Origin of the sequence: Streptomyces sp. NPDC060028, from assembly GCF_042736725.1 — a bacterium.
In the GTDB taxonomy this organism is placed as follows: domain Bacteria; phylum Actinomycetota; class Actinomycetes; order Streptomycetales; family Streptomycetaceae; genus Streptomyces.
This window is the reverse complement of sequence record NZ_JBHWVJ010000030.1, coordinates 1-56,171: the sequence shown is the minus strand read 5'-3', so window position 1 is coordinate 56,171 and position 56,171 is coordinate 1. Positions and strand designations below refer to the sequence as shown.

General features: G+C 71.2%; 52 protein-coding genes and 3 pseudogenes (1 of these 55 running past the window's edge). 25 read left to right on the top strand and 30 right to left on the bottom strand.

The features are described from left to right. The 7 genes in view from ACFWBF_RS17295 to ACFWBF_RS17265 are tightly spaced (at most 44 nt apart) and all read right to left on the bottom strand, a layout consistent with a single transcriptional unit that may run on beyond the window. A protein-coding gene (locus tag ACFWBF_RS17295) for an ABC transporter ATP-binding protein (protein WP_385601897.1) crosses the window boundary here: on the bottom strand, positions 1-226 show its 5' portion. 575 nt of this gene lie to the left of the window's left edge; the window shows 226 of its 801 coding nt (coding positions 1-226); its start codon is at positions 224-226; its stop codon lies beyond the left edge, outside the window. Further along, the gene (locus ACFWBF_RS17290; protein WP_385601894.1) at positions 223-1,167 is read right to left on the bottom strand and encodes an ABC transporter ATP-binding protein; all 945 of its coding nucleotides are present in this window, start codon (positions 1,165-1,167) and stop codon (positions 223-225) included. Before ACFWBF_RS17290 ends, ACFWBF_RS17295 begins: the two co-directional genes overlap by 4 nt. Continuing rightward, positions 1,164-2,027, bottom strand: coding sequence for an ABC transporter permease (locus ACFWBF_RS17285; RefSeq protein WP_385601891.1), 864 nt, complete (start codon positions 2,025-2,027; stop codon positions 1,164-1,166). The genes ACFWBF_RS17290 and ACFWBF_RS17285 overlap by 4 nt, the downstream gene beginning before the upstream one ends. Then, on the bottom strand, positions 2,024-2,986 hold the full coding sequence (locus ACFWBF_RS17280) for an ABC transporter permease (protein ID WP_385601888.1): 963 nt from the start codon (positions 2,984-2,986) through the stop codon (positions 2,024-2,026). The genes ACFWBF_RS17285 and ACFWBF_RS17280 overlap by 4 nt, the downstream gene beginning before the upstream one ends. After that, positions 2,983-4,614: an ABC transporter substrate-binding protein gene (locus tag ACFWBF_RS17275; protein WP_385601885.1), complete on the bottom strand. Its 1,632-nt coding sequence runs from the start codon at positions 4,612-4,614 to the stop codon at positions 2,983-2,985. The genes ACFWBF_RS17280 and ACFWBF_RS17275 overlap by 4 nt, the downstream gene beginning before the upstream one ends. A gap of 44 nt (positions 4,615-4,658) precedes the next feature. Then, positions 4,659-5,597: a nitrilase-related carbon-nitrogen hydrolase gene (locus ACFWBF_RS17270; RefSeq protein WP_385601881.1), complete on the bottom strand. Its 939-nt coding sequence runs from the start codon at positions 5,595-5,597 to the stop codon at positions 4,659-4,661. Then, positions 5,594-6,712: an agmatine/peptidylarginine deiminase gene (locus ACFWBF_RS17265; RefSeq protein ID WP_385601878.1), complete on the bottom strand. Its 1,119-nt coding sequence runs from the start codon at positions 6,710-6,712 to the stop codon at positions 5,594-5,596. The genes ACFWBF_RS17270 and ACFWBF_RS17265 overlap by 4 nt, the downstream gene beginning before the upstream one ends. 174 nt (positions 6,713-6,886) lie before the next feature. On the opposite strand from ACFWBF_RS17265, the gene ACFWBF_RS17260 reads away from it, so the two are divergent. Continuing rightward, on the top strand, positions 6,887-7,480 hold the full coding sequence (locus tag ACFWBF_RS17260; RefSeq protein ID WP_385601875.1) for a TetR/AcrR family transcriptional regulator: 594 nt from the start codon (positions 6,887-6,889) through the stop codon (positions 7,478-7,480). An 81-nt stretch (positions 7,481-7,561) separates the two neighbouring features. Here the strand turns inward: ACFWBF_RS17260 and gcl are convergent, their stop codons facing one another. Then, a complete protein-coding gene (gene gcl, locus ACFWBF_RS17255) occupies positions 7,562-9,349 on the bottom strand; it encodes a glyoxylate carboligase (RefSeq protein ID WP_385601872.1) in 1,788 nt (595 codons plus the stop codon). Positions 9,350-9,605: 256 nt separating this feature from the next. Here gcl and ACFWBF_RS17250 point away from each other — a divergent pair, with 256 nt between their 5' ends. Both ACFWBF_RS17250 and ACFWBF_RS17245 read left to right on the top strand, forming a co-directional pair. Beyond that, positions 9,606-10,421, top strand: coding sequence for a hypothetical protein (locus tag ACFWBF_RS17250; RefSeq protein ID WP_385601869.1), 816 nt, complete (start codon positions 9,606-9,608; stop codon positions 10,419-10,421). A 34-nt stretch (positions 10,422-10,455) separates the two neighbouring features. Next, complete coding sequence (locus tag ACFWBF_RS17245) at positions 10,456-10,944, top strand: glutathione peroxidase (RefSeq protein ID WP_385601866.1); 489 nt, start codon at positions 10,456-10,458, stop codon at positions 10,942-10,944. Between the two features lie 78 nt (positions 10,945-11,022). On the opposite strand, the gene aroC is transcribed toward ACFWBF_RS17245, so the two are convergent. The 9 genes from aroC to ACFWBF_RS17200 all read right to left on the bottom strand — a co-directional run bounded on the left by aroC (position 11,023) and on the right by ACFWBF_RS17200 (position 23,866). Then, positions 11,023-12,207 (bottom strand): chorismate synthase, encoded by a 1,185-nt coding sequence (gene aroC / locus ACFWBF_RS17240; RefSeq protein WP_385601863.1) that lies wholly within the window; start codon positions 12,205-12,207, stop codon positions 11,023-11,025. Next, positions 12,204-13,448: an MFS transporter gene (locus ACFWBF_RS17235; protein ID WP_385601860.1), complete on the bottom strand. Its 1,245-nt coding sequence runs from the start codon at positions 13,446-13,448 to the stop codon at positions 12,204-12,206. The genes aroC and ACFWBF_RS17235 overlap by 4 nt, the downstream gene beginning before the upstream one ends. 68 nt (positions 13,449-13,516) lie before the next feature. Then, positions 13,517-14,836: a peptide ligase PGM1-related protein gene (locus tag ACFWBF_RS17230; RefSeq protein WP_385601857.1), complete on the bottom strand. Its 1,320-nt coding sequence runs from the start codon at positions 14,834-14,836 to the stop codon at positions 13,517-13,519. Further along, positions 14,833-15,465, bottom strand: a complete 633-nt coding sequence (locus tag ACFWBF_RS17225) for an isochorismatase family protein (protein ID WP_385601853.1) — start codon at positions 15,463-15,465, stop codon at positions 14,833-14,835. The genes ACFWBF_RS17230 and ACFWBF_RS17225 overlap by 4 nt, the downstream gene beginning before the upstream one ends. A 47-nt stretch (positions 15,466-15,512) precedes the next feature. Next, positions 15,513-16,691: a 3-deoxy-7-phosphoheptulonate synthase gene (locus tag ACFWBF_RS17220; protein WP_385601980.1), complete on the bottom strand. Its 1,179-nt coding sequence runs from the start codon at positions 16,689-16,691 to the stop codon at positions 15,513-15,515. A gap of 41 nt (positions 16,692-16,732) precedes the next feature. Further along, the gene (locus tag ACFWBF_RS17215; protein WP_385601850.1) at positions 16,733-18,760 is read right to left on the bottom strand and encodes an anthranilate synthase family protein; all 2,028 of its coding nucleotides are present in this window, start codon (positions 18,758-18,760) and stop codon (positions 16,733-16,735) included. A 24-nt stretch (positions 18,761-18,784) separates the two neighbouring features. Beyond that, positions 18,785-19,504 (bottom strand): alpha/beta fold hydrolase, encoded by a 720-nt coding sequence (locus tag ACFWBF_RS17210; protein ID WP_385601847.1) that lies wholly within the window; start codon positions 19,502-19,504, stop codon positions 18,785-18,787. Continuing rightward, positions 19,501-22,695 (bottom strand): amino acid adenylation domain-containing protein, encoded by a 3,195-nt coding sequence (locus tag ACFWBF_RS17205; RefSeq protein WP_385601844.1) that lies wholly within the window; start codon positions 22,693-22,695, stop codon positions 19,501-19,503. Before ACFWBF_RS17205 ends, ACFWBF_RS17210 begins: the two co-directional genes overlap by 4 nt. Before the next feature lie 241 nt (positions 22,696-22,936). Then, a complete protein-coding gene (locus ACFWBF_RS17200) occupies positions 22,937-23,866 on the bottom strand; it encodes an acyl-CoA dehydrogenase family protein (protein ID WP_385601840.1) in 930 nt (309 codons plus the stop codon). A gap of 327 nt (positions 23,867-24,193) precedes the next feature. Here ACFWBF_RS17200 and ACFWBF_RS17195 point away from each other — a divergent pair, with 327 nt between their 5' ends. Beyond that, entirely contained in the window at positions 24,194-24,784 is a 591-nt protein-coding gene (locus ACFWBF_RS17195) for a TetR family transcriptional regulator (protein ID WP_385601837.1), read from the top strand. On the opposite strand, the gene ACFWBF_RS17190 is transcribed toward ACFWBF_RS17195, so the two are convergent. The 3 genes from ACFWBF_RS17190 to ACFWBF_RS17180 are packed head-to-tail and all read right to left on the bottom strand — an operon-like array spanning position 24,762 to position 26,986. Next, complete coding sequence (locus ACFWBF_RS17190; RefSeq protein WP_385601834.1) at positions 24,762-25,556, bottom strand: HAD family hydrolase; 795 nt, start codon at positions 25,554-25,556, stop codon at positions 24,762-24,764. The two genes, ACFWBF_RS17195 and ACFWBF_RS17190, sit on opposite strands and share 23 nt — an antisense overlap. Positions 25,557-25,559: 3 nt before the next feature. After that, positions 25,560-25,877: a LysR family transcriptional regulator gene (locus ACFWBF_RS17185; protein ID WP_385601831.1), complete on the bottom strand. Its 318-nt coding sequence runs from the start codon at positions 25,875-25,877 to the stop codon at positions 25,560-25,562. Further along, on the bottom strand, positions 25,841-26,986 hold the full coding sequence (locus tag ACFWBF_RS17180; protein WP_385601828.1) for a ScbA/BarX family gamma-butyrolactone biosynthesis protein: 1,146 nt from the start codon (positions 26,984-26,986) through the stop codon (positions 25,841-25,843). Before ACFWBF_RS17180 ends, ACFWBF_RS17185 begins: the two co-directional genes overlap by 37 nt. Before the next feature lie 155 nt (positions 26,987-27,141). Here ACFWBF_RS17180 and ACFWBF_RS17175 point away from each other — a divergent pair, with 155 nt between their 5' ends. The 5 genes from ACFWBF_RS17175 to ACFWBF_RS17155 all read left to right on the top strand — a co-directional run bounded on the left by ACFWBF_RS17175 (position 27,142) and on the right by ACFWBF_RS17155 (position 31,379). Continuing rightward, a complete protein-coding gene (locus tag ACFWBF_RS17175) occupies positions 27,142-27,783 on the top strand; it encodes a ScbR family autoregulator-binding transcription factor (protein ID WP_385601824.1) in 642 nt (213 codons plus the stop codon). Positions 27,784-28,064: 281 nt separating this feature from the next. Further along, on the top strand, positions 28,065-28,292 hold the full coding sequence (locus ACFWBF_RS17170; RefSeq protein WP_327303474.1) for an acyl carrier protein: 228 nt from the start codon (positions 28,065-28,067) through the stop codon (positions 28,290-28,292). Continuing rightward, positions 28,289-29,218, top strand: a complete 930-nt coding sequence (locus tag ACFWBF_RS17165; protein WP_385601819.1) for a thiamine pyrophosphate-dependent dehydrogenase E1 component subunit alpha — start codon at positions 28,289-28,291, stop codon at positions 29,216-29,218. Before ACFWBF_RS17170 ends, ACFWBF_RS17165 begins: the two co-directional genes overlap by 4 nt. Continuing rightward, positions 29,215-30,228: an alpha-ketoacid dehydrogenase subunit beta gene (locus ACFWBF_RS17160; protein ID WP_385601816.1), complete on the top strand. Its 1,014-nt coding sequence runs from the start codon at positions 29,215-29,217 to the stop codon at positions 30,226-30,228. The genes ACFWBF_RS17165 and ACFWBF_RS17160 overlap by 4 nt, the downstream gene beginning before the upstream one ends. Then, entirely contained in the window at positions 30,225-31,379 is a 1,155-nt protein-coding gene (locus ACFWBF_RS17155) for a 2-oxo acid dehydrogenase subunit E2 (protein WP_385601813.1), read from the top strand. The genes ACFWBF_RS17160 and ACFWBF_RS17155 overlap by 4 nt, the downstream gene beginning before the upstream one ends. A gap of 97 nt (positions 31,380-31,476) precedes the next feature. On the opposite strand, the gene ACFWBF_RS17150 is transcribed toward ACFWBF_RS17155, so the two are convergent. After that, positions 31,477-33,018 carry an AMP-binding protein gene (locus tag ACFWBF_RS17150; RefSeq protein WP_385601810.1) on the bottom strand — a complete coding sequence of 514 codons (1,542 nt, stop codon included), beginning with the start codon at positions 33,016-33,018 and terminating at the stop codon, positions 31,477-31,479. A gap of 75 nt (positions 33,019-33,093) precedes the next feature. Beyond that, complete coding sequence (locus ACFWBF_RS17145; RefSeq protein WP_385601807.1) at positions 33,094-34,248, bottom strand: winged helix DNA-binding domain-containing protein; 1,155 nt, start codon at positions 34,246-34,248, stop codon at positions 33,094-33,096. Between the two features lie 154 nt (positions 34,249-34,402). Here ACFWBF_RS17145 and ACFWBF_RS17140 point away from each other — a divergent pair, with 154 nt between their 5' ends. Further along, entirely contained in the window at positions 34,403-35,566 is a 1,164-nt protein-coding gene (locus tag ACFWBF_RS17140) for a magnesium and cobalt transport protein CorA (protein ID WP_385601804.1), read from the top strand. Positions 35,567-35,942: 376 nt separating this feature from the next. Further along, positions 35,943-36,425 carry an SMI1/KNR4 family protein gene (locus ACFWBF_RS17135; protein ID WP_385601977.1) on the top strand — a complete coding sequence of 161 codons (483 nt, stop codon included), beginning with the start codon at positions 35,943-35,945 and terminating at the stop codon, positions 36,423-36,425. 334 nt (positions 36,426-36,759) lie between these two features. Here ACFWBF_RS17135 and ACFWBF_RS17130 read toward each other — a convergent pair whose 3' ends face one another. Next, complete coding sequence (locus ACFWBF_RS17130) at positions 36,760-36,924, bottom strand: hypothetical protein (protein WP_385601992.1); 165 nt, start codon at positions 36,922-36,924, stop codon at positions 36,760-36,762. Here ACFWBF_RS17130 and ACFWBF_RS17125 point away from each other — a divergent pair. Further along, positions 36,890-38,568: pseudogene (locus ACFWBF_RS17125) on the top strand (relaxase/mobilization nuclease domain-containing protein). The gene ACFWBF_RS17130 and the pseudogene ACFWBF_RS17125 overlap by 35 nt on opposite strands. 67 nt (positions 38,569-38,635) lie before the next feature. On the opposite strand, the gene ACFWBF_RS17120 reads toward ACFWBF_RS17125, so the two are convergent. Together ACFWBF_RS17120 and ACFWBF_RS17115 are read right to left on the bottom strand one after the other, a co-directional pair. Beyond that, positions 38,636-39,184 (bottom strand): GNAT family N-acetyltransferase, encoded by a 549-nt coding sequence (locus ACFWBF_RS17120; protein ID WP_385601801.1) that lies wholly within the window; start codon positions 39,182-39,184, stop codon positions 38,636-38,638. Positions 39,185-39,207: 23 nt separating this feature from the next. After that, complete coding sequence (locus ACFWBF_RS17115) at positions 39,208-40,482, bottom strand: Tat pathway signal protein (RefSeq protein WP_385601798.1); 1,275 nt, start codon at positions 40,480-40,482, stop codon at positions 39,208-39,210. A gap of 166 nt (positions 40,483-40,648) precedes the next feature. Between ACFWBF_RS17115 and ACFWBF_RS17110 the strand changes: the two genes are divergently transcribed. The 7 genes from ACFWBF_RS17110 to ACFWBF_RS17080 all read left to right on the top strand — a co-directional run bounded on the left by ACFWBF_RS17110 (position 40,649) and on the right by ACFWBF_RS17080 (position 46,317). Further along, a complete protein-coding gene (locus ACFWBF_RS17110; protein ID WP_385601795.1) occupies positions 40,649-41,041 on the top strand; it encodes a hypothetical protein in 393 nt (130 codons plus the stop codon). Positions 41,042-41,234: 193 nt separating this feature from the next. Continuing rightward, the gene (locus ACFWBF_RS17105) at positions 41,235-42,095 is read left to right on the top strand and encodes a glycosyltransferase family 8 protein (RefSeq protein ID WP_385601792.1); all 861 of its coding nucleotides are present in this window, start codon (positions 41,235-41,237) and stop codon (positions 42,093-42,095) included. A 23-nt stretch (positions 42,096-42,118) separates the two neighbouring features. Then, on the top strand, positions 42,119-43,003 hold the full coding sequence (locus ACFWBF_RS17100) for a phosphotransferase (RefSeq protein ID WP_385601788.1): 885 nt from the start codon (positions 42,119-42,121) through the stop codon (positions 43,001-43,003). Next, positions 43,000-43,731: a glycosyltransferase gene (locus tag ACFWBF_RS17095; protein WP_385601785.1), complete on the top strand. Its 732-nt coding sequence runs from the start codon at positions 43,000-43,002 to the stop codon at positions 43,729-43,731. The genes ACFWBF_RS17100 and ACFWBF_RS17095 overlap by 4 nt, the downstream gene beginning before the upstream one ends. After that, positions 43,728-44,624: a PIG-L deacetylase family protein gene (locus tag ACFWBF_RS17090; RefSeq protein WP_385601782.1), complete on the top strand. Its 897-nt coding sequence runs from the start codon at positions 43,728-43,730 to the stop codon at positions 44,622-44,624. Before ACFWBF_RS17095 ends, ACFWBF_RS17090 begins: the two co-directional genes overlap by 4 nt. Then, on the top strand, positions 44,621-45,235 hold the full coding sequence (locus ACFWBF_RS17085) for a hypothetical protein (RefSeq protein WP_385601779.1): 615 nt from the start codon (positions 44,621-44,623) through the stop codon (positions 45,233-45,235). Before ACFWBF_RS17090 ends, ACFWBF_RS17085 begins: the two co-directional genes overlap by 4 nt. Then, a complete protein-coding gene (locus ACFWBF_RS17080; protein ID WP_385601776.1) occupies positions 45,232-46,317 on the top strand; it encodes a glycosyltransferase in 1,086 nt (361 codons plus the stop codon). Before ACFWBF_RS17085 ends, ACFWBF_RS17080 begins: the two co-directional genes overlap by 4 nt. On the opposite strand, the gene ACFWBF_RS17075 is transcribed toward ACFWBF_RS17080, so the two are convergent. Then, positions 46,314-47,336, bottom strand: a complete 1,023-nt coding sequence (locus ACFWBF_RS17075) for a phosphotransferase (protein ID WP_385601773.1) — start codon at positions 47,334-47,336, stop codon at positions 46,314-46,316. The genes ACFWBF_RS17080 and ACFWBF_RS17075 overlap by 4 nt on opposite strands. A 202-nt stretch (positions 47,337-47,538) precedes the next feature. On the opposite strand from ACFWBF_RS17075, the pseudogene ACFWBF_RS17070 reads away from it, so the two are divergent. Both ACFWBF_RS17070 and ACFWBF_RS17065 read left to right on the top strand, forming a co-directional pair. Beyond that, positions 47,539-48,584 (top strand): annotated as a pseudogene (locus ACFWBF_RS17070) (serine hydrolase domain-containing protein). A 284-nt stretch (positions 48,585-48,868) separates the two neighbouring features. After that, positions 48,869-49,072: a hypothetical protein gene (locus ACFWBF_RS17065; RefSeq protein ID WP_385601770.1), complete on the top strand. Its 204-nt coding sequence runs from the start codon at positions 48,869-48,871 to the stop codon at positions 49,070-49,072. A 9-nt stretch (positions 49,073-49,081) separates the two neighbouring features. Here ACFWBF_RS17065 and ACFWBF_RS17060 read toward each other — a convergent pair whose 3' ends face one another. Next, a complete protein-coding gene (locus ACFWBF_RS17060; RefSeq protein WP_385601767.1) occupies positions 49,082-50,200 on the bottom strand; it encodes a caspase family protein in 1,119 nt (372 codons plus the stop codon). Positions 50,201-50,232: 32 nt separating this feature from the next. Then, the gene (locus ACFWBF_RS17055) at positions 50,233-50,592 is read right to left on the bottom strand and encodes a hypothetical protein (protein WP_385601764.1); all 360 of its coding nucleotides are present in this window, start codon (positions 50,590-50,592) and stop codon (positions 50,233-50,235) included. A gap of 254 nt (positions 50,593-50,846) precedes the next feature. Between ACFWBF_RS17055 and ACFWBF_RS17050 the strand changes: the two are divergent. Continuing rightward, positions 50,847-51,020: pseudogene (locus ACFWBF_RS17050) on the top strand (CorA family divalent cation transporter); the annotation flags it as partial. A gap of 68 nt (positions 51,021-51,088) precedes the next feature. Here the strand turns inward: ACFWBF_RS17050 and ACFWBF_RS17045 are convergent. After that, the gene (locus tag ACFWBF_RS17045; protein ID WP_385601761.1) at positions 51,089-52,336 is read right to left on the bottom strand and encodes an NAD(P)/FAD-dependent oxidoreductase; all 1,248 of its coding nucleotides are present in this window, start codon (positions 52,334-52,336) and stop codon (positions 51,089-51,091) included. A 126-nt stretch (positions 52,337-52,462) separates the two neighbouring features. Further along, a complete protein-coding gene (locus ACFWBF_RS17040) occupies positions 52,463-52,696 on the bottom strand; it encodes a hypothetical protein (protein ID WP_385601758.1) in 234 nt (77 codons plus the stop codon). Between the two features lie 162 nt (positions 52,697-52,858). Here ACFWBF_RS17040 and ACFWBF_RS17035 point away from each other — a divergent pair, with 162 nt between their 5' ends. The 3 genes from ACFWBF_RS17035 (at position 52,859) to ACFWBF_RS17025 (ending at position 56,112) form a co-directional block, all read left to right on the top strand. Beyond that, on the top strand, positions 52,859-53,902 hold the full coding sequence (locus ACFWBF_RS17035; RefSeq protein ID WP_385601755.1) for an NAD(P)-dependent alcohol dehydrogenase: 1,044 nt from the start codon (positions 52,859-52,861) through the stop codon (positions 53,900-53,902). A 125-nt stretch (positions 53,903-54,027) separates the two neighbouring features. After that, positions 54,028-55,233, top strand: a complete 1,206-nt coding sequence (locus ACFWBF_RS17030) for a DUF4185 domain-containing protein (RefSeq protein ID WP_385601752.1) — start codon at positions 54,028-54,030, stop codon at positions 55,231-55,233. Positions 55,234-55,278: 45 nt separating this feature from the next. Beyond that, positions 55,279-56,112 carry a serine/threonine protein kinase gene (locus tag ACFWBF_RS17025; RefSeq protein ID WP_385601749.1) on the top strand — a complete coding sequence of 278 codons (834 nt, stop codon included), beginning with the start codon at positions 55,279-55,281 and terminating at the stop codon, positions 56,110-56,112. Positions 56,113-56,171: the final 59 nt, after the last annotated feature.

Sequence of the window (56,171 nt, the reverse complement as noted above, 5' to 3'; positions counted from 1 at the left end):
GGCCGCGTACCGCGGGCTCGCGCAGGGTTCCCCGTACCCGGACCTCACCCGCGTCCGCCCGCTCCAGGCCGGTCACGATGCGGGCCGTGGTGGTCTTGCCGGAGCCGGACTCGCCGACGATGCCCAGCGATCCGCCCGCCGGGACGGCGAAGGACACGTCGTCCACCGCGCGCGTGGCGCCGTACGTACGGCGCAGTCCGCGTACTTCCAGTACCGGGGTGGTCACAGCAGGGCCTCCGAGTGGTGGCAGGCCACGCCCGCGTGCGGGGCCGGGACCTCGGCGCCGCACAGCTCGGTGGCCCGGGCGCAGCGCGGGGTGAAGGCGCATCCGGCGAGGACCGTGCGCAGGTCCGGCGGACGGCCCGGGATGGCGGGCAGTGGGCCGGGCGGGGCCTGCGGGCGCGGGGTCGCGGCCAGCAGGGCGCGGGTGTAGGGGTGGCGGGGGTGCGCGAAGAGGCTCGCGGCCCCGCCGGTCTCCACGATGCGGCCGGCGTACATGACGTAGACGCGGTCGCTGATGGCGGCGGCGAGTTCGAGGTCGTGGGTGACGAAGAGCAGTCCGCAGCCCTCGCGTTCGCGCAGCCGGGCGAGGAGGGCGATCGTCTCGGCCTGGGTGGTGGTGTCGAGGGCGGTGGTGGGCTCGTCGGCGAGCAGCAGCCGGGGGCCGGGCAGCAGCGCGGCGGCGATCATGACGCGTTGCAGCATGCCGCCGGAGAGCTCGTGCGGGTACTGGCGCATGACGCGCGCGGGCAGGCCGACCGCGTCGAGGAGTTCGGCGAGGCGGCCGTCGGGGGCCTTCGCGGAGGTGTACCGCACGCCCTCGGTGAGGAAGTCGCCGAGGCGCCGCAGCGGGTTCATGGCGGCCCGGGGGTCCTGGAAGATCATCGAGGCGGTGCCGGCGCGGACGGCGCGCAGCCGGTCCGGGGCCATGGTCAGCACGTCCTCGCCGGCGACCCGTACGGTTCCGCGGGCCGTCGCGCCGGGCGGCAGCAGGCCGAGGGCGGCGCGGGAGGTGAGGGACTTGCCGGAGCCGGACTCCCCCACGAGGGCGACCGTCTCGCCGGCGCCGACGCCGAGGTCGACCCCGTCGAGGACCGGGCGGGGCAGGCCCGGGAGGGTGAGGTGGAGCCCCCGCACTTCCAGCACGGGGGCGGGGCTCGGGCTCATGCGGTTCTCCCTGCGACCCGGTCGGCGAGGCGTTCGCCGACGACGTTGAAGGCGACGACGGTGAGGATCACCGCGAGGCAGGGGGCGAGCGCGGAGAGCGGCGCCCCTTCGAGGATCGCGGACTGGCCGTCGTTGATCATGGCTCCCCAGTCGGGGGTGAGCGGGGGCACGCCCAGGCCGAGGAAGGACAGGGCGGCGAGGTCCAGGAGCGCGTAGCCGAAGTTGACGGTGGACTGGGCGAGGACGACCGGGGCGATGTTCGGGACGAGGTGGCGTACGCAGATCCGCAGCCCGGAGAACCCCTGGACCCGGTACGCCGCCAGGTACGGCTTGCCCGCCTCGGCGAGCGCGAGGCTGCGCGCGAGCCGGCTGACGAACGGGGTGTACGCGAGGGACAGCGCGACCACCGGGGCGATCAGGCCGCGCCCGTAGAGGGAGACGAGCAGCATCGCCAGGAGCAGTCCGGGGAAGGCGAGCAGCAGTTCGCTGGTCCGGGAGAGCAGGGCGTCGAGCCAGCCCCCGCGCCAGGCGGCGGTGACTCCGATCGCCACGCCGAGCAGGGTGGACAGCGCGACGACCCCGAGCGGGCCGAGCAGGGAGGTGCGGGCGCCGGCGATCAGGCGGGAGAGGGTGTCGCGGCCGCTGATGTCCCCGCCGAGCGGCAGATCGGGCGTGGGGTTGGCCAGGGAGGCGCCGAAGTCGACGGCGTTCGGGTCGTGCGGCGCGAGCCAGGGCGCGGCGAGGGCGGTCAGGACGACGAGGGCGGCGAAACCCAGGCAGGCGCGGTAGAGCCAGGAGCCGCCGGTACGGGCCTTGCGGGCGGGTCTCGTCGAGGGCGGCCGGAGCAGCAGTGCGGTCATTCGGAGCTCCTCGCGCCGAGCCGGACCCGGGGGTCGATGAGGGGGTGGACGAGGTCGACGGCGAGGTTGACGAGGACGAAGAGCGCGATGGTCAGGAGCGAGATCGCCTGGACCACCGGGAAGTCCTTGACGGTGACGGACTTGGCGAGGAACTCGCCGAGCCCGCCGAGGCCGAAGGCGGATTCCACGAGGATCGTGCAGACCATCAGCCCGGAGAGGGCGAGCCCGGCCTGGGTGACGACCGTGCCGAGCGCGCCGCGCAGCACGTGGCGGCGTACGACGGTCCGCTCGGGCACGCCCCGGCTGCGGGCGACGGTGACGTGGTCTTGGGCGAACTGCTCCAACAGGGCCGCCCTGGTGACGCGGGCCAGGACCCCGACGAAGGGCAGGGCCAGGGCCACGGCCGGCAGGGCGAGGTGGCGGAGGGTGGAGAGGAAGCCGTCCCCGCTGCCGAGTACGGGGAACCAGCCGAGCCGCACCGAGAACAGCGACAGCAGCAGGATCGCGGCGATGAAGGAGGGGGTGGCCACGGCGACCGAGGTGGCCACGAGCACGGCCCGGTCGGTGCGGCCGCCGCGGACGGCGCCGAGCAGGCCGAGCAGGAGACCGCCGGCGATGACGAGGGAGGCTGACATTCCGATCAGGGCGAGGGTGACGGGGATCCGGGCCGAGACCAGGTCGAGGACATCGCTGCGGTACTGGACGGAGGTGCCGAGGTCTCCGGTGACGGCCCCCGCGAGCCACTTCCCGTACTGCACGAAGAACGGGTCGTCGAGGTGGTAGTGCTCGCGGATGGCGGCCAGCGCCCGGGGGTTGGCTCCGCGGCCGCCGAGCAGGAAGGTCTCGGGCTTGCCGGGGGCGAGGCGGATGGAGGAGTAGACGAGGAACGAGGCGATGAGGAGGGTGGCGAGGAGTTCGCCGAAACGTCTCAGCAGGAAGCGGATCACGCCCGGGTTCATGAAGAAGCCCCCACTTCAGCGGCCCACGGGTAGTACATGTAGGAGATCGTCGTCGGGGCGCCGGTGATGCGCTTGTTCAGGAAGACGGTCCCCGGGTATTCGGCGACCGGCAGGCACACGGCCTCGTCGGCGGCCATCCTGGCCAGCCGGGCGGTGATGGCCCCGCGCTTGGCCGGGTCGTACTCGGCGTTCGCCTCGTCCACGACGGCGTCGTACCCCGGGTCGCTGTAGCCGCTGTAGTTCTCGAACTGGCCGGTGCGGAAGTTGGCGTACAGGCTCAGCGGGTCGGTGATCGAGAAGTAGTAGGTATAGGGGAAGAGGTCGAGCCCCTTGCGGGCCTCGGCGTCGGAGAACAGCGCGGTGAAGGCGTCGGGCGCGATCGTGCGGATCTCCACGTCCAGGCCGATCCGGCGGCCGGCGTCCTGGACCGCGAGGGCGAGGAGCGAGACGTCCGGGCCGAGCGGGCTGGAGGCGACGGTGACCTTCTTGCCGCGCGCTCCGGCCTCCTCGACCAGGCGTTTCGCCTGCTCCAGGTCCCGCTGGACCGGGGGCAGCGCGGCGAGTTGGCCGGCGATCTGCTCCGGCGGGACGCCGCGCCAGGTCTCCTTGGCCACCAGCGAGCCGGTGGGGAAGGCGGCGCCGCGCATGGCGCCCTTGGCGAAGCCCTCGCGGTCCAGGGCCAGCATCAGGGCGCGGCGGACCCGGACGTCGCCGAGGGTGCCGCCCAGATCGGCGACCGCGAGGTTGATGTTGGTGAGGTTCTCCCCCGCGTAGAGCCGGCCGCTGTCGGCGGCGCGGAACCGGGACAGGGACTCCGGCGGGACCGCGAAGGAGCCGTCCACCTCACCGGTGAGCAGGGCGTTGGTGCGGGCGGCGGAGTCGGGCAGGAAGCGGAAGGTGACGTGTCCGGCCCTGGCCCGTCGGCCCCAGTAGCCGTCGAAGCGGTCCAGGCGCAGGGACTGGCCCTGCTCCCACTCCCCCAGCCGGTACGGGCCCGTGCAGTCGAGGCCGCCGTCGGCGGTGCCGAAGCTCTCGCCCTGCTCCCGCATGGTGGCGGCGTTCGCGACGGTGCCGGCGGAGTTGGCCATGGCCTGCGGGAACAGCGCGTCGGGGCCCTTGAGATGGACGGTGACCTGGAGCGGGCCGGTCTTCTCTATGGAGTCGACGTTCTTGAAGTCCTCGGCCCAGTACGAGCCCAGCTCGGGGTCGAGGTGCCGGTTCAGGCTGGCCACGGCGTCGTCGGCGGTGAGGGTGGCACCGGAGTGGAAGCGCACGTTCGGGCGCAGGTCGTAGACCCAGGTGGTGGGGTCGGGGTTCGAGGCCTTCTCGGCGAGGCCCGGCTCCATGGTGAGCTGCGGGGTCCAGCGCATCAAGGATTCGCAGACGTTGGCGAGGACGGTGTTCTGCGGGTAGTCGAAGGCGTAGAGGTAGTCGAGGACGGGCGGTTCGGCGTACAGGGCCCAGGTGAAGCCGTCGATGTCGCCGCGGGCGGGGGGTGTGGCGGTGGAGAGGTGTGTTCCGGTGGCGCCGGCGCCACCGGCCGGGGCCGCGCAGCCCGCGCCCGTGAGGATCAGGGCGAGGACGGCGGCGGCGCGGCCGGCCAGGCGGCGCCGTGAGGGGATCGGCATGCACGCTCCTTGGCGGAGGGGGCCCGGCGGGGCCTGGAGGGGCCCTACGGGGCGAGTGGTTCGGTGAGCCGGCCGTACAGCTCGGGGCGGCGGGTCTGCATGAGGCCGAACTCCAGCCAGTCGCGGCGCTGGTCGAGGTCGAGGTCGGCGACGAGGACGGCGGGCCGGTCCCGGGGCGCGCGCAGCATGACCCGGCCGTAGGGGTCGCAGATGAAGGAGGAGCCGTAGAAGGTGGAACGGCCCTCGGTGCCGACCCGGTTGGGCACGATCATGAAGAGGGCGTTGGCGAGGCCGTTGGCGCTGATGGCGTGCTCCCACATGGGCCGGGTGTCGAAGTCCGGCAGGTCCACCTCGGAGCCGATGGCGGTGGGGTGCACCAGGATCTCGGCCCCGTGCAGGGCGTAGGCGCGGGCGAGTTCAGGGAACCACTCGTCCCAGCAGGTGGGGAAGCCGAAGCGGGCCCCTTCGTGGGAGATCACCGGGAAACCGCTGTCGCCGGGGCGGAAGCACAGGTCCTCGCGGTAGCCGGGGAAGGCGGGGATGTGGTTCTTGCGGGTGCGGGCGATCTGCTTGCCGTCCCGGTCCACGCAGATGGCGGTGTTGTAGCCGAGCCCGCCGTCCTCGGCCCGCTCGTAGAGCGAGGCGTGGACGGTGATGTCGAGGCCGGCGGCGAGCTCGGCGGCCAGCCGGGCGGTGGGCCCGCTCCGCGGGTCCTCCAGGTAGCGGGCGGCGCCGTCGGCCATCGGGTCGTCGGTGTTGCAGAAGTAGGGGCTGCGGGTCAGTTCCGGGAGGCAGACGACCTTGGCGCCCTCGGCGGCGGCCAGGGCCACGCCCTCGCGCAGCCGCTCGTCGTGCTCGTCCGCGTCGGGGTGCCAGCGCATCTGGACGAGGCCGACGCGCAGCGGGGCGCGCCCGGCGGGCTCCGTGCGGGCCGGGGAGCCGAGCGGGGAGCCGTAGGAGGTGAGGAGCTCGTACGTCGTCACGCGCGGGCCGCCTTCGGGAGCTGCTGGGTGATGCAGTGGACTCCGCCGCCGCCGTACGCGAGGACGGGGGTGGGTACGCCGACCACCTTGCGGCCGGGCAGCGCGGCGGCGATCACGGCGAGGGCGGCCTCGTCGGTGGCGGACCGGTCGGCGCCGCCGACCGGTACCACGCAGCCGCCGTTGGCCAGGTAGAAGTTGAGGTAGCCGACCTCGACGGGGGTGCCCGCCACCTCCCCGTACGTGGTCTGGGGGACGGCGACGACGTCCAGGGCGCGGCCGCGGGCGTCGGTGGAGGCGTTGAGGACGGCGAGGTTGGCGCGCATCCGGGCGTAGTCGGGGTGGGCCGGGTCCTCGGGGAGGGAGACGACCACCTTGGCGGGGGCGACGAAGGCGGCGACCCCGTCCACGTGGCCGTCGGTCTCGGTGTCCTCCAGGCCGCCGTACGGCAGCCAGATGACCTTCTCGATGCCGAGGCGGCGCCCCAGCTCGTCCTCGATCTCGGTGCGGCTCATGCGCGGGTTGCGGTTGGGGTGCAGCAGGCACTGCTCGGTGGTGATCAGCGTGCCTTCGCCGTCGACGGTGACGGCCCCGCCTTCGAGGACCATCGAGGAGTGGACGCGCTCGACGCCGAGCCGGTCGAGGAGGAGCGAGGCCAGCTTGTCGTCGGCGGTCCAGGGGTGGTGCTTCTCGCCCCAGGCGTTGAAGCGGAAGTCGACGCCGACGCGGTTGCCCTGCTCGTCGTGGGCGAAGATCGGGCCGGAGTCGCGCAGCCAGGAGTCGTCGGCCGGGAGCTCGATGACCTCGATGCCGTGGCCCCGAGCCGTGTCGGCCCCGGTGTCGCGGGGGGCGGGGGCGGGGGCGTCGCCGGCGGCGCGGGGGGCGGGGTCGCCGAGGGCGGCGCGGGCCTCGTCGGCCAGGCCGGGCGCGGCGATCATGATCACGGGCTCGAAGTCGGCGATGGCGCGGGCCACGGCAGCGTACTCGCGCTTGGCTGCCTCGTAGGCCGGCCCCCACAGGGACGCCCGGGTCGGCCAGACCATCAGACAGGCTTCGTGTTCGGCCCACTCGGCGGGCATACGGGGGTTCGGCGGACTCTGCGGGCTCAGCGTGGTCATCGGGGGAGCTCCTCGGTGCGGTCGGGGCGGTACACCCTCCATCGTGGCATCCTGACTGAAATTTCAGTCAGGAAGCGATCGACTGAAAATCCAGTCAGGTGGCGGGTGGGAGCTATCGTGGGACCTGACTGAAAGATCAGTCAAGGGGTGTCCGACCGAAAGGTGCGAGCCGGCGTGGCCGATCGTCAAACGTTGATCTTGGAAGCAGCGGTACGAGTCATCGCGCGCAACGGTGTCAGAGGGCTGCGGGTCGAGGAGGTGGCCGCCGAGGCCGAGGTCTCCACCGCCCTGCTCTACTACCACTTCAAGGACCGCGCCGGCCTGATCCAGCGCACCCTCGCCTTCATCAGCGACCGCGCCACCGGCTACACCGACGAGGCCGTCGCCGGCACCGAGGACGCCCGCACCGTCCTGCTCCAGCTGCTGCTGAGCGAGCTCCAGGACTCCGACCGGGTCCGCGAGAACAGCATCGCCTGGGGCGAGCTGCGGGCCAGCGCCATCTTCGACACCGAACTGCGCGAGACCCTCGCCGAGTCCACCCGGAGCTGGACCCGGGACACCGCCGAGGCCGTCTCGGACGCCCAGGCCGCCGGCCTCGCCGACCTGCGGGTGGACCCGCTGGACGCCGCGGAGCGGCTGACCGCGCTGGTGGAGGGCCTGAGCGAGCGCTGGCTGAGCGGCTCACTGGCCCTGGACCGGGCCCGCGACCTGCTCGCGGGTGCGGTGGACGCGGAACTCGGCCCCCGCCCCGAGCAGCAGTTCCCGTAACGACGCACGAACGCGCGACGACCCCCGTTCCTCCTCCAGGAGGGACGGGGGTCGTGCGCGGCGCTGCTACCGCGTGAGCTGTCAGACAGCCAGCGGACGGATCGCGGTCGGCGCGTGACCCGGCTCGGTCGCGAGCTCCTCGAACTCGGTGACGTCGCTCATGTCGACCGTCTTGCTCATCGAGATGTTGGTGACGCGCTCCAGGATGGCCTCGACGACCACCGGGACGCTGTACTGCGCGGCGAGCTTCTTGGCCTCCTCGAAGGCGGCGCCCAGCTCGTTCGGGTCGGTGACCCGGATCGCCTTGCAGCCGAGGCCCTCGACGACCTTGACGTGGTCGACGCCGTAGACACCCAGCTCGGGGGCGTTGATGTTCTCGAACTCCAGGTTGACCTCGAAGTTGATGCCGAGGCCGCCCTGCGCCTGACGGATCAGGCCGAGGTAGGCGTTGTTCACCAGGACGTGGACGTACGGGATCTTGTGCTGCGCACCGACGGCCAGCTCCTCCAGCATGAACTGGAAGTCGTAGTCACCGGAGAGGGCGACGACCGGGGTCTGCGGGTCGGCGGTGGCGACACCCAGCGCGGCCGGGATGGTCCAGCCGAGCGGGCCGGCCTGGCCGCAGTTGATCCAGTGGCGCGGCTTGTAGACGTGCAGCATCTGCGCACCGGCGATCTGCGACAGACCGATGGTGGTGACGTAGCGGGTCTCGGGACCGAAGGCCTTGTTCATCTCTTCGTAGACGCGCTGCGGCTTGATCGGCACGTTGTCGAAGTGCGTACGGCGCTGCAGCGTGCCCTTGCGCTCCAGGTGCGAGGCGACCCAGGTGCTGAAGTCGGGCAGCTTGCCCTCGGCCTTGAGCTCCTTGGCCACCTCGATGAAGATCTCCAGCGCGGCCTTGGCGTCGGAGGCGATGCCGAGGTCCGGGGCGAAGATCTTGCCGATCTGGGTCGGCTCGATGTCGACGTGGACGAACTTGCGGTCGCCGAGGTAGGCGTCCAGGTTGTAACCGGTGTGGCGGTTGGCCCACCGGTTTCCGATGCCCAGGACGAAGTCCGACTCCAGGAAGGTCGCGTTGCCGTAGCGGTGCGAGGTCTGCACACCGACCATGCCGGCGGCGAGCTCATGGTCGTCCGGGATGACGCCCCAGCCCATGAGGGTGGAGATGACCGGGACGCCGGTCAGCTCGGCGAACTCGACCAGCAGGTCGGAGGCGTCGGCGTTGATGATGCCGCCACCGGCGACGATCAGCGGGCGCTCGGACTCCAGCAGGTACTGGATGGCCTTCTCGGCCTGCTTGCGGGTCGCGGCGGGCTTGTGCACGGCCAGCGGCTCGTACAGGTCCGGGTCGAACTCGATCTCGGTCAGCTGGACGTCGATCGGCAGGTCGATGAGGACCGGGCCGGGGCGGCCGGAGCGCATCAGGTAGAAGGCCTGCTGGAAGACGCCGGGGACCTGCGCGGCCTCCAGGACCGTGGTGGCGGCCTTGGTGACCGGCTTGGCGATCGACGCGATGTCGACGGCCTGGAAGTCCTCCTTGTGGAGCTTCGCGACCGGGGCCTGACCGGTGATGCACAGGATCGGGATCGAGTCCGCGATGGCCGAGTACAGGCCGGTGATCATGTCGGTGCCGGCGGGGCCGGAAGTGCCGATGCAGACGCCGATGTTGCCCGGGGTCGTGCGGGTGTAGCCCTCCGCCATGTGCGAGGCGCCCTCGACGTGGCGGGCCAGCGTGTGGTTGATGCCACCGACGTTCTTGAGCTCGCGGTAGAACGGGTTGATCGCAGCGCCGGGCACGCCGAACGCTTGCGAAACGCCCTCGCGCTTGAGGATCTCCACTGCAGCGGCGGCGGCTGTCATACGAGGCATCGAGTTCTCCTGCGGGTCTGGCGGTCAGGCTTTTCCGTAATCCGGAAGTTTTGTTCTGCTATACGGAACAAGCTAAGCGGCGAGTCTGCACACGTCAAGGCGCTGGGGCAGCCAGGAACCCACCAAAAGCCGCGTCTTGTTCGGTGAGCCCTACGAATGTCCGGCCCTCGGCGGAAATTCGAGGATGACCCCGCCCCGGAGGTAGCTGGTGGTGGAGCATGGACCTACGCACGGCGACGGAGGGGATCCAGGGCTCATGGCGGATGCGGTACCGGTGCGCTGCCCGGCGTGCCTGCGCGAGAACAGCTACACCGCCCCGGTCTTCCCGTGCGCCTGCGGGAGCCCGGTCATCCCGCCGCTCGACCTGGCGGGGCTGCCCGAGCCGCTGACCCATCGCACCTGGTCGGAGAGCTGGGTGGCGGTACGGTGCACGGCCTGCGGGCGGGAGAGCGAGTGGCCGCACCCGGAGGTGGGGTGCGGGTCCTGCGGGACGGTCGTGCGGGTGCCGGTGCATCCGCTGGAGGCTCCGGGACCGGCCGGGAGGGTACGGGAGCAGCCGCCCCGGCGCCCGGAGGCGCCGCCGGCGGCGGGATCGGAGCCGGCCCGGGCGCGCACTCCGGCGCCGCAGCGGCCGTCACGGCCGACGCCACCGCCGACGCCTTCGACGCCTTCGGGGGCCCTGCCGCGGCCCGCCTTCCGGCCGGTGACCATCCGTACGGCCCGGGACGCGGTGGCCACGGCCGCGCTGTACCTGCGCTGGCTCGGCTTCCAGGACGTACGCCAGCCCGACGGCCGGCCGATCCCGTCGGCGGCGGTGGACCTGCGGGCTCCGGGGCTGGTGGCCCAGGTGGACCCGACCACGGCGCCGGCCGGGCTGCGGGCGGTGGAGTGCGTCTGGCTGAACGGACTGACAGCCTCCGCGACCAGCGTCTACTTCGCTCTCGCGGGATACACCCAGGACGCGCGCACGCGCGCGGACGATCTGGGGATACCGCTGTTCGTGATGGACCTCACCGGCATGCCGCAGCCGGTCAACGACCCGGCGGACGAATTGATCGCCACAGGGGCCTAGGCTCGGGTCATCACCTTCTGCCGAGGAGAGCTCGATGAGCCTGTACGACATCCCGCTGACCACTCTGTCCGACGAGCCCACCAGCCTCGCCGCCCACAAGGGCAAGGCGATCCTGCTGGTGAACACGGCGTCGCAGTGCGGGCTCACCCCGCAGTACTCGGGCCTCGCCCGGCTGCAGTTCACGTACGAGGAGAAGGGCTTCACCGTCATCGGCGTGCCCTGCAACCAGTTCGGCGAGCAGGAGCCCGGCACCGCCGACGACATCCAGACCTTCTGCGCCGCCGGCTTCGGCGTGACCTTCCCGATGCTGGAGAAGACCGAGGTCAACGGCGAGAACCGGCACCCGCTCTACCGGGAGCTCGTGCAGACCCCCGACGCCGAGGGCGAGGCCGGGGACATCCAGTGGAACTTCGAGAAGTTCCTGATCTCCCCCGCCGGCGAGGTCGTGGCGCGCTTCCGCCCGCGCACCGAGCCCGAGTCCCCCGAGGTCATCGCGGCGATCGAGGCGCTGCTGTCCGCGTAAGGCCGGACACGACCGCAGCCCGGGCCGTCTCCGGCCCGGGCTGCGGCTTTTCTCGCGAACGGGCCTGCCGTCCGCCGGCTACCTGACGACCAGGGCGTCCAGGTACGACCGCACGTTGCGGCGGGTCTCCCGCACGCTGTCGCCGCCGAACTTCTCCGCGACGGCGTCGGCCAGCACCAGCGCGACCATGGCCTCGGCGACGATGCCCGCGGCGGGCACGGCGCAGACGTCGGAGCGCTGGTGGTGGGCGGCCGCGGCCTCGCCCGTGGCCACGTCGACGGTGGCCAGCGCGCGCGGCACGGTCGCGATGGGCTTCATCGCGGCCCGTACCCGCAGCAGCTCGCCCGTGGTCAGGCCCCCTTCGGTGCCGCCGGAGCGGCCCGATGTGCGGCGGATGCCGTCCGGGGTCCGCACGATCTCGTCGTGGGCCCGGGAGCCCGGCACCCGCGCGAGGTCGAAGCCGTCGCCGACCTCGACGCCCTTGATGGCTTGGATGCCCATCAGCGCGGCGGCCAGGCGGGCGTCCAGGCGGCGGTCCCAGTGGACGTGCGAGCCCAGCCCGACCGGCGCCCCGTACGCCAGGACCTCCACCACACCGCCCAGCGTGTCGCCGTCGCGGTGGGCCCGGTCGATCTCCGCGGCCATCGCCTTCGAGGCGTCCGCGTCCAGACAGCGCACCGGGTCCGCGTCCAGCCGGTCCACGTCCGCGGGAGTGGGGTAGACGCCGTACGGGGCCTTGGCGGCGGCCAGTTCGACGACGTGCGAGACGATGTCGATGCCGGCCGTCTCCTTGAGGTACGACCTCGCCACCGCTCCCAGCGCCACCCGGGCCGCCGTCTCCCGGGCGCTGGCGCGTTCCAGGACCGGGCGGGCCTCGCAGAAGCCGTACTTCTGCATGCCGGCGAGGTCGGCGTGACCGGGGCGGGGCCGGGTGAGCGGCGTGCCCCGGCCGCTCGCCGTCAGCTCCGCGGGGTCCACGGGGTCGGCCGACATGACCTTCTCCCACTTCGGCCACTCGGTGTTGCCCACCATGACCGCGACGGGCGAGCCCATGGTCAGGCCGTGGCGGACGCCGCCGAGGAAGGTCACCTCGTCGCGCTCGAACCTCATCCGCGCGCCGCGCCCGTGGCCGAGCCGCCGCCGGGCCAGGTGATCGGCCACCGTCCCGGTGGTGATCGGGACGCCGGCCGGCAGGCCCTCCAGGGTCGCCACGAGTGCCGGTCCGTGGGACTCCCCCGCGGTGAGCCAGCGCAGCCTGCTCAACTGACTGCCTCCTCGCGTGCGGCCCGGGGCTGCTCCGGGTGGCGTTCGGGGCGCCGGCGCAGCTCGGCGGCCGCGCTGACCAGGGTGAGCAGCACGGTGATCCCCACTCCGCCGAGGATGGCCACCACGGGGGTCGAGCCCGAGAGGACGGTCGCGGCCACGGAGGCGGTGATGGTGTAGCCGACGCCCTGGACGGCGTACTGGATGGAGTAGCCGGCCGTGTGGGCGTGCTCCGGCAAGCGCTCGCGCAGGCTCATGCTGCGGGTCACCATCACGCCCGCCTGGAACACGCCGGCCGCGAGGAAGGCGAGGGCGATGCCGGCGAGGCTGGTGAACACCGCGGAGAGCGCGACGCAGACCGAGGTGATCAGCAGGAAGACCAGGCTCTGGCTGCGCACGGTGCCGGGCCACGTCCGCAGGCCGTAGAGGAACGCGCCGGCCGCGCTGGTCAGGGAGAACAGGGCGAGCAGGGCGCCGGCCCAGTTGACGGTGAGGTGCCGGTACTCCAGGAGCGGGGTGAGGGCGAGCTCCGCGGTGGCGAGCATGGACATCGCGCCCGCGCTCGTGAGGTAGATCGGCCAGGCGGAGGCGAGGACCCGTCCCCGGCCGGCGCCCTTGGCCTGCCTGCCGTGCTCGTCCCGGCCGCCGTCCTGCTGCGCGGCCTCGGGCTGGGGCCGGTACGTCGGGAGCAGGAAGAGGAGGACCGCGGCCGCGAGGAACCCGACCGCGCCCAGTGCCATCGGCGCGCTCGGCGAGACGTTCACCGCGAGGACGACGACGAGCGCGGGGGCCCCGCCCCAGGTGATCTGGGTCAGTACCGTCTCGGCGCTCAGCGCCCGGGGCTCGTCCGCCTTGTCCACCAGGGCGATCAGCATCGAGCGCATTGCGCCGGGTCCCGCGGCGGGTGCCGCGCCCGCGACGAAGGCCAGCGCGGCGGTCACGACCGCCGAGGTCTCCGGGAACAGGGCGAGCCCGGCGAACGCGGCGGCGCCGGCCGCCATCCCGACGGCCAGGTGGACGTGCAGCCGCTTGGGGCGCATCCAGGCCCCGAGCACCACCGATCCCAGCACCTCGCCGAGGACGTAGGCGGCGGCCAGTGTCGCGCCCAGCGAGTAGCCGCCCGCCGTATCGCGGACGAGGAACACCAGGCCCAGGGGGGCGACGGCGATGGGCAGCCTGCCCACGAAGGCGGCGGCCATCCACAGCAGGACGTTCCCCGTGAGGATCTTCCGGTAACTCATTGTCTTTCTTCTCTTCCGCTTCTTTGTTGCAGGGGGATCGTCGGCCCGGATGCCCGCTCGCTCGCTCGTCAGGCGAACAGCCCGGACAGGACTTCCTCGGTCTTCTCCGCGGCGCTCATGTCCTCGGCGACCAGGCAGTACTCGACCGTGCCGCCGTGCGTGCTGTCGTCGGAGGTGATGACGACTCCGGTCCGGCCGCCCGGGTCGAAGGCCAGGCCCAGCTCCCGGATCCGGTCGACGGCCTCCCGGAAGGACGGCACCTGCCAGTGGTGGCGCTGGATGAGGATGCGCTCCCGCAGGAAGTCCGGGCCCACGAGCTGCTCGGCCAGGTGGTTGATGTGGGTCGAGCCGCCGACGCGCCCGTTGAACTCGTTGATCAGGATCTCGCCGCCGGGCGTGACGATGGCGTCCACGCTGATCGGGCCGCGGTAGCCCATGGCACGCACCGTCTCGCAGAGGCGGTGCGCCTCGGCCAGGAAGTGCGGGAAGCGCGGGTGGTCGGCGGACTTCGCCGGGATGACCAGGCCGTTGAAGATCGGGCCCATCAGCATCTCGCCGTGTCCGAGGAGCTCGGCCCGCTCCTCGCCGATGCGGAACTCGGCGTAGACGGGCACGCTGTCCGGGGTGTAGTCCTCGACGACCACCGGCCGGCTGTCGTCGTCCGAGTACCAGGCCCACCGCTGGTCCAGGTGGCGGGCGAGGTCCTCCCGGCTGCTCAGTACGGTGACTTCGGGGGCGCCGATCGGGGTGACGGAGGCGTCGCGGCTGAGGATGGCGTTGCCGTAGCCGGCGACGTGGAAGTCCTTCTTCACGATGGCGTGCCGGTCCTGCCCGAGGAGTTCCCACAGGAATTCCTCGGCCTCGGCCCGGCCGAAGGCCACCACGCCGTCCGGGATGGGGTTGCCGATGCCGGCGGCCAGTGCCCGGAACGTCGCCTTGCTGTTGAGGAGTTGCCCGCCGCCCTGCTGGATGTAGCGGAAGCCGGGGGTGGTCCGGCCGAGCTCCAGGGAGTGCGCCAGCCGTACGACCGGGCTGTCGTAGTAGATCGGGAAGACCCGGTCGACGCCGGACTTCGCGGTGGCGCTTCGCAGCTCCTCGACGAACTCGCGGTCCTCCCAGCGGTCCGGGGTGAGCACGTCGATCCCGAGGGCGCCCGCCGGCGGGGCGAGGACGGTGATCCGGTCGCGGTCGGCGCCGGTCAGGGCGGTGACGTAGGCCAGGAACTCCTCGCCGGGCACGTGCGGTACGACGAGGACATCGCCCTCGGCGGCGTACCAGATCATGCGCTGTGCCGTCACGCCGGCGGTCCTGCGGTGCTCCGCGCTGAGCTCTTCGAGGTCGCCGACCATCTGGGCGGTGCGGTTGTTGGCTATGAACAGAGTGCTCATCGAATGTTCCCTGCGATCTGGAGCCGCTCGATCTGGTCGGCGACGGTCTGGGTGGGCAGGACCACGGCGCAGCGGCCGGCCGCGTAGTCCAGGGCCATGCGGTGGTCTTCGGCGGTGAAGTCGGCCACGGCGTCGGCGACGAGGAAGGTCTGGATGTCGTTGGTGTACGACTCGACGGCGGTCGCCAGGCATCCGATGTGGGCGTAAATCCCGCAGATGACCAGCTGGTCACGGCCCTGCTCGCGCAGGAATTCGAGGAGTCCGGTGCGGTGGAAGGCGCTGTAGCGCCACTTGGTGTACACCTGGTCGCCCGGCCGCGGTGCGAGGCCGTCGACGACCTCGCGCTGTTCGGGGCTGACCGACATGCCCGGTCCCCAGAAATCCCGCAGCAGGCCGCGGTCCTGCTCGCTCATTCCGCCGGGCTGGGCGGTGTAGGCCACGGGTATTGCCTGGGCGGCGCACTGCTCGCGCAGCCTTCGCACGTTGGCGGTGAGGGAGGCCACGGGGTCGGTGCCGGCCGGGAAGGCGTCGACGAAGTACCGCTGCATGTCGTGGATGAGCAGTACCGCGCGGGCGGGGTCGACCTTCCAGTCGGCCTTGTTGGCCGGAAGCTCCGCTTCGACGGGCATGGAATAGGGGGCAATTGCTGGCAGGGTCACGGGAGTTGGTGAACCTTTCACTGGTGGGGCCAGGACTCGGCGACCGTGATGGACTGTCCGAGGTTGAGACGGGGGTCGCACAGCGTGGTGTACGCATCGCCCAGGGCGCCGAGTTCGGCTTCGTCCGCCCAGCACTCGACGACCGGGGCGGCGGTGGCTTCCAGGTGCAGGCCGCCCGGTACGCCGCCCTCCTGGAGCACGGCGCAGTGGAAGCCACGGACTTCCCGGACGACGGTGGCGACGGACCGGGTCTTGTGGCCGCTCGGGGCGGTGACGGTGTTGCCGTGCATGGGGTCGCACATCCAGATCACCGGATGCCCCGCGACCCGTACCGCCGCGACCAGGGCGGGAAGGCGCTCGGCGACGAGGTCGGCGCCGAGTCGGGGAATCAGGGTGAGCCGTCCGGGCTGGCGGTTGGGGTCGAGGCGTTCGCACAGCGCGAGCAGGTCGGCGGCCGACATGGCGGGGCCGACCTTGCAGGCCACCGGGTTGGCCACCTGTGACAGCAATTCGACGTGTGCTCCGTCGAGTTGGCGGGTGCGTTCGCCGATCCACGGCCAGTGGGCGGAGGTGAGGAAGGTCCGGTTGTAGGCGTCGCGGCGGAGCTGGGGCAGCTCGTAGTCGAGTACGAGGGCCTCGTGGCTGCTCCAGAGGGGAGCGCCGCCCTGGCCGTCCTGGCGTTCGCGCAACAGGCCGAGCACGTCACCGGCCGCCTGATGACAGTCGAGCATGCGCAGCGGATCGGGCGTGCGCAGCAGGGGGGCGAACTCCGGACCGTTGACCATCGGCCCGCGGTAGACGGGGAGTTCGAGGCCGTCTCGCCGCTCGGTCGGCTGGGAGCGCGGTTTGGCGTACTGCCCGGCGATGCGGCCGACGCGCAGCACCGGCAGCCCGGAGCGGGCCTGGAGTACGCCGGCCAGGCACTCGGTCAGGCCGGCCTTGCGTGCGACCGCCTCCGGGGTGCGGTCGGCGGGGTCCTCCGCGCAGTCGCCGGCCTGGACGACCAGGGCCTTGCCGGCGGCGACGTCGGCGAGCAGGGTACGCAGGCGCAGGATCTCCCGCGAGGTGACCAGCGGCTGGCTGTCGCGCAGCTCGCGGCCGGCCTTGGCCAGGAGGTCCTGGTCGGGCCAGTGCGGCTGCTGGGCGGCGGGCAGGGCGCGGAGCAGGTCGTGCTCGGCGGCGGTGAGGGGCAGCAGGGATGCGTCGGTGTGGCGGGGGCGCCGGCGGGTCAGGGTGTTCACCGGTTGCTCCCGGGTGAGGTGGTCGGGGCGGCGAGGGCCGTGGTGACGAGCTGGTGGAGCAGCGCCGGTCCGTCCTCGGTCAGCAGGGACTCGGGGTGGAACTGGGCGGTGGCGAAGCCCGGTCCGCGCAGGCCGTGGACCTCGCCGGTGTGCGGGTCGCGGCTGACCTCGACGGCGTGGGCCGCGAACGGGCCGGCGGGGGTGTGCAGGCGGTCGGTGCACGAGCGGCCGGCGAAGGTGTTGTAGAAGCCGGCACGGGCGCGGCGCCCGAAGAAGTCGATCTCCTGCTGGAGCCCCTGGTTGGGGGTTTCCTTGCGGACGAGCTCGACGCCGAGCAGCGAGGACACGACCTGGTGGCCCAGGCACACGGCGACGCAGGGAGTGCCCCCCGTCAGCAGCCGCCGGGCCAGCCGGTGCGCGGTGGCGATCTTGGGGTCTTCGGTGCGCCGGGGGTCTCCGGGGCCGGGTCCCAGGACCACCAGGTCCGCCTGGTCCAGGGCCTCTTCGGAGGCTTCGCGCCAGGGGTGGACGGTCACCGACAGGCCCAGGGAGCGCAGTTGGTGGGCGAGCATCGCGGTGAAGGTGTCCTCGTGGTCCACGACGGCCGCGCGCAGCCCGGCGAGCTCGGGTGCCTCGTACGCCCCGGCGGGCAGCGGGTCCAGCCAGAACCGGGCGAGCCGTTCGTTGTACGAGGCGAGCCCCTTCAGCACCTCCGGGTGTTGACCGAGCGGCGCGGGGGTGTCCGCGCCGGGGTCCCGGTCGCGGGGTACGCGGTCGGCGGCGGTCGGGTGGTCGGCGGCGGCCGGGTGGTCCCGGAGGACCGAGAGGAGCCCGGCGGCCTTCGCGTGGGTTTCGGCGACCTCGCTCTGCGGGTCGGAGTGGCGCACGAGCGTGGCGCCGACCCCGATCTCCAGTCGGCCGGCCGTGTCGATCTCGGCGGTGCGGATGAGGATCGCGGAGTCCATCGCCCGGTGGCCGGCGCGGTCCCGGCCGATGAGCGCGAGGGCCCCGCTGTAGTAGGAGCGGCCGCGGGGTTCGTAGCGGTGCAGCACCTCGCAGGCGCTCTCCACCGGGCTGCCGGTGACGGTGGGCGCGAACATCGTCTCGCGCAGGATGTCGCGGACGTCGAGCCGGCTTTCACCCTTGATGAAGTACTCGGTGTGGGCGAGCCGGGCCATCTCCTTGAGGAAGGGGCCTTCCACCCGCAGTCCCGGATCGCAGATCCGGGACATCATCTTCAGCTCCTCGTCGACCACCATCTGGAGCTCTTCGCGTTCCTTGCGGTCGGCGAGGAGCCCGAGGGCGCCCTGGACGGTGGGTCCCGTCGCGGGATAGCGGTAGGTGCCGCTGATCGGGTTCATGGTGACCGTCCCCGACTCCAGGCTGACGTGCCGCTCGGGCGAGGCCCCGACGAAGGTCCGCTCGCCCGTGTGGACCAGGAAGGTCCAGTACGCGCCGGACTCCCGGGCGAGCAGCCGGCTGAAGAAGGTGAGGGCGGCGGCCGGGGTGTAGCCGTCGATGGTGGCGGTGAAGGAGCGCTTGATGACGAAGTTCGCGCCGGCGCCCTGGCCGATCTCCTCGGCGATCACCTTGCGCACGATCTGCGCGTACTCCGGGTCGGGGATGTCGAATTCCTCGTCGCGCAGGGCGAGGGGCGTGTCGGGCAGGGTGGACAGGAACCGGCTGGTGGTCAGCGAGTGCTGCTCGCGGACCTGGAGGACGGTCAGCGGGGCGCCGTCGTCGGTGCAGGTGTAGCCGCGCTCGGCGATCTGCCGGTACGGGAGCAGTGCCAGCAGTTCGTGGGCACCGGTGGCGGCCGCGGCGGCGCCCCCGGTGTCCCAGGCGTCGGCCGGGTCGTCGGCCAGCGGCAGGGCGGCCAGGCGCTCGACCGTCGTGACGTCCCCGAGGAGGAGTTCGAGCCGGTCGGGGCCGGTCGCGTGCGGACGGTGCAGCAGGGCGAAGGGGGAGCCGTCGAGGGGGACGGTGATGCCGCCGTCGAGGGGGCTGGTGTTCGTGGTAACCATGTCGCTCTTCCTTGTCGAACCGTGTCAGCCCTCGGAGTCCTGCGCGAGATCCGTCAGGAAGCCGTCGATGTGGTGGTGGAGCAGGGGTGCGCGGGTGGGGTCGAGCACCTCGAAGTGGGCGCACTCCAGCTCCCGGACGCGCAGGTGCGGTGCGCGCCGCGCCCATTGCCCGAGCTGGTCGGAGTGCCGGTCGGCGGTGCAGGAGATGAGCAGCGCGGGTCCGGTGTGACCGGCGCGGGCCCGGTGCGCGTGGGCGGCTTCCAGGTGTGCGGCGGCGACTTCGCGCAGCCGCTCGCCTTCCTCGCCGTCGAGGCGCATTCCCATGGACCGGCCGATGCGGTCCAAGAGCGCGTGGCGGTCGGTGGGGGGCCGGGCGGGGAGCTCGGCGTAGCTGTCCACCATGATCACGGCCGGGGCGGGGGCGTCGCCGTCCTGGGCGAGCCGGGCGGCCAGTTCCCAGGCCAGTACGCCTCCGAGGGACCAGCCCACGAGGTGGCGGGGCGGCCGGGGCAGACGGCGCAGTTCGGCGAGGTAGCGCTCGACCATGGTGGGTACGTCGCGGTCGGGCCGCTCGCCGGGCAGCAGCCCGGGCGCGCGGATGGCGTGGACCGGTCCCCGGGCGAGGAGTTCGCCGGCGAGCTGGAAGTACGGGCCGATGCCGCCGCCGGCGGCGGGCAGCAGGACGGTCTGGTCGCCGCCCTCGCTCTCGCCGAGCGGGATGAGCAGTGGTTGGTGAGTGGTCATGTCTGGTTCCTCCGCGCGGCCACCGCTTCGGCCAGGGCGCTGATCGTGGGTGCCTTGAAGAAGTCGAGGACCGGGATCCGTACGCCGTACCGGTTCTCGACGCGGGTGAGGGCGGTCAGAACGTTCAGGGAGTGCGCGCCCTGGTCGAAGAGCGAGCCGTGCACGGTCACGTGGCGGTCGAGCAGCGTGCTCCAGATCTCGCGCAGGCCCGTGACGAGCGAGGGGTCGAGGCCCGGCGTCGTGGCGGGGTCCGGGGCCGCGTCCGGGGTCGCGTCCACCGGCCCTGCGGCGGGGAGGAGTTCGGGCAGTGCGCGCAGCAGCGCCGCCCGGTCCAGCTTGCCGTTGTGGCTGGTGGGGATGGAGGCCACGGTCAGCACGTGGGCCGGGATCATGTACGCGGGCAGCGTCGCGGTGAGCGCGGCGCGCACCGTGGCGGGGCCGGTGGGGTGGTCCTTGTCCGGTACGAGGAAGAGCGCCAACTCCCGTTGTGCGCCTTCCTTGTGGGCCGCTGCCACCGCCGCGCGGACGCCGGGTACGGCCAGGGCCGCGTTCTCCAGCTCGCCGAGTTCGACCCGGTGGCCGCGGATCTTGACCTGGTGGTCGTCCCGTCCGGCGTAGACCAGCACCCCGTGCTCGTCGCGGAACACCACGTCGCCGGTGCGGTAGCGGCGGGCGTCCGGGCCGGTGCCGTAGGGGTCGGGGACGAAGCGTTCCGCGGTCCGTTCGGAGTCGTTGACGTAGCCCTGGGCGGGGCAGTCGCCGCCCAGCAGCAGCTCGCCGGGCACGCCGGCCGGGGCGAGGTGCCCGGTGACGTCCACGACCTGGGCGCCGACGCCGGGGATGGGGCGGCCGATCGGCACGTGCGCGGGCCAGGGCTGGGTGTCGGCGGTCAGTTCCTGCGCCGTGACGACATGGGTCTCGGTGGGGCCGTACATGTTGAACAGTCCGATGCCGGGCCGCCGCGCGAAGAAGTCCTGGACGCCACGGTCCACCTGCAACTGCTCACCTGCGACGCAGATGTGACGCAGCGTCGGGAGCTCTTCAGACAGCTCGTCCGCGGCCAGGGCGAAGGGGCGCAGCGCGGCCACCGGAAGGTAGAGGTGGGTCACCCCGGTCTCGGCCACCCTCCGCACCAGGGAGGGCAGGTCGCGCCGGTCCACGGGGTCGCGGGAGATCAGCGTGCCTCCGGCCACGAGGGTCGGGAAGATCTCCTGGAAGGAGACGTCGAATCCGATCGGCGCGTACTGCATGAACCGCGTGGTCTCGTCCATGGCGAGCACGTCGAGCTGCCAGCGGGTCAGGTTGACCAGGGCTCCGTTTCCCATGAGCACGCCCTTGGGCCGCCCGGTGGAGCCCGAGGTGAACATGGCGTAGACCGGGTCGCCGGGACCCCGCGCGCCGACCGGGGCCGGGGCGGCGTCCCAGCCCAGGTCCGCCAGCTGCTCGGGAGTGAGCACGTCCGCCGCCCCGAAGGTCCCTTCACCCACCACGAGCCGACAGTCCGCCTGGGCCGTCATCATGTCGAGTCGCTCTGCTGGCAGTTGGGGGTCCAGGGGCAGGTACGCGGCCCTGCGCTCGAGGATCGCCAGCACGCTCGCCACCGTCTCGGTCAGCCCCCGGGTGGCCACGCCGACGACGCTCCCGTGGCCCACGCCGCGCTCGGCCAGGCCGCGCGCGACGGCCCGTACGGTCCGCGCGAGTTCGCCGTACGTGGTGGTGGCCCCGTCCGCGGTGATCGCCGTCAGCTCGGGGCGCGCGGCCGCGGTGGCCATGACCCACTCGTACACGGTGGCGTACTCGGCCGGGCACTCGGCGGCGCCCTCGGGGGCGCCCTCGGCGGCGTCGGCCGGCTCCGCGGTCAGGACGGGCCCGGCGTCGCGGAACAGTTCGGCGAGGGTGCCGCCCGGGTTGCGGGCGGCGTTGGCGACCGCTTCGCGCAGGGAGTCGGCGATGCCCCGCGCCACGATGGGCGGCAGCAGCGTCAGGTCGTGCTCGAGCTCCAGGAGCCATCCCCCGGCGGTGGGGGTGGCGAACAGCAGCAGGTCGAACTTGGCGGTGCCGTTGCCGTGCTGACGCACCGACAGTACCGGGCCGCCCGGCTCGACCACGGTGCTGTCCTGCATGGCGAGCAGCGCCGAGAAGACCGGGTTGCGATTGCTGGAGCGGTCCGGGGCGCAGTGCGCGGCGATCCGGTTGAAGGGGATGTGGGAGCGGAACTTGGTGTCCTCGACCTCCTCGTCCACCACCTTGGCGACGAACTCCTCGAAGGGAGAGGTCCAGTCGACGGGAACGGCCATCGGCAGGGTGTTGACGAAGAACCCGCACAGGCCGAAGGAGCCGAGGGTGCGCCGGGACATCAAGGTGGCGCCGAGCGTCGCGCAGTCGCCGCCGGAGTGCCGGGCCAGGACCGCCGCGTACGCGGCCGTGTAGAAGGTGAACGGGGTGACGCCGAGCTTCCGGCAGGCCGCGTCCACGGCCGCGGACTCCTCTGAGGTCAGTTGAAGTTCGATGCGTGCGCCCGCGAAGTCCGTTTCGGTCGGTCGGCCCGGCCGGGGGTAGAGCTCGGTCGCCCGGACGGTGGCCAGCCGGGCGGCCAGCGCGGCGGCCTCCTCCTCGGTCTCCTCGTCGGCCGCGGCGGTGAGCTGTGCCCGGAGTTCGGCGCGCAGCGCCCCCTCGCGGCCGGCGCGCAGCGCCTCCACGTCGAGGGTGCCGTCGAGCGCGGCGGCCAGGTCACCGGCGAACGGCCCGGCGGAGAACCCGTCGAAGACCGTGTGGTGGACGGCGAACAGCAGCGTTGCCGTGGACTCGTCTTCGCTGCGCAGATGGGCCGCGTGGAAGAGCGGTGGATCGTCCAGGGAGAAGACGTGTGCGGACAGCTGCGCCAGCAGCGCGGTGCGCCGGGCGGGGAAGGCGGCCGCGGACACCTGCTCGGTGTCCAGCGGGAGGCGTTCGGCCGGGAGCGGCGCGATGAGCGCTGCGTGCGGCGACGGCGCTTCGTGCAGCCCCAGTCGCAGTGCGGGCTGTACGGCGGTCACCGCGGCGAGCGCGGCGCTCAGGTCCCGGGATGTCGTGCGGGGGTCGAGCCGGAACTCGAGGACGATGTTGTAGAGGTTGCGGGCGGCAACCGACCGGTCGATGACGAGCAGCCCGAGCTGGGCCTCGGTCACCGGGAAAATCTGGGAGTTCTGCACAGGAAGACCTCACGGGTATGCGGGCGGCGGGCGGCACCGGCGGGACACCTCACAAAATCATTCCTTCGCAAAGGTTTCAAATGTAATCGGGGACGCCGATCGAAAGCGCACGGGGGCGGGGGCGGGGGCGGGGGCGGGGACGGACGCGGATGCAGATGCGCCCTGCGCCCTCGCCTCCGATCCAGCCGGGGGGCCAGGGCACGGAGCGCACGGCACAGGGCGCGTCGGCGACGAGGTCGCGTCAGCCGGCCGGGACCGCCATCACCTGCCGGGCATAGGCCGCGGCGGCCGGGGCCAGCTGCACCGAACCGTGGCCGGCCACGGCGTGGACGTCGCGCCAGAAGCGCTGGAGGTCACCGTCCTCGTCCTGGCCCCGTGCCCCGCCACTGCGGTAGAGCCGCTCCACGGCGGTGACCAGCAGATCGATCGCCACGGCGCAGTCGCGCAGGTTCAGCGGCACCTGCGCCGCGGGGTCCGCCGCCCGGTCGGCCCGCCCGGCCGCCCCTTCGAGCAGCAGCCCGGCGGCGTCGATCTCGGCCGAAGAGCGGGCGAGCACCTGCTGGTAGGTACCGTCCTCGAGCGCCGGGAGGCCGTCCGGGGTCCGCCGCTCACGGGTGATCGCGGTCCAGGCGCGCAGTGCTCCCCGGGCCGCGCCCAGCGCCGGTGCGACGAAGAGCAGCGAGGCCACCAGGGGGAAGGGGACGCGGTGGCAGCGGGCCGCCTCGGTGTCCGCCGAGCCGGTCAGCAGGTCCTCGCGCGTCATGGCGCGGTGGGCGGGGACGAAGGCGCCGTCCACGCTCAGCGTGTGGCTCCCGGTGCCGCGCAGCCCGGCGTTGCGCCAGGTGTCATGGACCCGTACGTCGGCGCGCGGCACGGCCAGGATGCGCTGGCGGGGGCCCTCGGGGGTGTTCTCGACGCTGGCGAGCAGCACCCACTGCGCATGACGCGCCGCACTGGCCATGGTCCAGCGGCCCGACAGCCGCCAGCCACCAGGCACTTTGGCGAGGTCGCCCGACGGGGGCACCACAGCAGCCGCTATGGACACATCGGGCGACTCCTGCCACAGTTCCTCTTGCGCCTCCTGCGGCAGGTGGGCGGCGAGCCGGCCGTGGGCCGCCAGCAGCGCGGCGCACCAGGCGGCGGATGGGCATTCCTCCCCCACGACAGCCACCGCCGCCACGATTTCGGCGAAGGTACCGGCCGCGCCCGACCAGCGCACGGGCACGAAATGCCGTAGAAATCCCGCTTCGGACAATGCCGAGACCACAACGGGGCGCAGATCTCTGTCCCGTTCGGATTCCTTCGCGTTTCGGCCCGCCTCCGCCGCGGCAACTCGGCCATCGAGGCCTGATGTTGTTCCGGACACCACGTGACTGGTCATGAACGACGCCTCCTTGGCGGCTGTCAAAGAAAGAATTCACAGACGAATGTTTTTGGGTGTAGGTTCATACCCCAACGCTTCTGCGGCACTTGAGGTAGGCAAGGAGGCCGCCCTCCGATGAAACAGGACAGGTCGCGACGTACCCACGCACTGGTCTTGGACGCGGCCGCGGCTGAGTTCGCCGCTCACGGTTTCGCCCGCACCAATCTGCAGATCGTGGCGAAGCACACCGGACTGACCAAAGGGGCGGTGTACGGCCACTTCTCCTCCAAGGAGGCCTTGGCGGACGAGCTGGTCCGGCTCTTCGAGGAGAGCTGGGGGGAGTTGCTGCGCGGCGCCGAGCAGAGGAGCGGCCAGGGACCCGGGGAAGGTCTGCGCGCTCTGGTCCTGGGACTGACCCGGCACGTCCAGGAGGACGTCCGGTTCACGGCGGGCCTGCGCCTGGCCGCCGAGGACGCGCGGGCCCTGGGCGAGGCGCCCGCCTTCGTGGGCGGCCTGGGCGCCACGATCTCCCGTCTCGTACGGGACGCGCAGGAGCACGGGGTGGTCGACCCCGCACTCGACGCGGAACCCTTGAGCCGACTGCTGCTGGCCCTCGTACTCGGCATGCACCAGATCACGTCCACCGGCGGATCCGACCCCACGCACCAACAGGTCCTTGCCACATGGGATTTGATGCTCCTGCTCATCCGGCCCGCGGCAGCCTGACCGGCCCGGACGCACCGCGGACGCCGGGAAGCACGGGCCAGCCCTCGCGGCCCGCACGGGCGACCAGCACCGGATCGTCGCCGACGACCACCGGGTGCCCCACCGCGCACAGCAGCGGAAGGTCACTCGAGTGGTCGCCGTACGCGAAGCAGTCACCCGCGGCGGCCCCGAACATCCGCATGGCCTCCGTCGCCCGCGCAGCCTTCTCCGCACCGATCACGGGGGTGTCGATCTCCCCCGTGACCTGCCCGCCCACACTCTCCTGCCGCGCGCACAGGACAAGGCCGCCGCCCAGCGCCCCGGCCAGCGGCTCGAGGCACTGGCGGGGCGCCCCCGAGACCAGCGCGATGCGGTGACCTGCCCGTCGGTGGCGGTGCAGCGCCTCGACCACCGGCCGGTGCAGGAGGTTGCCCTTGGCGGCCTCCTGCCCGAACCACGCCCGGCCGGCGGCGGCGAGCGACTCCTGCGTGCAGCCCGCGAAGAGCCGGTAGTACGCGCGATTGAGTTCCTCGCGGGCCACTCCGCGCTCCCGCCGGGCCATCAGGTCGGCGCGAGCCCGGGCGAGACCCGGGGAGCCGCCGCCCTCGCGCTCCGGGTGGAAGGCCAGGAAGCCGATCATGCTCGTGACGGTGATGAGTGTTTCGTCTACGTCGAAGAAGGCGATGGGCGATGAACCGCCGCGGCCCTGGCGGCCGTCGCGGCCCTGGCGGCTGTTGCGGCCGCTGACGGCCTCGCCGATCGTGCCCATCGTGCCGGGCTCGCGGTGCGCCATCCCCTAGACCCGCATCAGCGGGCGGAGCCGGGCGTCGGCCAACCGCCCCCGCGGCGCCGGCCGGTTCGACCGGACTTCGCGGACGGCGGTTTCCACCGCGCACAGGATCTGCTCCGCACGGGGCTGCAACAGTGCGCCCGCCTCGGTGAGTTCGACCGGCAGCCGGCCCCGCCGGTGGAAGAGCTCCACGCCGAGGGCCTGCTCCAGGAGCTTGATCTGGCCGGTGACCGTGGACTGTGCGCAGTGCAGGTTCTTCGCAGCCTGGGTGAAGCTCAGCTCCCGCGCTACTTCGCGGAAGGCCCGCAGATGCTGGAGTTCCACGCGTCCCCCTCCCCCGACGGCGCGGCAAGGACGCGGGCACGGTAGAGGGCCGTGCAGCGCGCGATGGTGCGCTCCCCCTGAACGGCGGCCAGTTGGACGCGGCGCAGCCCGTCCCGGCCCATCGACGGCAGGGCTGACACCCCGTCGACAACCTCGATCATGGTAGGCTCGCGCAGTTCACCGAACGCGTCGAACCGGACCTCGGAGAAGGCAAGGGACCACGAAGCGGCCCGGCGGCCGGACTCGCCCTCCGCCAACTCCCGCCCGGCCCCGACCAGATGACATCCCGCCTGTCGGAACGCCTCGACCAGTGCCATGCCGGGGACGTGATCGCAGGAGTGCTCGAAGTAGCCGGGATGGTCACGGTCCACGCGCATGAGGTACCGCCCCGGAACGGCCTTCGGGTCGACGGACAGCAAGACGTTCTCCTGTCGCTGCCGCCCGGCCTCGGCGGCGTCGAGCATACGGGGCTCCGCGCCGAGTACGCCGCCCACCGAACCGCGGGGACCGCGGGCCGCGGGGCCACGGCGGTTGCGCAGCAGCCCGTACAGCTCGACCCCGACCGCCAGCAGGCGTACCGACACCCGGGCGCAGCGACGGCCACCCGTCTCCACCCACGCCTCGAAGCGCGCCGCGATCCGGTTCCCGGACGGGTGGGCTTCGGGTATGAAGCTCCCGTCGAGCACGAGTTGGAGCGGCTCGCCACCCACCACCAGCGCACCGGGGTCCACGATGTGGAAGTCGAGGTCGCGGAAGATGAAGCTGTGCGTCAGCGGGACCTCGTGGAAGCGGTGTGCGGTGTAGATCGCCGCCTGCCGGACGGTCTCCACCAGCAGCAGCGGGTCACTGCTGCCCTCGGCGTCCGGCTGGTACAGCGCATGGCGGCGGGGCCACTGGGCGGCGATCCGTACCCGGTTCCCCTCGCCGCGGCGTCCGTCGGTGAGGAAGACCTCGGCCACCGAGGCACGGTGGACCAGGGAACGCGGGACCGTCCGGTCAAAGGTCAGGGCGCCGTCCCGGGACGGAAATCCCGGCGCCGACTGCCGTGGTATGCGCGGCAGACCGACGCGGGAGACCGGGCCGGGCGCGAGTGAAGGACTGGACAGCAAGACAGAACCCCCAGGTAGATCGATCCTCGGCAACGTACGTCCGATTATCGGATCGAAAATAAACCTGCCGGAAGGTATATTGCAAGCCTTGAAACTTTCCGCACACTGCCTTACCGGGGGGGTCGGCAGAAGCCCCAGAGCAACAGGGACACGTCATGAACACCAGCGACACCACGACCAGCCTCAGCTCGACGCGGCAGCAGCCGGGGCGCGAACTGAAGCAGGAGCGCGCCCGCCGGACCAGGGAGCAGATCCTGTGGGCCGCCGCCGAGGAGTTCAAGGAGAAGGGCTATCCGACGGTCACGCTGCAGCACGTCGCCACCCGCACCGGCCTGACCAAGGGCGCCGTCTACTTCCACTACACCAACAAGGAGGCCCTTGCGGTCGCCGTGGTCGAGGAGCACTACGCCCGCTGGGAGCCCCTGGTGACGGAGGTGCGGGAGTCCGAGCGCTCACCGCTGGAGATCATGCTCACCGTCCTCGACCGCACCGCCGAACTCTTCCGCGACGACACGATGGTCCAGGCCGGCGCCCGGCTGCAGATCGAGCGCTCGCTGATCAAGGCGGACCTCCCCCAGCCGTACGTGGGCTGGCAGGAGCTGCTGACCTCGCTGGCCGCCGCGGCGGTCGAAGCCGGCCAACTGCGCCCGGGCACCTCCCCCGATGCGCTCGCCCGCGTGATCGTGGCCGCCTTCTTCGGCACCCAGCACATCTCCGACGTGCTCACCGGGCGGGCCGACCTGATGGCCCGGTACGTCGAGCTCCGCGACATCATCTTCGCCGGCGTCACGGCCTGACGGAGGGCCGGGTCGAGGGCCTGACCGGGGGCCCGTACGACAGCTCGTACGGCGGCCCGCACGACGGCACCTGCCGACGGCCGGACGGTGACGCCCCGCCACCGCCACCGACCCCGCCGTCGTAACCGCAACCCCGCCACCCGCCGAGGACCTCACGGCGGGTGGCCCGAGTGCTTCCATCGAGATTCCCGATCTCATTTGAAACCTTCGCGAAGGTTGGATTTAGTGGTGGTCGGCCCGAGAGACTCGGTTGCCATCGCAATCTCTGGAGTGCTTGCCATATGAAGCTTGAAGCGGTCATCTCGGATGTGCTCGCCATACCCCTGGGGGAAGTCGACGACAGCCTGGGCCCTGTGCGCGACGACCGCTGGGACAGCCTGAAGCAGATGCAGCTGATCGTCACCCTGGAAGAGCAGTACAAGGTCACCTTCTCGCGCCAGGATCTCCGCGCCATGAAGTCGGTGGGCGCCGTGCGCGAGGTACTGCTGAGCAAGGGAGTGGCGGCGTGACGCTCACCGACCAGGCCCCACCGGGCACGGCGGTGGCTCCCCTCGGGGACACCGACCTCACCTCCCTGCTGATGATCCGGCACTTCGAGTGGAAGCTGCTCGATCTGTTCGCGGAAGGGAAGCTCAACGGCACGACGCACACCTGCCTCGGCCAGGAGTACATCCCGGTCTCCCTGAACCCGCTGCTGTCCGCCGGCGACTTCGTCTTCAGCAACCACCGGGGCCACGGCCACTACCTGGCCCGGTTCGCCGACCCCGCCGGGCTGCTCGCCGAGATCACCGGCCGCGAGGGTGCCGTCTGCGGGGGCGTGGGCGGCAGCCAGCACATCTTCCGCGACAGCTACCTGTCCACCGGCATCCAGGGCGAGAGCCTGCCGGTCGCCGCAGGTGCGGCACTGCACTTCAAGCGCGCCGGCCTGCCCCACATCGCCGTCGTCTACATCGGCGACGGGACCTGGGGCGAAGGCTCGGTGTACGAGGCCCTGAACATCGCCCGGCTGTGGGAGCTCCCGCTGCTGGTGGTGGTCGAGAACAACGGGATATCCCAGACCACGCCCGGCAGCGTCAACATGGCCGGCACGGTGGCGGGCCGGGCCCGCGCCTTCGACGTCGACCACCACCGGGTGACGGGCAACGACGTACGCGGCATCCGCGACGAACTGGCACCCCTCCTCGACCGGGTGCGCGGCCAACACCGTCCGCTCGTCGTGGAGTTCGACACCGTACGGCTCGGCCCGCACAGCAAGGGCGACGACACCCGCCCGGAGCAGGTCATCGAGTCGGCCCGCGCGCGCGACTGGTACGGCGCCCTCCGCGAGGAGGACCCCGAACGCTTCGACCGGCACGACCAAGAGCAACGAGAACTGATCGCCCGGGTGGCGGCCGATGTCCTGGCGCGTCCGCTGGTGGCTGGAGAGAGCGCATGAAGCGCAACGAGCGCGTGGGCGAGAACCTGAACCAGGCCCTGCACCGGGTGATGGAGTCCCACGAGGACGTCTACCTGATCGGCGAGGACATCCTCGACCCGTACGGCGGCGCCTTCAACATCACCAAGGGACTCTCGGACCGGTTCCAGGACCGGGTGCTGACCACGCCGATCAGCGAGAACGCCATCCTCGGTGTCGCCAACGGCCTCGCCCTCACCGGCAACAAGCCGATCGCCGAGATGATGTTCGGCGATTTCATCACGCTGGCCTTCGACCAGATCGTCAACTTCTCGGCCAAGTCCGTCTCCATGTACGGCGCCACCCACCCGATGCACCTGGTGGTGCGCTGCCCGGTCGGCGGCCGGCGCGGCTACGGCCCGACGCACAGCCAGAGCCCGCAGAAGCACTTCCTCGGCGTACCGGACCTGCACCTGTTCGAGCTGTCGCCCTTCCATGACAATGCGAAGGTCATGCGGGGGATGGTCGAACTGGGCAAGCCCTGCATCTTCTTCGAGGACAAGGTGCTCTACACCGAGCGCCGTCACCAGGGCGGCCCGGTCGCGGACCTGTTCTCGCTGGAGTTCACCGGGGAGGACCCCTTCCCGGTCGCCCGGCTGTTCATCGAGGACACCGACCCGGAACTCGTCATCGTGGCGCCCGGCGGCCTCGCGCACCGGGCCGTCGAAGCGGCACGCGAGCTGTTCCTGGAACACGAGATCGCCTGCGAGATCCACGTGCCCTCCGCGCTGTACCCCTTCGACGCGCGGCTGCTGGCCGAGCCCGTCGCGCGAGCGGGCCGCGTCTGCGTGGTGGAGGACGCCCCGCCCGGCGGCAGTTGGGGCGCCGAAGTCGCCCACCAGCTGTACTCCACCTGCTGGGACAGCCTCCGCGCCCCCGTCCGTCTTGTCCATTCCGCGGACTCGGTGATCCCGACGGCCCTCCACCTGGAGCGCGACGTCCTGGTGAACAGCGAGTCCCTGGGACTGGCCCTGAAAGAGCTGGCTCAATGATCGAGATCACCGTTCCCAAGCTGAACAACAACGACGCGCAATACGACCTGGTGGAGTGGCTCGCCGAGGACGGGGCCACCGTCGCGAAGGACGACGACCTGCTCACTCTGGAGACCTCCAAGGCCGCGGAAGATCTGGTCAGCGAGCACGACGGAGTGCTGTACCAGGCGGTCAGGGCCGGGGAGCAGGTGCCGCCGGGCGCCGTGATCGGCCGGATCTTCGCCGACGAGGCGGCCCGCGGGGCCTTCCTGGCCGCCGCCGAGGCCGACGCCGCGGCCCGCCGCCCGGACACCCCCGGCGAGGGCGCGGATTTCGTACTCACCGCCCAGGCACGCGCCCAGGTCGCCGAGTCCGGCATCACCGAGGAGGAGCTGCGCTCCCTCGGCAAGCGGATCATCAAGGGCTCCGACATCGAGGCACTCCTGGCGCGGCGCGATGCGGGCGGGGAACTGCCGGGCAACCGGCTTGAGTTGAGCCAGCACCAGCGGGCCATCGGCGCGGTGGTCACCGAGTCGCACCGTACGGTCCCCGCGTCCTTCACCGTCGTACGGATGAGGGTCGACGCCGCCGAGGCGGCCGCCAAGGAGCTCTCCGCGCGCTCGGGGACGGCGATCGGCCTGCCCGCGGTGCTGATCACCCAGCTCGCCGCCCTGCGCGCATCCTTCCCGGCCTTCTTCGCCACCTACCACGAGGACGGGTACGCGCTGCTCGCGGAGCAGTCTCACGTGGGCGTGACGGTCGACCTGGGGAACGGGCTGTACATCCCGGTCGTCCGGGACGCGGACCGGTGCTCCGCGGCGGAAGTCGCCGAGCAGCTGGAGGACTTCCGCTTCTCGGCGCTGCGCGGGAACTTCCGGGGCAGCGAACTCATGGGCGCGGCCATCACCTTGTCGCTCAACAACGACGAGGACGTGCTGCTGACCCAGCCCATCGTCTTCCCCGGCCAGACCTGCATGGTCTCGCTGGGTGGCGTACAGACCGGCCTCGAACTGGCCGCCGACGGAAGCGTTTTCGCCGCCCGGTACGTACACGTGGGTCTCGCCTTCGACCACCGGGTCGTCAACGGCAGGGAAGCCGTGCAGTTCCTGCAGGCCCTCAAGAAGGCGCTCCAGGCACCGGAACTGGAACGGGCGGCCGAGACGGCCGGCTGAGGGCGGCCGAGGAACGACGGCGGCGGCGGAGCGGGGCGGCGGGCCACCACACGATGCCCCGGTCCCACTCCCCCGGCCATCGGTCGCCGGCCGCCGGTCAGTTGACCTCTCGGTCCAGGCCGGACCAGTACGGCTTGCGGAGCTTGAACTTCTGGATCTTGCCCGTGGCCGTGCGCGGGATGGCATCGCGGAACTCGACGCTCGTCGGCGCCTTGTAGCCGGCCATCCGCGCCTTGCAATGGGCGATGATGTCGGCCTCCTGCGCCGTCGCCCCCTCGGCGAGGACCACGAGGGCCTTGATCGTCTCGCCCCACTTCTCGTGCGGCACACCGATCACGGCGACCTCGGCGACCGCCGGATGGCTGAAGATCGTGTCCTCCACCTCGATCGAGGAGACGTTCTCCCCGCCGGTGATGATCACGTCCTTCTTCCGGTCGGAGATCGTCAGGTGCCCGTCGGCCTCGTCGATCGTGCCGCCGTCGCCGGTGTGGAACCAGCCGTCCTCCAGGGCCGCCCCGGTCTCCTCCGGCTTGTCCCAGTAGCCGTCGAGCACGACGTTCGACCGGGCCAGGACCTCGCCCGACTCGGACACCTTCAGCTTCACCCCGAGCGCGGGCAGCCCGGCGCGCGACAGCTTGCGCGCCCGCTCCCCGGCCGGCAGTTGCGCGTCGGCGGGCTGGGCACGGTTGAAGGTGAGCAGCGGCGAGGTCTCGGTCAGGCCGTAGATCTGGGTGAACTCCCAGCCCAGCTCCTCGTCGATCCGCTGGATCGTCCTGGTCGGCGGGGGCGCCCCGGCGCAGACGATCCGTACGCGGTCACGGCCCGGGATCTCGCCCTCCCAGGTCGCCGCCGCGTCGAGGACCGCGTTCCACACGGCGGGCGCGCCGCACATGAGCGTGACCCCGTGCTCGTCGACGCGACGCAGGATCTCCGTGCCGTCCACCTTGCGCAACACCACCTGCTTGACGCCGAGTCCGGCCATCACGTACGGCATTCCCCAGCCGTTGCAGTGGAACATCGGCAGCGTGTGCATGTAGACGTCGCGCTCCCACACCCGGGTGTGCAGCCCGAAGGTCAGTCCGTTGACCCAGATGTTGCGGTGGGTCAACTGCACGCCCTTGGGCCGGGCAGTGGTCCCGGACGTGTAGTTGACGGTCGCGGTGGCGTCCTCGTCCGGGTTCGACCACGGGCGCGGCTCCACGCCGAAGCGCATCAACTCGGCCTCGCTCTGCGCGCCGAGGACGAACCGGTGACGCGCCTTGAGGCCACGGAGCGCCTCGTCGATCTCGGGGTCGACCAGCAGGACCGACGCCCCGCTCTGCCGCAGCACGTAGTCGATCTCTTCGGGCTTGAGTCGGAAGTTGACGGGTACACAGATCCGACCGCTCATCGGCACCGCGAACAACAGCTCGAGCATCCGGGCGGAGTTGTGGCTGACCACCGCCACGCGCTCACCCTCGCCGACGCCGAGCGCGTCGAATCCCGCCTGCCAGGCCCGTACCCGCTCGCCGAGCCGCCCGTACGTCGACACGGGCACGGATGGGCCGGGCTGATCCGGCTCGTCGACGACCCCCGTGCTGGAGAAGAACCCCAGCTCGGCCCGGTCGAGGAAATCCGCGACGGTCATGGGAACCCGCATGGCGCTCTCCCGCTCTCCTGTATCAGGACGACTGCATGACGTGGTGGGGAGTCTGGCACGCGCCGCCGCCCGAGGTCAGCCGTGGATCGGTCCGAAGCGCACGGAGCCGGAGCCGGAGCCAGGGCCGGAGCCGGAGCCGTCGGCGCCCTCGCCGGTCATCGCGGCCAGCAGCGACTCCCCCTCCGCGATGATCTCGCCGCGCCGCGCCTTGGAGGCCGTACCGAACAGCTCCACGGTGAGGGTCGCCCCCTCCAGCTTCCACAGCCCGGCGAGGAACCCGTCGAGGAGCAGGGTGCAGTAGGCCTGGCTCCCGCGCCAGGTGCGGCCCTTGAGCTCGGGGGCGAGCACGCGGGTCCGGTCGGCGTGCGAGAGCAGCAGGTTGTCGAACTCCGGGAGGAAGCGCGGCGGCGCGGGCACATCAGCGTCGGGGCGGAGCGCGTCGGGCAGGTCGAAGAGCTCGACCCCGTTCTCGTCCTGGAAGACGGCCAGTCCCGGGCGCAGCCGCTCGAAGGCCTCGCGGAGCCTGGTCAGCCCGGCCCAGGTCTGCATGTCCTTGACGGAGGCGGGGCCGAAGGCGCCGAGGTAGCGCAGGACGACCTCGTCGACGGCGGGCGGACGGTGCCCGCCGCCCTCCCTGGGGTCCGTTCCCGGGCCCAGCCACTTCTCGACGGTGGTGAGCCGCACCTGCCCGCTGCGCCCCCACACCCCGCGGGGCGTGACCTGGACGAGCGGCAGCCGGCAGCGCGCGGCGACGGACAGCGACTGCGGGTCCGCGTCGGGCCACTGCTTGAGCAGCTCCTCGCGGATCTCCCCCATGGTGCGCGGTTCGGCCTCGACGAAGGCCCGCGCCGATGTGTCGAGCCGGTCCAGGTCCACTCCGACGAGACCCTTGCGGAAGTAGTTGACCTCCCGGTCCCGGGCGCTCTGGACGAGCGGCCGCAGCGTGAGGGCGTCCTGCGCGGTATGGGTGTGGATGGTGGAACGCATCGTGACCATCCGGACCGTCTGCCGGGACTCCATCAGCGCGGCCAGCTCGGCCGGGCGGAAGCCGGCGAGGCGGGCGTACAGCTGGAAGTAGGGCGGCTTCACGTTCTGCGCCTGGAGCCCGAGGAGGTGCTCGATCGCGGCCCGCGCGGACATTTCGGCGCGGCTCAGGAGCAGCTGGCGGGCGAGCGTGGCACGGTTCAGCGAGCGGGTATCGAGTACGGGATGCGTCGTCCTGGAGGCCATGACAGAAAACTAGACCCCCTTGCGGACAGATGCTGTCCGCAACCTGAAGGTTCCGGAGGGTCCCCCTTCCGCCCATATATCCTGCCTCTCACCCCTGAACCCACACACCGCGCTCACCACTCACCCACACACGTTCGCCGGGAGCTGACCTGCGATGTCGGAGCGTCCAGACCGCCGCCCCCCGCCGCCCGAGAAGCGCGCGGGGTGGCGCCGCCCCGCCTCCCCGCCCCCGGGACCCCCGGGCACGCCGCCGCAGTCCCCGCAGCCCGCCCCGCCGAGCCCCGCCCCCGCGAACCACCGCAGCGTGATCGACTCCGCCGTCTACCGCGACGGCCGCCGGGTCGCCTCCCCCGCCACCCTCGCGGACACCTTCCGGCAACTGCGCGATCAGCCCGACGGCATGGCCTGGATCGGCCTGCACCGCCCGACGGAAACCGAACTCCACTCTCTGGCCGCCGAGTTCAACCTCCACGAACTGGCCGTCGAGGACGCCCTGGAAGCCCACCAGCGCCCCAAGCTGGAACGCTACGGCGACACCCTCTTCGTCGTCCTGCGCGCGGCCCGCTACCTGGACGCGCTCGAGGAGGTCGACTTCGGCGAGCTCCACATCTTCGTCGGCCCGGACTTCCTGATCACGGTCCGCCACGGCGCCGCCCCGGACCTCTCCGCGGTCCGCCGCCGCATGGAGGAATCCCCGGAACTCCTCTCCCTGGGCCCGGAGGCCGCCCTGTACGCCATCCTGGACGCGGTGGTCGACGGCTACGCCCCGGTCGTCGAAGGCGTCCAGAACGACATGGACGAAATCGAGACGGAGGTCTTCCGCGGCGACCCGGAAGTCTCCCGCCGCATCTACGAACTCTCCCGCGAAATGGTCGAGTTCCAGCGCGCCACCCGCCCCCTGGTCGGCATGCTCCACGGCCTGATGGCCGGCTTCGCCAAGTACGGCACGGACGAGGAACTCCAGCGCTACCTCCGCGACGTGGCCGACCACGTGACCCACACCAGCGAACGCGTGGACGGCTTCCGCCAGGCCCTCACGGAAATCCTGACGGTCAACGCCACCCTGGTCTCCCAACAACAGAACGCCGAAATGCGCGCCTTGGCCGAAGCCGGCTTCGAACAGAACGAGGAGATCAAGAAGATCTCCTCCTGGGCGGCAATCTTGTTTGCACCCACACTCGTGGGAACCATCTACGGCATGAACTTCGACACCATGCCCGAACTCCACTGGGCAGGCGGCTACCCCTTCGCGATCTTGCTGATGGCTGTGGTCTGCGTAAGCCTGTACGTCATCTTCAAGAAGCGCGACTGGCTGTAGACCGCACACCAGCACCGTTGATCAACTTAGCTCTTGCGAACGTCTGAAAGTGGCCCCCAGAGTCCCCTGGGGAGAATCTGGGGAGAATCCGCAGCCCGCCCATGCTGGGTACTCATCCGCACCTTGGGGCTGACCCTCCCGCACCGCCGACCACCTTCAACTGCCCGCGGCTGCGGAGGGTAACGACAACGGTGGCACAGCAGATGCTGGGCCACCCGTTGTCGCGACCAGGTCTCTCCTGTCTCCCCCCGACGACTACAAACCGGCATTCGTCCAGCAACCTTGCCCGTAGGGCGTCGGTGTCCGACCCCGTGTCTACTCTGTCTCCGTGAAGCCCACCGATGACCGCCAGTTCCCCGCCGCGCTCGCCACTGCGATGACCGTTCGATTCGACTATGCCGACGGGAAGAACGGGGTCGACTTCGAGCCCTTCCCGGCCTTCCTGTCCGCTGCCGAGACCACCGACTGGTTCCAGGCATGGACCGGGAACAGCGAGCTGGACGGCAGCGACTTCCGCGTGTTCGGACAGGACGGCACGGGCGGGTACGCGGCGATCTGGCTCATCCGCCCGAGCCGACCACTGGCCGAGCAGCCCGTCGTCTTCCTCGGCTCCGAGGGCGAGACCGGTGTCGTCGCCCGCGACCTGGGCGACTTCCTGTGGCTACTGGCCGACGGCTTCGGCCCCTGGGACGCAGCCACCTCGTACGAACCCGACTGGAACGCGCGCCCCAATCCGGAGTTGGCAGCCATCGCCGAAGGATTCGCACCGAACCGGCGCCGGTCGGCGGCAGCCGTGATCGAGCTGGCGGCCCAGGAGTTCCCCGACTTCGACGACACCATCATGGGGCTCTGCCACTGACCCCGGCGCCGTCACCTGCACGACCGGCCACGATCGCCGGACAAACCTCGATCGGACGCGAGTGATCACCGCCGAACCCTCCTCTTCGGCACGGTCCCCACGGCAGGGGCATGGGGGCCGCTCTCGGGTGGTTTCGTAGCGGGGAACTCACAAAGATCTTCCTGTTCTTCGCGAAAACGCGGTTCCGGAACGGGCGCGGCTCACCTCCCGAGTTCTGGGCGGCCATGGTTACGGCCGGGGAACTCCTGGCGACCGAGGACGGCCCGGGCCAGGCGGAGGTGACGGCGGGGCTGGAACATTGCCGGGCGCAGGCGACCGCTGTCGGTACGGGCCCTCAGATGCTGCCGTGAGAGGAGACGAGGCCCTCAGCTACGTCCTCGGGCACCGTGCCGAGCAGTGCGTCGATGGCTGCGCGTCCCTTGCCGCCGGCCTCCGGCATGAAGTGGGCGTAGTTGTCGAGGGTGATGGTCGGCGGCCCCGGCACCCACGAGGAACACACCGACCCGCACCTCGTGGCGGCCTGGGACAGCTTCGTCCCCGACCCCGGACGCAACCCGAAAGCCACTTACGCAGACCTTCAAAGGCTCCTCGACCAGCCCGTCGAAGCCCTGCCCAAGTCGCGGCGCCCCACCGAGCACGTGTGGCACCTGTCCGTACGTGCCGCGCCCGAGGACCCGATCCTCAGCGACGAGCGGTGGGGCGACATCGCCCGCCGCATGGTCGCCGCCACCGGCAAGCCCCCGAGGACGACACCGCCGCCTGCCGCTGGGCATCCGTCCGCCACGCCGACGACCACATCCACATCATCGCCACCACCGTCCGCGAGGACGGCCGCCGGCCCCGCCGCCACAACGAAGCCAAACGCTCCCAGGCCGAAGCCCGTCTTATCGAAGCCGACTACGGCCTGCGCCGTCTCAACACCGGCGACGGAGCCGCAGCCCAGCGCCCCACCAGCGCCGAACACCACAAAGCCGACCGTCACCAGCGGGAGCGCACTCCGAGGGAGGAACTGCGCGAGAATGTCCGACGCGCAGCGGCCGGCGCCCAGAGCGAGGAGGAGTTCTTCGACCGCATCGCCGACGCAGGTCTCCTCATAGGGTGGCGCGTCGCGCCCTCCGGGGACCTCCTCGGCTACACCGTGGCTCTGCCCCACGACCGCAACAAGCACGACGAGCCCGTCTTCTATTCGGGATCCAAGCTTGCCCCCGACCTCTCCCTGCCCCACATCCGCGAACGCTGGCACACCCCCGCCGACCACGACGAAGACGCTCAGGACTTCCCCACCCTGCCACCAGTGACTGGGCCTGCATTCGCACGTCGCCGTGCCACCGCAGCGGCCTGGCAGGCGCTCTTCATCATCGATCACGGCGACGACGGCCAGGACGCCGCGCAGATCGCAACCGCAGCAGAGCTCTTCGACGCGCTCGTCAAGGCTTCCGCCGCCCACACCCGTGAGCAGCTGCGAGAGGCGGCTCGCGCGTTCGAGCGGGCCTCCCGCTCCCGCGTTCGTGCCCAACGCGGCCACGACCGTGCCCTCCGGCAGGCTACACACGACCTCGTCCACAGCGGGCGGGCCCTGGGCCGGGGCGAGGACGGAGCGAGCACAGCCATGCTCATCGACATGGTGTTCTTCGTCGCCGTCGCGGCGGCGGCCAAATGGCACGCCAAGAAGCACCAAGCCCAACAGGCCGAGGCCGCCGGTCGAGCCTCCGAGCATCTGCGCGCCGCCTACCGGGCAGCCGCAGCTCACCCCATGGCCGCGCTCCACCGGCGAGGCCTACTCCTGCCCCAGCCCCTACGGCGCCGACAAGTGACAGTTCTACGCCAAGCCGTCCCCGACCATGCCGAGCAGATCCTGGCCGAGCCCGGATGGCCGGCCCTGGCCGCCACCCTCGCCGACGCCTAGGCCGCCGGCCACGACACGGCCGCCCTCCTTGCCGAAGCCACCCGGCACCGGGAGCTGGACTCCGCCACTTCCATCAGCGATGTCCTCGTCTGGCGCCTGCGCCGCAGCGCTCATCTGCCCGCCGACGTCGAACACCTGGGCAACACGCCTACAGGAGGCAGCCGCAACACCATGCCCTCAGCGCCCGGCACCCACCCGGCGATCAAGCCACTGAGCGGCGCAGCCCGGCGGCGCTGACCGAAGAAGACCTACGACCCGGGATACCCAACCCGGGCCGCAGATCCGGCTCGTAGGCAGACTGCCGCTACCCGAAGGTGCGGAGCATGGTGGTGTACACCGGGGCGTCGGGGAACGGCTGCTGGTCGCCGATGTGCTGGTACCCCCAACCCTCGTAGAGGGCCTTCACCTTCGGGTGGCCGGGCTCGACGAGCAGCGTGACGCGTTCCTCGGTGCGACCGGCCAGCAGTTCCTCGTGGATGCGGTGCGCCAGGCCCGTGCCCCTCCAGGGAGCCCGGACCATGATCTCGAAGAGGGCGAGGGTGCGGGTACCGTCCTCGGTGGTGTCCGCCTCGGGAAGGGGCTGGAGCATGTGGGCCCACCAGCCGGTGTTCTGGGGCAGGGCCGCGGCGTAGGCGTAGCCGGCGGCCTCGCCACCGTCGTAGGCGACCACGGCCTCCCAGGACGGGCGGGAGGAGTGGCCGGTGAGACGACCCTCGAAGCGGTCGACGGAGAAGAACGGGTCCTCGCCGATCTCCTTCTCGTACACCTCGGCGTACACACCGACCAGGGTGGGGCGGATGGTGGGCAGCTGATCGGTGCCGTAGCGGTGAAGGGTGATCTCCGGGGCGGGCATGGTGCTCCTTGTCGCGTGACGGTTCAGGCAGTGCGGGTGCGGTCGTTCCACTGGCGGGTGACGGCGGACTTGGGGGCCGCCTGGTTGAGTGCGGAGGTGAAGCTGCCCAAGAGATGGGGGACCCGGCCCGAGTCGGCGCCGGTCGGAGCGATGACGCGGGTGGCGGTGGCCACGGCCTGCTCGACGTCGCCTTGCGCGACCTGCGCGAGGGCCGCCTGGGACAGGTAGTAGGCGCGGTTGCGGTGCTGGTCGTCGCGGAGGTCGGCGATGCACCGGTGGGCATGGAACTCGGCCTTCTCCGCTTCGCCGAGCCGGTAGTGGGTGATGCCGGTCAAGCCGTGGAGTTCGCCCCGGGTGTAGAAGGCGACGGAAGACGGACGGGCCTCGGCGGGATCAGCCCGGTCGTAGGCACCGTGGGCCCGGTCCAGGGCACGGAGGGCCCGGGTCTTGTCACCGAGGCTGGCGGCGGTCAGGGCGATGCGGGAGTGGGTCAGCGAGGCGTAGAACGGGTCGGTGCGGTGCGCCCGGGTGCCGGTGCAGGCTTCGGCCGCGGCAAGGGCGTCGGCGTACCGGCCCCGCTGTCCGGCGAGCATGGCGGCGTACCGCCAGGTCTGGTGCTGGACCTGTCCGTCTCCGGAAAGCCCTGCGAGGGTGACGGACTGCTCCAGGTAGCGCTGAGCCTCACCCAGCCGGCGGGCGTCGATGGCGGAGAACATGGCGAAGGCCGTGAAGGACGCGGCGACGGCGTAGAGGCGGGAGCGGACGCGCTGGCTGGCGGAACCGTGCTGCTGGAGGCTGAGCGTACGGGCAGCGAGGTCGGCGGCGCGCCTCTCCAGCACAGGGCCGCCGCCGTTCTGGTCGTCCAGGAGCCACAGTTCGGCCAGGAGGACGCGCAGGCGGTCGACGTCGGAGTGCCCGACGGTGGGTCGGGGGGCTGCGGTCGCAGCGCCGGTGGACACGGCGACGGCGGCGCCGGTGGCTACGGAGATGAAGCTTCGACGGCCAAGCACGGGGTCCTCCAGTCGTGCTGAGGGCGTGGTGGGGCGGGGGCGGGCACGGGGCACGAACCCCAGGTCGGTCGCGGGAAGCCCGGAGGCGACCTCCAGGGCCTGCCACTGGCGATCCTGGGGCGAGCGGTTCTCTCCCGACAGCCACCGGTAGACCGTCCGTTCGGTGACGGCGCCTCGGTGGCCTGTGAGGTCTGCCATGGCGTCGTTGACCTGCTCGGCAAGAGCGCCCGCACTGAGCCCGTGTTCCTTCATCCAGGTCTCTAATTCCGCGTTCCGCTTCCGCACCATGCAGCCACGGTAGGGGTGGGGCCGACATCCGAGGTAGCGGAGGCCGGGACTTTTCGTCAGTGGTCACGCGAGTAGGCACGAGCCGATTCGTCATGTCCAACGCGGCTCGGTCGCGGGTTACTTGTCCACACAGCCGAACTGGCAGCAGCCGGATGGGAGCGGAATCGTGACCGTACTCGCGCATGAAGTGGCAGCAGTACCGATCGAGGCAGCCACGGTCACCTCCGCCGGCCAGGAGACCGCGATCACCTCTGCGACTGCCGCCGTCGCCGGGGACGTCGAGGCCGCCCTCACACTCGCCGCCCAACAACCGGCCGGGGAGGTGGCCGTACGGCTGCGGGAACGGCTGCGTGGGCACGTCCGCAGCCTCGCGGTACCCGCCGAACGGTACGCGGACCTGCTGCCGGAGAGCCGGGAGAAGGACATCGCGGCCAGCACCGTGCGGTTCGCCCGCAAGGTCGCCCGGGACTGCGGGAGCGATCCGGCGGTTGCGCTGCGGCTGCTGGCCAAGTCGGTGGCCCACCTCGCCCGGTACACGGACCTCCTGCGGCATGCCTGAACCGCTTCCGGCGCCGGCCTGCCCGGAGGCGCCGGTGCCGGAAGCCCTCCATCTGCCCGGCCGCGGCAGGTGACAACAGCGCCCCACCGACACCGGTGAGGCCGGTCGTCTCCTCCACATACGGGCGAGGAGGCGGCCACCGTGCCCCGGCCCGGCGCCGGGCCCCGTCGAACCTCGCCTTGGAGGCACCCGCGTGTACGCGATCGGCATGTGCGTCGATGCCCGCTACCTGTTGCCCGCCCTGGTCACGCTCGGGTCGGTCGCCGACCACCTGCCGGTGGCCGACCGCCGCGAGAGCGCGGTACGGGTACTGACCAACGGCCTGTCCCCGGGGCAGGCCGCCGTGATGGAGTCCTTCGCCCGCCGCTGCGGGTTCGGCTCCTTCGACCTGCGCTGGCAGACCCCGCCGGCCGAGAGCGTCATGGCGGACACCGCCTACATCTCCGTCGCCACCTACCTGAGGTTCGGGTTCACCCCAGGCTTCCTCGACCGGCCGTTCCTGATCTACGTGGACGCGGACGTACACGTGCGCGGCGACGTCTCCGCGCCCCTGGACGGACTGCCGGCGGACCGGATCGGCGCCGTGCAGGACGAGTTCAACCCGGCCGTCGGGCAGTGCCCGGCACTCCCCGGGGTCGCCGAGCGCTGGCCCCACCTGGTCGGGCGCACCTACTTCAACGCCGGGATGCTGTGGGTCCCCGCGCCGATGCTCGCCCCCATGCGGACCGGGGTCCAGCGGGCCCTGGTCCGCGGGCGGCAGTACATCAAGCACAACGACCAGTGCGCCCTGAACCTCTGGCTGCTGTCCTCCGGGGCCGCTCACGCGGTCGGGCCGGTGTTCAACCGGTTCGAGGTGGACCGGTTCCTCCAGCGGGGGGACTGGGTCCGCAGGGTCCTCCGCCGCCCGGTCACCCGCCGGGACGGGCACGTGGTGCACTTCGTCGGGGGCCACAAGCCGTGGATGCGCTCGTGCCCCGGCACCGAGGACGTACGTTCCTACCGGCAGCAGATGCACCGCACCCTGCGGCACCTGGCCGGGGCGGGCGTACGGTGACCGGCGGCGGCACGTTCCCGGCAGTGGAGCGGGCCTGCGCGGAGCTGGCCGGGTCGGCTCCGGCCGAGACTGTCCGGGTCCGCCGCGGGCCGAAGACGGCCGTCTACCGCGTCCGTCTCGCCGACGGCCGCACGGTGGTGGTCAAGCTGTTCGCAGCCGACACCACCCACGGAGCGGCCGACGAGGCCCGCCTCCTTGCCGCAGTCACCGCCGCCGGGCGGGTGCGGGTACCGGCCGTGATCGGGCACGGACCCGTTCCCGTCCTGACCGTCTCCGCCCTCGTCACCGCCGATGCCGGGACAAGCACCTTGGGCGACGCCGTCCGGGCCGGGCATATCCCGCGTCCGGCGGCCCTGCTGCGGCTCGCCCTGCTGATGGCGGCCTTCCACAGCACCAAGGCCCCGCCCGGCATCCCCCTGGCGCCGGGCATCGGCCAGCAGGTCAGCACCCTTGCCACCCACTGCCCCAAACAGGTCTTCGCCCGGCTCGCGCCCGCCCTGGAAGTCATCGCAGCCGGGGCCCGCGTGGAACGGCTGGTGTGGTGCCACGGAGACCTCCACCTGGAGAACGTGGTCCGCGGAGACGACCGACGCCTCACCGCCAGCGAACACGGCCGGCTTCGCCTCCCCGACTACCTCGTGGACTTCGAGGCCGCGACCGTGGAGGTCCCCGAGTACGACCTCGCTCAGACCCTCGTGACCTGCGATGCCTTGGAGCCGTCCGACCGTGTGTTCGTGGCCGCCGCCTACGGACGGCCCGTCGACACCCGGCTCCTGGACGCCTACGTGGCCTTCCAAGCCGTACGCGGCTGGACGTACGCCGCCCACCGGGAGGGCCGCGACCGCGACGCCTGGGCGGCCCGCCTGCACCTTGCCCTGTCCCCTCAATCAGGAAGGACCGTGCTGTGACCGATCCCGATCTGTCGGTGATCATCCCTGCGTACAACGAGGCCGAGTACCTGCCCCGCTACCTGCCCACCGTCTTCGCTTCCCTCCGGGCCTGGGAAGCCCTCTCCGGCCTCATGGGGGAGGTGATCGTGGTGGACAACGCCTCCACCGACGACACCGCGACCGTCGCGAAGGAACTGGAGGCCAGGGTGGTGCCGGAGCCCGTCCGCAGCATCGGCCTGGCCCGGAACAGCGGAGCCCGCGAGGCCGAAGGGTGGATGCTGTTCTTCGTCGACGCCGACGTGGCCCTGCCGCTGGAGGGGATCACCGCCGCCGTGGCCGCGATGGACGCCGGAGCCGTCGGTGGGGCCATCCCACCGCTCTACACCCCCGCCCGGTTCGGGGCCCGTCTGCTCTGCGCCTACTGGGACCACCACCGCGCCCGCCACGGGGGTGCCCAGGGAGTCAACCAGTTCTGTACCCGGGACGCCTTCAAGGCCATACACGGCTACCGGACGGACTACTTCATGAGCGAGGACATGGAGTTCTTCGCCCGACTGACCGCCTACGGCCGCCGCACGGGCGGGCCCGTCGCGGTCCTCGAAGACCTCCGCGTGCGGCCCTCCACCCGCCGCTGCGACGCCTGGTCCACGGCCCGGATGCTCTGGTGGCAGAACCCGCTGATCGTCCGCCTCGGCCTGACCTCGCCCCGCTTCTGGCGCAACTGGTACGCCACAACCGTCCGATGATCGGAGAACCTCAGGTGACCCGCCTTCCCCTGCCGGACGCCGACGGCATCTACACCTTCCCCACCGACCTCCTGACCGCGCACCGGGCCTGGATGGACTCCCTGACCGGGGCCAAGGAGATCATGACGCTGACGGCGCCGCTGACCCTCGCGCCGTACTGGATCGAGCCGCGCAGGCCATCTGGGCGGCCGGTGGTCGTCATCGAACCCCACCACGACGACTTTGTCCTGTCCGCCTCCGGGACCTTCCTCGCCCGTCCCCGACCGCTGACCGTGGTCACCGTCTTCACCCGCTCGCGCAGCGTCCACCCCTCCCTCGAAAGCGCCTACAACAGCGTGGAGGCGGTCTCCGGACTCCGCGACCGCGAAGCCGCCCAGTCCCTGTTGCCCCTGGGAGCGGCCCGGGTCGGTCTGGGGCACGAGGACGCCGAGAAGCCGTACCAAGCACCCGAGCCCGCGCAGGTGGACCGGATCACCTCCCAGCTCACCGAGGTGCTGGACGGGATGGACGACGCGGAACTGCTCGCCCCGGCCGCCGTCACCCGCCACCCGGACCACCTCGCCGTCCACGAGGCGGCGCGCCGCCTGGGCTGCCGGTGGTTCTGGGAGGACGCCGCCTTCTGGTCCACATACGCCTTGTCCGGATGCGACCGGCAGCTGTTCCGGCAGCGGGTACGCGACATCCTCGATCCGGAACTGGAGGACATCACGGGCACCGTCCTGGACAAGGTGACTCTGCTCCACATGCACGGCTCGCAGATGCACCCCGCGCGGAAGATGTACCGGCCGATCCGGCACGCCCACACCGTCGCCGCCAACCTGCTGCCCGACCCGGACGGCCGTCCGCGGGGCCAGTTCGCGGAACGCTTCTACCGGCTGGGGAGGTCGTGGTGATCCTCGGCCTGGAAGGCCCCTCGTACGGGGGCAAGACCTCTGCCCTGGGGCGGCTGCGCCGGGTGGCGGCGATGCAGGACGCGCTGTTCTTCTCCTGCTATGTGAAGTCGTTCGCGCGCCGCGAGGACATCCCCACCCCCTCCACCCGGTCGGCTGACGAGCAGGTGAAGGCGTTCATGACGTTCATGGAGATCGAGGGCGAGCGCGTGGACGCAGCTCGCCGCCACGGCGGGCTGGTCGTCCTGGACCGGACCGTCGACACCCTCCTCGCCCACGCCCACGCCATGGACGAGATCTACGGCTTCAACGTCCTGCCCGAACTGTGCCAGCGGGTCGAGGAGATGCCGTACCTGCGGCCGGACCACACCCTGTACCTGGACGTGACGCCCGAGCTCTTACGCCTGCGGCGCAAGGCGGCCGGACACCACGAGGTCGAGCCCGACTACTTCCTCCACGACCCCGCCTTCCTCACGCACTTCCGCGACTACTTCTACCGCCCGGCCCGCCGCCCAGCGACTGCGGAGTTGGCCATCGCCTCCGGGGACGGCGACCGGCAGGAGACGGCCGCCGTCGTGCAGGCCCTCTTCACGTACTGGACTGCTGTCCGGTGACCGGCCCGACGGTGGTGTTCGTATGGCGGCGGACCCCACCACCGCTGCTGATCGGGGGCGCGGAGGTCTCCCAGCAGCTCCTGGCGGAAGAGTTCGTCCGGGCCGGCTGGCGGGTCGTCTACCTCGGCAGCCACGAGGCCCCCTGGAACGGGTCCGCCCAGATCGGCCACCTGCGCGCCCACCTCCGGGCCCACGGAACCGTGTGGGAGGAGGCCGGCGGGGAGGTCCGCTACCAGTGGAACGGCGTCTCGTGCCGAGCAGTGCCGCAGGACAGGGTGGAAGCGACGCTGAAGGGCCTCCTGGCCGAGGCGCGGCCGGAGCTGGTGGTGACCTCGCAGGAACGGGCCGCCGACCTCACCGTCCTTGCCCGCCGGTCCTCGCGGGTCGCCGGGTGGCTGCACTCGGTCTCGGCCAACAGCATGGGCATTCTCCACGGCCGACCGCACGTCGCCCTCGCCACGTCGGAGTTCGTCGCCGGACGGGCCCAGGCCCACGCCGATACGAAGGCGGTCGTCTTCTACCCGCCGTTCGCGCCGGCCGAAGGCGCCGGGCCCCTCCTCGCCGCGGGGCACGGCACAGCCGCCCGCGTCCCCGGCGGCGTGCTGATGGTCAACCCCATCCCCGCCAAGGGCGCGGCCCTCCTGCACCAGCTGATCCGCCGGTTGCCCGCCCTCCGGTTCACCCTCGTCGAGGGCTGGTGGGACACGGCCCGTGAGTTCACCGCGTACCCAAACGTGCACTGGGTCCCCCGCACCTACGCCATGGGCCCGATCTACGCCGCGAACGACCTGCTGCTCGTGCCCTCCCAGGTCGAGGACGCCTTCCCCCGGGTGATCGTGGAAGCCGGGCTCCACGGCGTCCCCACGATCGGCTCGTCCCGCGGCGGCATTCGCGAGGCGGTGAGAGACGGCGGAATCATCCTCCACCCCGACAACGTGGACGCCTGGGTGCAGGCGATCGAGACGGCTGACCGGGCCGGCCTCGGCGCGAAGGCCCTCGCCGGGGCAGCGCCGCTGGTCCGGCCGTGCCTGCCCGAGCTGGCTGCCGCCGGGCTCATCCCGGCGGCAGCCGCCGCCGGCTAACGGGCCGCGTAGGCGGCCTGCACCTCGTCGGCGCGGTCGGTCCACCAGTTCAGCAGTGCCTCGTCCGTCAGGAACATCTCGCCGAAGGTGGGGTCCTGGCGGTCGAGGTAGAACTCCAGCTGCCAGAAGTCGGTCAGCCGCTTCCACCACAGCCGCTTCACCGCGTCGGCGAGGTCGCCCTCGGACAGATCGATCACGGACCGGTACCCGGAGCAGAACGCGGCGACACGGTCGAGGTCGAAGACACCACCTACCCCGAACTGCACCTGCGCGGTCCGCGCTACCTCCTCCCCGTACGCACGGACCCCGAGCCGGTCCCAGTCCAGTACTGCCACCACCTGGCCGTCGCGGCGCAGCAGGTTGCGGTACTGGAAATCGCCGTGCGTCCACCCGTACGGCCCGGCCGGCACCTCGCCGTCCGGTCGGGCACCGGCGTACCGGGCGAGGAGGCCTCGGCGGCTGTGCAGGGCCTCAGCGGCGGCCTTGTCCAAGTCGGTGACCGGATCGGCCGGGAGGCGACTCGCGAGAGCAGCGGCGGCCCGGTCGGCCTCGGCCACATCACGGACCTTCGCAACCGGTGCTTGCTCCGGGACCGGGCCGGGCCCATGCCGCTGCAGGCCCTCGTGTAGGCGGCCCAGGAGAGCACCGAGATCGCGGACCTGGTCGAGCGGGAGGTCCGTCCCTTGAAGGTGCTCGCCGTCCACCCACGGCAGGACGCAGTAGCCGTGATCACCGACTTCCACCACGAGGTCGCCACCGGCGTCGAACAGCGGCGCCGGCACCGGGATGCCCTCACGGGCCAGGTCCACGAGGACCGCGAGGTTCCTACGAACCTTCGGCAGAGGAACGTCGATGATCTCCTTGAGCGCGTACGCCCCTGTCGCCGTCACGAGCCGCCAGTTCCGGTTCATCAGGCCATGGGCAAGGAACCGCCGATCACTCACCGCGCCCAGTCCGAACGCGTCGGACAGAGCGGGCAGCACTACTGCCAGACCATCTTCTCGAGTCGTATCCGTCATCCCGAGCACGGTACGCCGACGCCGAATCTCGCACCCGGTTTCGTCACACAGGTCCCCGCAGAGAGGCAGAGGGAGATGCGAGCCAGGATCCCCCTCCATCATCGGCTCACCTGACTCTGCCCGTGGCGGAGCCGGAACCGCCCCGGCGGCCTCACTAACCTGACCGACGGACCACCCGCGGCCGTACGACGATCGGGAGACCATGACCACGCCCTCCACCGCCCGTATCGAAGACATCCTGCAGACCGGCGTGCGCGAGGAGGTCTACCCCGGCGCGGTGTGGGCGGTCGGGGACGCCGACGGCATCCGCGCGAGCGGAGCCGTCGGCCTCCTCGACCCCGACCGGCCCGACGAGCCCATGCGGCTGGACACGGTCTTCGATGTAGCCAGCCTGACCAAGATCCTCGCCGTCTGGTCCACGATCGGCACGTTCTCTGAAGAGGGCAAGCTCGACCTCCACACCCCTCTGGGCACCTTCTGGGACGATGTCGCCGGCCACCCCCTGGCTCGGGCCACGGCCCACCACCTCCTGACCCACACCGGGGGCCTGCCCCTCCGCGCCAACCTGAAGAACCTCTACGGCACCGACCCCCAGGACATCCGCGACGGCGTCCTCCACGAAGCCCTCCACCGCCCGCCGGGCGAGGCAGTCGAGTACACCGACCGGGCCGCCCTCGTCCTCGGCTACCTCGCCGAACACCTCTCGGGCCAGCCCCTGAACCGGCTCGCCACCGACCGCGTCTGGCACCCGCTGGGCATGACCCACACCCGCTTCGGCCCCCTCCCCACCACCGAGGCGCCCCCACCGAGTACGACGAGACCACCGGCACCCACCTCAAGGGAACCGCCCACGACTTCTCCGCCCGCCTCCTCGGCGGCGTCTGCGGCATCGCCGGCACCTTCTCCGTCCTCGACGACCTCACCCTCTTCCTCCGCCACATGCTCGCCCCCACCCAGGCCGCCTTCGGCGCGACCTGGACCAAGGACTCCCTCCGCATCCACACCGGCGTCCTCACCCCCGCCCGCGGCCTCTTCTGGCACCCCGCCCCCGGCACCACCCCCGCCGAGGACGTCTGGGTCCACTACGGCTTCACCGGCACGGGCATGTGGATCAGCCCGGCCCAGGGCCGCTGGGCCGCCCTCCTCACCAACAAGCTCCGCTTCAACCGCGACCGCGAGCCCCTGACTGAGATCCGCAGTGTCTTCCGAGCGGCCGTCTTCGCCGCTGAGAACGCGCAGGGATCGTAGGTGGACGGAATGACCCACGTGCTCACCAGGGCACTTCTCTTCAGCAGGTAGTACCGCAGGATTCCCTCCGCCGCCATACCGCAACGGCAACTGCTGTCGACAAGGCTGGCTGACATAGCTGTCATCCGCGGCGAGGGTGATTGGCTTCACCCCTGGCCAGCCGGTGGAACCGGACCCGGGCGGTTCAGAATCGGCCGCACGTAATCGTTTGCCCCCTCGTTCGGCTGGACGCTGCCACACTGGCAAAGGTGTAGAGAAGCAGTCTCGTTTCGGGGGAGAGCGCCGTGGCGCAGAAGAGCGACAAGCCCTACTACCGGGCAGGGCACTGGGTGCGGCCGTCAGCCGTCAAGCAGGTGAAGAAGCCTGCGACGGGCGTCATTGTCGTGGCTGCGCTGCTGGCCATCGCTGCTTGGAACACGATCTTTGGTGATGACAGCGAGGCTCCGGCTCCGCAGCAGCCGCTCCCGACTGCCGCAGCTACTCCCTGAACGGGGATCTCAACTGCGGCCGTTTCGTCGGGATAGTCTCCCTGCCAATCGCTCTATCAATGTGGGGCTATGGTCGTGGCTCGGTCGTGGGGCGGCCTGAGCAGCCGCCTCGATCGTCGTCTCTGCCAGCAGCCGCATCCACACGGCTTGCCACTCGGCGACCTGTGCATCTGGAAGGCCGCAGGCAGACAGGTACGCCGCTGTGGTCTGCCAGGTCCTGGGCAGGCTCTCGCGGTTCAAGAGCCGACTGACGGTGCCAGCTGAGACGCGCCCACCAGAACGTCGGCTGACCAGTTGATGGGTGAGGCCGCTCGTGACGCGAACGTCTGACAATGCCTTAAAGAAGCCCTTGACAGTGCGAATATCCGAGGGGTTGGGCCAGGAGTGTTCTGACGCATGGTTCTTGCCAGCGGGAGGAGCAGACCCCGTTGCAGGTAGGTACGCAGGATTACGGCCGAGAGCTAGTTGCGCTCCCGTGTTCCTGTCTCTCGCCTGGGGTGCGGGACGCCCCTTGGCCGCCAAACTGATGCGCATGTGTCGGTACAGCGCACCGAACTCCAGCAACTCAGGGCCGTGTGGTATGCCCACCTGAAGGGCATTCAGGAGCTCTCCCGTGAAGGCAGTGAACGGCTCACCTGGTGGGGCAAGTGCTGTACGCGTTTCTGCCGCAGCAGCGAGCAGGAATGTCCCCTCCACGGATGCCTGATCGGCCAGGTCTACTGGTCCGCCCATCGACCCCAGCGCAAGGCCGCTATAGCAGCAGTCGAGGACGACGACACATCGCTCGGCCCGGCCGTTCAGGAGCGCCTGCCGTAGCCAGCGATAGGACAACCCGGTCTCGACCCGTTGCTGCCTGGACTGCGGCAAGGCCAGATAGAGATCATTCTCCGGGTCAACCAGCCCATGACCCGCGAAATAGATGAGCACGGTGTCACGCGCTTGCTCGGCTGCCGCCCGTACAGCAGCCATGGTCATTTCAGCAGTTGTGGGGTTGGAGAGGGTCACGCAGTGTTCCGGCGGTAACCCCCACGAGAAGGGTTCTGCCAACGTCGCGGCCAAAGCGGTCAGATTGTTGGACACTGCCGGCAGTTGCTCAAGGTGGTCATAGCGACTCGTGCCTATCAGCACAGCTCGGGTCGCACCAGGGTCGGGAAGGGCACTCACGCGTCTGGGGCATCATCGGGAGCCGGAGCCTCAAGAGCTCGGACGGCACGGTCGATCTCGCCATCATTACACTGCGTAAGAACGATCACGGTTTCACCCCGCCTGATCTCGATCCGCGGGTCCTGGGGCCTTGTTCGCTTCCAAGCGGCCAATGCGACAACGAAGGAGGCAGCGCTCCACCCGTTGTCGGTTACCAACTGGATGACATCCACCAAGCCGCCCATCTGCCCGGGCTCGGGAGGCTGTTCCTGGAGTGTCAGCCAGGATGACCTGCGGATGTCCGTGTCTGCCCGGAGCCAGTTGTGCAGTGAGCGCAACTCGTCAGCCTCGGCCGCCACCCGTACGTCAACGCGCATGCCTCTCCCCTGTCTCCAGCTGTCCGTGCTCCTATGCACCTCCATCGTCCGACAGAGCGTGCCTCCTGGCATGCGTTTGGCTCATTCCCTCAGGCGCTGGGGAGAATGAGGCTCGGCTGGGGAGCCGCTGGGGAGGATTAGCCGCATCAGTAGTCAGCACGGCGAAGGAGCCTGAAGGGCGGATAGCCGCAGGTCAGAAGGCCTCTCCCATCGATTGCCGCAGGTTCGTGCCGCGAAGGTGACGACTTCAAGGCTCCTCACGGGTCGCCATCCTCTTCACCCCCACCCTGGTCGGCACCATCTACGGCATGAACTTCGACACCATGCCCGAACTCCACTGGGCAGGCGGCTACCCCTTCGCGATCTTGCTGATGGCTGTGGTCTGCGTCAGCCTGTACGTCATCTTCAAGAAGCGCGACTGGCTGTAGGCGACAGGGTGCGACCGCCTTCGCCGCGGCGCACTTGATGAGCGGGAGTCACGTGGGAGGGGTGTCGGTCATGCCCCGCGGTGCTTGATGTTGACGGCCGAAGCCTTGGCCAGTGCCACGGGGTTCAGGAAGCGCGACGGGCCGATCAGGCGGGATGCGAACAGATACATGTGCCGCGCCATCGCCTCATCGCGCGCCGCCGCCGAGAACATCAGCCGCTCCCCGGGGTTGAACGGGCGGGCCTTGGCGTAGTCGGCGGCCAGGGACTGGTGGCCACGCAGCTGGCGCCGGTGCCTGTGTGCGTACACCGCGAGGGACCGGGCGAGGTCGCCGCGGCCGGTCGCGGCCGGGGCGACCGCCTCCGCCAGCCATCGCGCGGACTGCAGAGCCCACCCGCAACCCACTCCCCACAGGGGATCGCCCGTCAGGGCGGCGTCGCCGATGAGCGCGACGCCCGGCGCGGTCGGCTCGCGGCTGATGAGGGGGTAGTTGACACTTCCGATGATCTTGGTGATGCGCTCGGCGGAGTCGATGGGCGGTGCCTCGGGCAGGGCGCGGACGAAGGAGAGGAAGCTGCCCTCCAGGTCTTCCCGGAAGGCCGGCAGCCGTTTCTTGTCCGGGAGCACCGCGAGGACCGTCACCCCGTCGTCGTTGGGAAACGCGTACGCCATGTCGGGCTCGAGGAACCAGGTCTGGCCGATCCCGCCGTGCAGCGGAAGGTTGCGGAAGTGCGCGAGGTAGCCGAACCGCGCGTTCTCGTACTGCCGGGCACGGACCTCGGCGAACTTCGCCACGGCCGAGTCCTTGCCATCGGCGCCGACCACCAGGCGCGCCCGGATCTCACGCTCGCCCTGTGGGGTCGACGCGCGCACCCCCACAGTTCGCCCGGCTTCCCGGACCAGACCGGTCACGTGGTGGCCGAGGAGCAGATCGACGCCAGGGGTCTGCGCCGCATGGGATCTGATCAGCGGGTCGAGGGTGCTGCGCCGGATGTTGTACGCGTACGGCAGTTCGGGGCCCGCCGGCGCCGCCCTCGGCTCGATCCATCCCCAGCGGGTGTACCAGCGGGCCTCGTTGCGGACGGCTCCGGCCTTCTCGAGAGCAGGGACGAGGTCGAGTTCGTCCAGCACCGGATAGGCGTTGGCCGTGAGGGAGTGGGTGCACAGCACCTTGTACGCGTCGGGGTCCGAGCGGCGTTCCAGCAGTGCGACGCGGACACCGCGTCGAGCGAGCAGAATCGCCGCGGCGCTGCCGGCGAGGCTGGCTCCGCTGATGACGACGTCGTAGTCGTATCCCGTGCTCTCGGGCTTGGTCATGCGCTGATCGCTTCCCTTCGGGGTGTGGTGCCGTTCATGGGAGTGGCGCAGCGCCCACTGCAGTCAGGTACATGACCAGTTGTCAAGAGTTTGCGGATCGGGTCGTGAATCAGCCTGATCGCCCGGTCAGGTCGCGGCGCCATCGCCGACGCCGTCGTCCGCACGGGTTCGGCGTGCGGCGAAGAGGGTGCCCGCACCGGCAGCCACCAGCACGCCCGCGCCGCCGAGCAGCCACAGGTCGGGATCGGGGTCGGGATCGGGGTCGGGGTCGGGATCGGCTCCGGTCTCGAGGAGCGCGCCCTGCGGCGTGGATTCTGTGGCGTCTGACGCGGTCCGGGTCAGCTCCGGGGTCTCCCCCAACCGGCACTGATTGTCACCCTGCGTCGACCTAATGACTACATGGCGCGAGCGCGGCCTGTTCAGCGGCGGCGGCGCCGTGCGGCTGTCGGTGTGGCGTGGCGGAGCCGTGACACGCGCGGGAGGCTTGTGGAGGGCGCTGTCATACCGACCACTGGAGACGACATGCTCACCGTCAACGCGTACGCCGCCACATCGGCGACCGATCCGCTCACCCCGACCACCATCGAGCGCCGCGACGTCGGCCCGCACGACGTCCTCATCGCGATCAAGTACACCGGCATCTGCCACTCCGACATCCACCACGCCCGCAGTGAATGGGGCGAGGCCACCTACCCCGTGGTGCCCGGCCACGAGATCGCGGGCGTCGTCGCCGAGGTCGGCCCCGAGGTCACGGCGTACGTCGCCGGTGACCGGGTCGGCGTGGGCTGCATGGTCGACTCCTGCCGCGAGTGCGCCAACTGCCGTACGGGCAGGGAGCAGTACTGCCTCAAGGGCAACACCCTCACCTACGGCTCGATCGGCAAGGACGGCACCCTCACGCAGGGCGGCTACTCCACGCACGTCGTCGTGAACGACGACTTCGTCGTCAGGATCCCCGACACCATCGCACTGGAGGAGGCCGCGCCGCTGCTGTGCGCCGGCATCACGACGTACTCGCCGCTGGCCCGCTGGGGAGCCGGCCCCGGCAAGAAGGTCGCCGTCGTCGGGCTGGGCGGCCTCGGCCACGTGGCGGTCAAGATCGCGCACGCGATGGGCGCGGAGGTCACCGTGCTGTCGCAGTCGCTGAAGAAGATGGACGACGGCCTGCGTCTGGGCGCCGACCACTACCACGCCACCAGCGACCCCGAGACCTTCGAGACGCTCGCCGGGGCCTTCGACCTCATCGTCAACACGGTGAGCGCCGTACTCGACCTCGACGCCTACCTCGGGCTGCTGGCCGTGGACGGCGCGATGGTCAACGTCGGCGCGCCCGCCGAGCCGCTGTCGCTGAGCGTGTTCTCGCTGATCATGCAGGGGCGGTCGTACGCCGGTTCGCTGATCGGTGGCATCGGCGAGACGCAGGAGATGCTGGACTTCTGCGGGGAGCACGGCATCGGCGCCGAGGTGGAGGTCATCCCCGCCGAGAAGATCAACGAGGCGTACGAGCGCGTCCTCGCCTCCGACGTGCGCTACCGCTTCGCGATCGACGTCTCGACCCTGAGCTGAACGGCGCCCTCACGGCGTCTTTCTAGAATAATTGTCTAGAAACTTACTCTACAAATACTCCGTGCGGGGGCCACGCTTCAAGGGACGACGGGTCCCGGCCCCCGACACCCACGGAGGATCTCACCATGCCCATCCCCTCGCAGCCGGAACGCCACGACACCACCCGTCGGGCGGCGATCAAGACCGGCATGGGCTTCGCCCTCGGGGCCGGGCTGCTCGGCGCCGCCCCCGGAACCGCGGTCGCCGTCGGCCGCCGGGCCCCGGCCGCGCGGCTGCTGCAGACCGGTACGCCGTTGTGCGAGCGGCCCGGCGACTCCGCCGGCGCGCAAGGACTGGGTTCCGGCGACCTGGCCATCCCGTACCACCGGGAGCACGACAACACCTGGGGCTACGTCTTCGGTGACGCATGGCCCGAGCCCGCCCTGGGGGGTCCCACCCTCGGCTGCCCCGTGATGCTGAACCAGGCCGAATTCGACGCCTCGGGCAGGACCCCGATCTCCTTCACCTGGGCCATGCCCACCGGCGGCGACGCCCGGCAGCTGTTCGACTACCAGCACAACCAGGACAACGGCTTCGGCTACGAGACCAGCCGGATCCCCAACGACTGCATCGAATTCGGCGGCCGCACCTACATCCAGTACACCTCCGTGACCACCTGGGATCCGCCCCACGGCTACGACGGCTCCCTGATGTCGGGCGTCGCCTACTCCGACGACTACGGCATCACCTGGAACGACTACCCGTACCACTGGCCCGGAGATGTCCAGGGCGCGAACCAGTCGATGTACGGCATGTGGTCCTTCGCGGGCATCGACCCCGACGGCTGGCTGTACATCTTCTCCAAGCGCTGGAACGGCAGTCACCGCAATCGGGGCGACGGCGGAGCGATCCAGCTGTTCCGCATCCGGCCCGACGAGTTCCGTGCCGGCAACTTCGGCGCCCAGCAGAACTGGGCCCATCTCGACGGCCGTTGGCAGTGGACCACGGCGGTCGGACCGTCGGCCATCCTCTCCGGGCACAACATCGGGGAGTTCTCCGTCAAGCGGATCGGCGGGACGTACTGCATGAGCTACTTCGACGTCGACGACTACTCGATCTGTACGCGCACCGCGCCCCGGCCGGACGCCGGGTGGAGCGCCCCCACCCCGCAGGTCGTCGGCGATGCCCGCCCGCCGCACCACTGGGGCAGGCCGCAGCTGCCCTTCCTCTACGGCGGGTACATCCACCCCGGCAGCGCGAGCCCGACGTCCCTGACCCTGATCGTCTCGCAGTGGGACGTGGTGGGGAAGTCGGCCTACCGGGTGCTGCAGTACGACGGCATCAGGCCGTAGCGGGACGACGAAGCGTACGAGGCGTACGAGGAGGAGGGGATGGCGATGAGCGGGGTCGTGATCCACGTCCCGGGGGACACCACCGGGGCCTACGGCGACGGAGCGGGGGCGGGGGTGGGGCTGGGGACCCGCGCCGGGCTCGGTGTGACGATGCGGCTCGGGCCGGGGGAAGTCGTACGGTTCGGCCGGGGCTCGGACACGGTCCCGGTCGAGCTCCGGCTCTGCGACCCCGCGGTCTCCCGGCTCGCCGGGGAGATCCGGGTGACCCAGGACCACTGGCAGCTCACCAACCACAGCCCGACGCAGAGTTATCTGGTGGAGAACCCCGAGGGGGCGGGCGAGTACCTGAGGGTGCCGCCGCGCCGGGCGGCGGCTCCGATCCCCTTCGAGTTCGCCCGCGTCGTGCTGCCCGGGCGGGGGGCGGCGGTCAGCTTCCAGGTGTTCGCGCCCGGACATCTCTACCTCGACCGTCCCGGGGTGGGCGGTCCGTGGGGAACCCGCACGCTCACGGCGTACTCCCTGGACGAGACCGCCGCGTACTTCCTGGTGCTGGTCGCGCTGTGCGAGCCGCGGCTGCGCGACGAGTCGGCCATCGCCGTCCCGACCACGCCCCAGGTCGTCGAACGGCTGCGCAGCCACCCGGAGTTCGGACAGCTGTCGGCCCGCGCGGTCAGCTCGCACATCGACTACCTCGCGGGCGACAAGCTCCGCCTCGCCGAACCGGCCGAAGGCCCGGGGCGCTGCAGCCGACGCAACGGCAAACGGGAGGCGCTCGTCGCGCTCGCGCTGCGCTTCGGCCTGGTCGGGGAGGAACACCTGACCCTGCTGCCACCCCGGCCCCGCGGAGGGACGCCCGTCCTGTCGGGGGCGCGATCGTGAGGTTCTAGTGCTGTGGCCGGAAAGGTTTGCCGGGGCGCGGTGTCCGGTGCGGTGCATCG

Coding starts and splice junctions, on each gene's coding strand:
- ACFWBF_RS17290 (WP_385601894.1), bottom strand. CDS start 1,167: ATGAGCCCGAGCCCCGCCCCCGTGCTGGAAGTGCGGGGGCTCCACCTC.
- ACFWBF_RS17285 (WP_385601891.1), bottom strand. CDS start 2,027: ATGACCGCACTGCTGCTCCGGCCGCCCTCGACGAGACCCGCCCGCAAG.
- ACFWBF_RS17280 (WP_385601888.1), bottom strand. CDS start 2,986: ATGAACCCGGGCGTGATCCGCTTCCTGCTGAGACGTTTCGGCGAACTC.
- ACFWBF_RS17275 (WP_385601885.1), bottom strand. CDS start 4,614: ATGCCGATCCCCTCACGGCGCCGCCTGGCCGGCCGCGCCGCCGCCGTC.
- ACFWBF_RS17265 (WP_385601878.1), bottom strand. CDS start 6,712: ATGACCACGCTGAGCCCGCAGAGTCCGCCGAACCCCCGTATGCCCGCC.
- gcl (WP_385601872.1), bottom strand. CDS start 9,349: ATGCCTCGTATGACAGCCGCCGCCGCTGCAGTGGAGATCCTCAAGCGC.
- ACFWBF_RS17250 (WP_385601869.1), top strand. CDS start 9,606: ATGGCGGATGCGGTACCGGTGCGCTGCCCGGCGTGCCTGCGCGAGAAC.
- ACFWBF_RS17245 (WP_385601866.1), top strand. CDS start 10,456: ATGAGCCTGTACGACATCCCGCTGACCACTCTGTCCGACGAGCCCACC.
- ACFWBF_RS17235 (WP_385601860.1), bottom strand. CDS start 13,448: ATGAGTTACCGGAAGATCCTCACGGGGAACGTCCTGCTGTGGATGGCC.
- ACFWBF_RS17230 (WP_385601857.1), bottom strand. CDS start 14,836: ATGAGCACTCTGTTCATAGCCAACAACCGCACCGCCCAGATGGTCGGC.
- ACFWBF_RS17225 (WP_385601853.1), bottom strand. CDS start 15,465: ATGCCCGTCGAAGCGGAGCTTCCGGCCAACAAGGCCGACTGGAAGGTC.
- ACFWBF_RS17215 (WP_385601850.1), bottom strand. CDS start 18,760: ATGGTTACCACGAACACCAGCCCCCTCGACGGCGGCATCACCGTCCCC.
- ACFWBF_RS17210 (WP_385601847.1), bottom strand. CDS start 19,504: ATGACCACTCACCAACCACTGCTCATCCCGCTCGGCGAGAGCGAGGGC.
- ACFWBF_RS17195 (WP_385601837.1), top strand. CDS start 24,194: ATGAAACAGGACAGGTCGCGACGTACCCACGCACTGGTCTTGGACGCG.
- ACFWBF_RS17190 (WP_385601834.1), bottom strand. CDS start 25,556: ATGGCGCACCGCGAGCCCGGCACGATGGGCACGATCGGCGAGGCCGTC.
- ACFWBF_RS17175 (WP_385601824.1), top strand. CDS start 27,142: ATGAACACCAGCGACACCACGACCAGCCTCAGCTCGACGCGGCAGCAG.
- ACFWBF_RS17170 (WP_327303474.1), top strand. CDS start 28,065: ATGAAGCTTGAAGCGGTCATCTCGGATGTGCTCGCCATACCCCTGGGG.
- ACFWBF_RS17160 (WP_385601816.1), top strand. CDS start 29,215: ATGAAGCGCAACGAGCGCGTGGGCGAGAACCTGAACCAGGCCCTGCAC.
- ACFWBF_RS17155 (WP_385601813.1), top strand. CDS start 30,225: ATGATCGAGATCACCGTTCCCAAGCTGAACAACAACGACGCGCAATAC.
- ACFWBF_RS17150 (WP_385601810.1), bottom strand. CDS start 33,018: ATGCGGGTTCCCATGACCGTCGCGGATTTCCTCGACCGGGCCGAGCTG.
- ACFWBF_RS17145 (WP_385601807.1), bottom strand. CDS start 34,248: ATGGCCTCCAGGACGACGCATCCCGTACTCGATACCCGCTCGCTGAAC.
- ACFWBF_RS17140 (WP_385601804.1), top strand. CDS start 34,403: ATGTCGGAGCGTCCAGACCGCCGCCCCCCGCCGCCCGAGAAGCGCGCG.
- ACFWBF_RS17135 (WP_385601977.1), top strand. CDS start 35,943: ATGACCGTTCGATTCGACTATGCCGACGGGAAGAACGGGGTCGACTTC.
- ACFWBF_RS17120 (WP_385601801.1), bottom strand. CDS start 39,184: ATGCCCGCCCCGGAGATCACCCTTCACCGCTACGGCACCGATCAGCTG.
- ACFWBF_RS17115 (WP_385601798.1), bottom strand. CDS start 40,482: ATGGTGCGGAAGCGGAACGCGGAATTAGAGACCTGGATGAAGGAACAC.
- ACFWBF_RS17090 (WP_385601782.1), top strand. CDS start 43,728: ATGATCGGAGAACCTCAGGTGACCCGCCTTCCCCTGCCGGACGCCGAC.
- ACFWBF_RS17075 (WP_385601773.1), bottom strand. CDS start 47,336: ATGACGGATACGACTCGAGAAGATGGTCTGGCAGTAGTGCTGCCCGCT.
- ACFWBF_RS17055 (WP_385601764.1), bottom strand. CDS start 50,592: ATGCGCGTTGACGTACGGGTGGCGGCCGAGGCTGACGAGTTGCGCTCA.
- ACFWBF_RS17045 (WP_385601761.1), bottom strand. CDS start 52,336: ATGACCAAGCCCGAGAGCACGGGATACGACTACGACGTCGTCATCAGC.
- ACFWBF_RS17035 (WP_385601755.1), top strand. CDS start 52,859: ATGCTCACCGTCAACGCGTACGCCGCCACATCGGCGACCGATCCGCTC.
- ACFWBF_RS17030 (WP_385601752.1), top strand. CDS start 54,028: ATGCCCATCCCCTCGCAGCCGGAACGCCACGACACCACCCGTCGGGCG.
- ACFWBF_RS17025 (WP_385601749.1), top strand. CDS start 55,279: ATGAGCGGGGTCGTGATCCACGTCCCGGGGGACACCACCGGGGCCTAC.